Here is a 51731-nt window from a genome sequence, read left to right on the forward strand (position 1 = left end):
GAAGAGCAAATAGGGGCCAAGGGGCGCCGTTCCCCTCGCAGGGGAATGGCGCCCGGTCGCAAATCGGTTCAGCCGGGCGACAGGCTGGCGCGCATAGTTCTCGTTTCGCGAAAGTAACGGAGGGCGGCATGGATGTTCTGAAGCTTGCGGGCGGCGGGATCGCTGCGGTGGCGATGATGGGGCTGGCGATGCCGGCCCAGGCGCAGGAGCGCTGGCGCCCGTCGCGCGAGAAGCACAAGGACAAGTTCGATGTGGGCGACGCGATCGTCGGCGGCCTGGTGGTCGGCGGCGTGCTCGCGCTGATCTCGAGCGGGAAGAAGAAGTCGCACGGCGCCGAAGCGGCCGAGGAGCGGGTGCCGATCGATACCGGCCCGGTCGACGGCGGCCGCTATGGCGAGGCGCCGCAGCCCGCCGCCGGCCCGGTCGCCGAGATGCCGGCACCGAATTCCGCACAGTTCGACGGGCTCTATGACGAGGATGCCGCCGCCGATCGCTGCGCGGTGGAAGCGGAAAGCCTGGGCGAACGCTATGCTCGCCTGGCGCAGGTCTCCACGGTCACCAGCACCGTCTGGAACGGCAAGAGCTGGGTGATCAAGGGGCAGGTGGAGCTGGCCGACGGCTATCGCGACGCCACCCGGGAGAGCCATGGCTTCCGCTGCGCCCTGCGCCGCGGCAGCAGCCCGATCGTGACGATCGAGGGGCTGCAGTCGCTCTGAGGTCGTTCTTTGCGGAGGTGCAGGGATGGCATCGCGCGCGCTGTTGGGGATGTGGCCGATGCTGATGCCGGTGGCGGCGTCCGCACCGGCGCTCGATGCCGCGGTTCGTGCCGGGGGCGAGAAATTCCTCGCCGGGGAGCGCGGGGCATGACCGCGCCCAGGCTCCTGTCCGGCGGCAATCCACAGATTCCCAAGGGCGAAGGCGATGCGCCGGTGCAGGCCTATATCGCCGCGATGCCCGAGTGGAAGCAGCGGATCGGGCGCGCGATCGACGACCTGGTGATGGGGTCCGTGCCCGGCGTGCGCAAGGCAGTGAAGTGGAACACGCCCTTCTACGGCCCTCCCGATCGGGAGGGCTGGTTCCTCGCTTTCCATTGCTTCGACAGATATGTGAAGCTCACTTTCTTCCGCGGCACTTCGCTCGATCCGGTGCCGCCCGGTCCATCGAAACAGCAGGGGGTGCGCTATCTCGACATCCGCGAGGAGGACGGGATCGACGCGCCGCGGCTGGCCGCCTGGATCCGGCAGGCCAGTGCCCTGCCTGGCGAGAAGCTCTAGGTTGAGAACTCAAACAAGTATCTGATTTTCCGTCGTCATCCCCGCTTCCGCGGGGATGACGGGGTTGGCTGAATGAGTCCTCAGCCCAGGGCGGCGCGCCACCTGGCGATGTGAGGTGCTGTCGGCATTCCTTTCCCGGAGGGGAGGGGGAGGATCGGCCGGATGTGGGCCCAACCTAGTCGTTCAGGAAACGCCCGAGGGTGACCACCCCCTGCCGCTCCAGCCCGAGCGCCTCGTAGAAGCCGAGCGCCTCCGCATTGCCCTCGCGCACCATCAGCTGGATCTTCGGGCAACCCCGCGCGCGCAGCCACGCCTCCGCCTCGGCCATCAGCGCGCGGCCTAGCCCGGTGCCGCGGGCGGCGGGCGCGACCGCCAGATAATAGACCCAGCCGCGATGGCCGTCATCGCCCAGCATCACGCTGCCCGCGATCTCGCCGCCTTCCCCTTGCGCCACCAATATCGTCGCGCCTTCCGCTGCGAGCGCGCGGGCGAAATCCTGTTCGGGATCGTTCCAGGGCCGGGTGAGGCCGCAATCCCGCCACAGCGCGACCACCGGCCCCGCATCCCCGGCATGCGCCCGCCGGATCATGCCGGCCGCCGCGCGATGTGCCACAGCGTCACTGCGCCGATCAGCATCCACACCATGTTCAGGGTCGCCGAGGGGATTGCGCCGTTCCAGCCGCTGTTGATCACGAAACAGCCCGCGCCGACCACGTTCATCCACTGATAGGCGCGCGACCGGCCGGTCAACCTGCCGGAGGATAGCAGCAGATAGGCGACCAGGATCAATGCTGCCCCGGTCCAGCCGACAAGCTCGATCAGCAGCCTCTCGACGCTCATCGCGCGATGCAGGTGACGCCGGCCCACAAATTGGTCACCTTGCCGTCGGGCGCAGGCGAACTGAGCAGGCCGGAAAGTTCGCCCATCATGAACTCGTTGCCGATCGACGTCTCGCCGACATCCACCGTTCCCGCCGCCTCGAGCTCCTTGCGGCTGGTGCCGATGCCGATGCCCTTGGCCGTGGCGAACCCGGCGGACTCGCGCCCGTCCAGGTCCCAGCCGGCGAACTTGCCATCCTGGAAATAGAGCGAGAGCCCATCGCGGAAGGCCGCATAGCCAAGCGGGCCGGCGCCGCAATCCTGGCTGCTCGCTTCCTCGATCGGGTTGCCGAGCGCGGTGGCGAGCAGCCGCACCGCATCGGCCCTGGCCATGCCGAAGCGCACGGGGCGGGAAGCGCCGCCGGGAAGCGCCAGAGTCAGTTCGCCGGGTGCCAGCCTGATCCCGACGCCCGGTGCCTCCGCGTGCGCGTTCGCCGCAGGGGCTTCGGCATTGCTCGCGGGCGGCACGACGATCTCCGCCATATTGGCCGTCGCGTCCTTCTCCACCGGCTGTTTCGGCTCGGGCGAGCAGGCGGCGAGCAGGCCCAGCACGATGGGCGCCCATGGCAATGGCTTGATCGTCATCTTCGCTTCCCCACCCGGTTCGCGGCCATTTTCTCACTATCCCGGCGCGCCCGCAATGACCTCAGGCGAGCGCGGCGACCGGCTCCCGGCGGAAGCAGCCGTGCTGATGATCGTTCACCAGCCCCACTGCCTGCATCCAGGCATGGACGATGGTCGGGCCGACGAACTTGAAGCCCCGGCGCTTCAATTCCTTCGAGACCGCCTCGGAAAGCGGCGTGGTGGCGACGAAGCCATGGCCGGGGCTCAGGATCGGCTTGCCGCCGGCGAAGGCCCAGCAGAACTCGGCGAAATCCTCGCCGCGCGCCTGCATCTCGCACCAGATCTGCGCGCCCCTGATCGTCGCCTCGATCTTGGCGCGCGCGCGCACGATGCCGGGGTTCGCCATCAGCCGCTCGACGTCCTCGGGCCCGAAGGCGGCGACCTTCGCCGGATCGAAGCCGGCAAATGCCGCGCGAAAGGCTTCGCGCTTGCGCAGGATGACGATCCAGGCGAGCCCGGCCTGGAAGCCCTCGAGCATCAGCGCCTCCCACAATTCCCGCGAATCGCGGATCGGCACGCCCCATTCGGCATCGTGATAGGCGCGGTTGAGCGGATCGCTCACCGCCCAGGCGCAACGCGGCAGATCGTCGGTCATCGGCTTCCCCTGATCGTCTCGCCGATACGCACTTCGCCCAGCCCGAGCCAGCCCGCCATGCGGGCAAGTTCGATCGCCAGCCGTTCCTCGGTGTCGCGCGGTGCGCCCGGCTCCAGCGTCACTCGGTGCGCGAGCAGCCGGCCGGCCTGGCGATCGGCCTTGAGGTCGACGCGCGCGACGAGCGCTTCGTCCATCAGGAAGGGCAGCACGAAATAGCCATGGGTCCGTTTGTCGGCAGGCACGTAGATTTCGATCCGGTAGCGGAAATCGAACAACCGCTCGGTACGGCCGCGTTCCCAGATCAGCGGGTCGAAGGGTGCCAGCAGCGCGTCGCCGCGCACGCGGCGCGGCATGCGCGCGTCGCGGTGCAGCCAGGCCTTCTGGGCCCAGCCCTGCACCCGGACCGGGATCAGCGTGCCTTCCTCCTCCAGCTCGGGGATGGCGCGACTGGCCTCCTCCGGCTTGAGCCGGAAATAGTCGCGCAGATCCGCCGCCGTCGCCACGCCGAGCGCGCGGGCGCTACGCTCGATCAGCACGCGCTGGGCAGTCGCCGCATCGGGCGTCGGCAGGTCGTAGATCGCGCGCGGGATCACCCGTTCGCTCAGATCATAGACCCGCTCGAAGCTGCCCCGCCGCGTGACGGTGGTGATCTGGCCCGACCAGAACAGCCATTCGAGCGCCAGCTTGGTCTCGCTCCATTCCCACCAGCCGCTCCTCGAGCTGCCATTCTCGAACTCGGAAGCGGCGAGCGGCCCTTCGCCGGCGATGCGGTCGCGCACCGCCCGGGCCTCGGCATTGCGTTCGTGCGCGAACAGGCGGAGCTGCCGCCAGCCGATCTCGCCGCGTTCGGCCCGGGCCATCCGCCACCGGAAATGCGGGTGGAGATCCATCGGCAGCAGCGAAGCCTCGTGCGCCCAATATTCGAAGAGCCTGCGGCCGCGCTTCGGGCCCCAGGCATCGCGCTCGAGCAGGGCGCGGTCATAGTCGCCCAGTCGCGAAAAGGCAGGCAGATAGTGCATCCGCGTCAATACGTTGACGCTGTCGATCTGGTGGAGGCCCAGCCGATCCACGGTGCGGCGGAGATGCGCGGCGCCGACGCGGGCGGGCCGGCGCAGGCCGAAGCCCTGCGCCGCGAGGAAGATGCGGCGCACCTGCTTCGGCGAAAGCGTTTCCCCGGCGCTCATTGCGCGGCGAGCGCCGCGAGATCGGCCGGCAGCAGCTGCTTGAACAGGGCGAGCACGCGCCTGCCCTCGGCGGGCGGCAAGGTGATCGCGTGGCGCACCGCCGCGGCGATCAGCGTCATCATCAGCTGGGCATAGCGCCCGACCGCCGCGGGGCTCGCTCCCTCCGCGACCGGCCGCACCGCCTCCGCGAGCAGATTGGCGAGGAAGGCGCCATCCTCTTCATCGAGCTTCTGCAGGGCGCGGTCGGCCTGGGTCGCCTGCCAGATGTCGCGCATCACCGGTTCGTCCACGAACATCCGATAATAGCTGTCGACGATATTGCCCAGCGCAGGGCGCAGGTCCGCGATGGTCTCCACCGTGGCCAGATCGCGCGCCACGCACGCGCGGCCGATCGCGTTGCAGCGCTCGGCCAGCGTGCCGATGATCGCCGTCTTGTCCGGGAAATATTGATAGAGCGAGCCGAAGGGGATGCCCGTGCGCTCGACGATGTCGCTCATGCGAAAGGCGTCGCTGCCCTTCTCCGCCATCACCGCCGCGGCGCATTGCAGGATGCGCTCGAACCGCTCGCGGCTGCGCTTCTGCACGGGCACCATCGGCGCCCGCGCCCCGGGCAATGCCGCCTCTTGTCCTCCCGCTGCCGGCCTTCGCCCCATTCCGCTTCCCATCGCATGCGCTTGACGATTCGAATACGAGGGATTATCGGGTTTTGCAAATACGATATATTCTCGCATTCAATCGAAGGGCCTGGATGATGCGCACCTTTCTCGTTCCCGGACTGCTCTGGTTCTCGGCAATCGGCTGCGGGCTGATGGCCGGGCTCTATTATGCCTTCTCCACGTTCATCATGACGGCGCTCGGCCGGATTGCCCCGGCCTCGGGCATGGCGGCGATGCATGCGATCAATGTCGACATATTGCGCTCGTCCTTCCTGCCGCTGTTCCTCGCTACCACCATCGCGGCCGGGCTGCTCGCGGTGGTCGGCGCGCTGCGCTGGGGCGAGCCGGGCGCGCTGGCGATGGTCGCCGGCGGCACGATCTATCTGCTCGGCATGTTCGGCGTGACGATGTTCTGCAACGTGCCGCTCAACGACGCGCTGGTCGCGGCCGGCGACGGCACCGGCCCGGTCGAGATCTGGGCGCGCTATCTCAAGGAATGGACGATGTGGAACCATGTCCGCACCCTGAGCTCCATCGCCGCGTTTGCGCTGTACATCGCGGCGCTGGTGCAGCGCTAGGTCGCCATCCCCGCCGTCACTCCCACTCGATCGTCCCCGGCGGCTTCGAGGTATAGTCGTACGCGACGCGGTTCACGCCCCGCACTTCGTTGACGATGCGCGTCGCCACCCGGGGGAGAAACCCGCCCGGGAACTCGAACGCCTCGGCGGTCATGCCGTCGATCGATGTCACCGCACGCAGCGCCAGCACCGAATCATAGGTGCGGCCGTCGCCCATCACGCCGACCGTGCGCACCGGCGTCAGCACCGCAAAGGCCTGCCAGATCGCGTCGTAGAGCCCGGCGTTGCGGATCTCCTCCAGATAGATGGCGTCCGCCTTGCGCAGAATGTCGCAGCGCTCCCGCGTCACTTCGCCCGGGATGCGGATCGCCAGGCCCGGCCCCGGAAAGGGATGGCGGCCGACGAACTGCTCGGGCAGCCCCAGTTCCCGGCCCAGCGCGCGGACTTCGTCCTTGAACAGCTCGCGCAGCGGCTCGACGAGCTTCATGTTCATCCGCTCGGGCAGGCCGCCGACATTGTGGTGGCTCTTGATCGTCACCGAAGGCCCGCCGGTGAAGCTCACGCTCTCGATCACGTCGGGATAGAGCGTGCCCTGCGCCAGGAAATCGGCGCCGCCGATCTTCCGCGCCTCTTCCTCGAACACGTCGATGAAGGTCTTGCCGATGAACTTGCGCTTCGCCTCCGGATCCGTGACTCCGGCCAGGCCGGCGAGGAACAGCGTCTCGGCGTTCACATGGACGAGCGGGATGTTGTAGTGGTTGCGGAACAGGCCAACGACCTGTTCGGCCTCGCCCGAGCGCATCAGCCCGTGATCGACGAACACGCAGGTGAGCTGCTCGCCGATCGCCTCGTGGATCAGCACCGCGGCCACCGCGCTGTCCACGCCGCCCGAAAGCCCGCAGATCACCTTGCCGCTGCCCACCTGCGCGCGGATCTCGGCGATCTTGGCCTGGCGGAACTCGGCCATGGTCCAGTCGCCCTGCAGCCCGCAGACGTGGCGGACGAAGTTGGCGAGCAGCTTGGCGCCGTCGGGCGTATGGACCACCTCCGGGTGGAACTGCATCGCATAATAGCGCCGCGTATCGTCGGCGATCACTGCAAAGGGGGCGCCGGCGCTGTGCGCGACCGGGCGGAAGCCGGGGGCCAGGTTGGTCACCTTGTCGCCATGGCTCATCCACACCTGGTGGTTCTCGCCCTCGTGCCACATGCCGTCGAACAGCACGCAGCCATCGTCGATCTCGATGAAGGCGCGGCCGAACTCGCCGCTGTCGCCAAGCTGCACCGTGCCGCCGAGCTGGTGCATCATCACCTGCTGGCCATAGCAGATGCCGAGCACCGGCAGGCCGCTGTCGAAGATCTCCTGGGGCACCCGGGGGCTGCCCTCGTCCAGCACCGATGCGGGGGAGCCGGAGAGGATGATCCCCTTGGGCTGCATCCGGGCAAAGGCCTTGGCGGCGGTGGTGAAGGGCGCGATCTCGCTATAGACGCCCGCCTCGCGCACGCGGCGCGCGATCAGCTGGGTAACCTGGCTGCCGAAATCGACGATGAGGATGGAATCTGCATGCTGGTCCATGCCCAGCGCGCTTAGCCAGAACCGGCGCCGGGGGAAAGGCCGGTGCGCGATTATGCTTAAGTTTATTCGCCGGGTCGGGGACGCGGGCGCGCCCGGGAGATCGGCTTCGTCATCCGCGCCTGCCCGGGGATGACGCCGGAGAATGGAAGCCCCGACCCGGTGCGCGCGCCGCCCGATCGAAAGCCGACTGTTTTCCGCCGCGAAGCGCGCTATCGCATGGCCGAACCACGAGCAGGCGAGGGCGCGACGTGACGGTCACCATGTACGGCATCAAGAATTGCGACACGATCAAGAAGGCGCGTGCCTGGATGGACGCGCACGGCATCGCCTATGCCTTTCACGACTACAAGGCATCGGGGATCGATGCGGCCCGGCTCGCGCGCTGGAGCGGGATCGTCGGCTGGGAAGTGCTGCTCAATCGCGCCGGCACCACCTTCCGCAAGCTGCCTGACGCCGATCGCGAAGGCATCGATGCCGGCAAGGCGGCGGCGCTGATGCTGGCCCAGCCCTCGATGATCAAGCGCCCCGTGCTCGAATATCCGGGCGGCATCCTGGTCGGCTTCAAGCCGGAGAACTACGCCCGGACGCTGCTCTGAGCGGGAGCCCGCGCGACGCTCGCGCCATGCGGGCTCATGCCTCCCAGCTGAACACTTCCTCGAGCGGCTTGCCGAACACCTGGGCGATGCGGAACGCGGCTTCGAGCGACGGCGAATATTTGCCTTGCTCGATCGCGGCGATCGTCTGGCGCGTGAGGCCGATCTTCTCGCCCAGCTCGGCCTGGGTCATCTCGCCGGCGAGGAAGCGCAAGGTGCGCACCTGGTTGACGACCCTAGCCATGCCAGCCCCTCCGATAGCTCAGCAGGACCAGGAAGTGGTTCACCGCTTCGGCGATCACGATCGCGAGTAGCGCGGTATTGACGATCTTGGGCGGCGGCTCGGTGAACGGCATCACCACGCCGACCAGGATCGCGCCCGCCATCAGCACATAATAGGCTGCGGACGCGCCGCGCCGGGCGATCGCCTTGTCGCGTTCGTCCGGGCGGCGGCCCGCGGCGCCCGGGGCTTGGGCGGCGAGGACGATATGGCCGATGATCACCACCGCCGCCTGGGTCCCCGCGATGATGCCGAAGCTCCACAGGATGTCGAACAGCGTGGGCGGGGTTTCGCGCAGCGCCATCATCGGAAAATAGATGCCATAGGCCACGGCCATGCAGACCAGGGTCAGCCACGCGGTCTTTTCGCGATAGGCCATGTCAGTTCCCCCGCCGATAGCCGGCGATCTGCGCGGCATAATGGACGATCTCCGCGATCACGATCGCGCCCATGATGGCATAGGCCATGTCGATCCTGTCGAAGCCCAGATGCACGCTCCCGGCGACGCAGAACACCAGCCCGATCAGCACGGGATAGGCGAGGGCATAGGCGCGTCGGGCGATGTCGCGGTCGCGCTCGTCGCTGCCGGCGCCGGCATCGGCGGGGGCGAGCGCGGCGGTGACGATCGCGGCCCCCGTCGCGAGGATCGTCTGGACGATCACCGCGGCAATGAAGCCGGTGAAATAGACGGCGCCGTGCAGCTTCCCGCCGGTCGTCAGCATGAAGCCGAAAAAGCCGCCCCACACCAGGATCGTGGTGACCACGGAGATCCAGGCGATCTTCTCCTTGAATGGCATAATTCACCTCAAGTTCGAAATTTGTGCCTTAATGTTAAATATATCGAACATTGAGTCAAGCGATTATAACCCACTCTCCTTCATCCCGCCCTTGCGGGGATGGCGGGGGCGGGAAATCGCGGGGGGTGAAGGAGGCCGGGCCGTCTGCCGGACGCCGTTGCGCTGGCGACCATCGGCGCAACGCGCTAGACCCGCGGCCATGTCGCACGTCACCATGGATACGGCCACGAGCCGCGCAAACCCGACTCCCGCCCCGATGAAGCGGCTCACCGTCCCGGCGATTCGCGATCGCAAGGGCAAGGATCCGATCGTGATGCTCACCGCCTACACGACGCGGATGGCGCAATTGCTCGATCCGCATTGCGACGTGCTGCTGGTGGGGGACAGCCTGGCCCAGGTGATCTACGGCCTGCCTTCCACCCTGCCGGTGACGCTGGAGATGATGATCGCGCATGGCGCCGCGGTGGTGCGCGGCAGCTGGCATTCGCTGGTCGTGGTCGACATGCCCTTCGGCAGCTACGAGCAGGGCCCGGAACAGGCTTTCGCCTCCGCCGCGCGCGTGCTGGCGGAGACGGGCGCCGCCGGCGTGAAGATGGAGGGCGGCGAGACGCTGGCGCCCACCGTCGAATTCCTCACCCGGCGCGGTATCCCGGTCGTCGGGCATGTCGGCCTCACGCCCCAGGCGGTCAACGCGCTCGGCGGCTATGGCGCGCGGGGCCGGAGCAACGCGGAGCATGCCCAGATCCTCGACGATGCGCGGGCGATCGCCGCCGCCGGCGCGTTCGGCATGGTGGTGGAGGGCGTGGTCGAGACGCTGGCGCGGGAGATCACCGCGGCGGTGTCCTGCCCGGTGATCGGGATCGGCGCTTCGGCCGAGTGCGACGGCCAGGTGCTGGTGATCGACGACATGCTGGGCATGTTCGAGCGGACCGCCCGCTTCGTGAAGAAATATGACGATCTCGCCGGCCGTATTTCCGCCGCGGTTGAAACCTATGCCGCCGATGTTCGGTCGCGGGCCTTCCCGGGGCCCGATCAGGTCTATGCGCCGCGGGATTGACGGGCTACCGAGCGCTCTGTTGATTCCCGCGCGGCACGATCAGGTTCGCGCCCGCAAGAGACGCATGGAGTAGATTTTGGCGCTTCCCCCCTCCGGCACGACAGACGAAGCCTTCCTGCGCGAAGTCGACGAGGAATATCGCCGTTCGCAGATGCTGGGCATCTGGCAGAAATACGGGCGCCTGATCATCGGCGCCGTGGTGGCCGGGTTCCTCGCGCTCGGCGGCTTTCTGTTCTGGCAGCACCAGAGCGATTCCGCCGCGGGCCAGAAGGGCGAGCAATATGATGCCGCCCTGCGCAACATCGAGCAGAACCAGCTCGACAAGGCGAATCCCGAACTCGCCAAGCTCGCTGCCGGCGGCAACAACGGCTATGCCGCGATGTCGTCGATCATCGAGGGCAACCTGCTGCTGCAGAAGAAGGACGCGAAGGGCGCCGCCGCCAAATTCGCCGCGGTTGCGGGCAATGGCGGCTTCGCCAAGCCGTTCCGCGATTACGCGCTGCTTCGCCAGACTTCGGTGGAGTATGACACGCTGAAGCCCGAAGTGGTGGTTTCGCGCCTCCAGGGCCTCGCCAAGCCGGATTCGGCCTGGTTCGGAAGCGCCGGCGAGATGGTGGCGGCCGCGCAGATCAAGCTCGGCAAGCGCGCCGAGGCGGGCAAGCTCCTCCAGCAGATCGCCCAGGGCGGCGACAATGTGCCGGATACGACGCGGCAACGCGCGGTTCAGCTGGCGAGCGTATTGGGGATCGATGTCCTCGATCAGTCGAAGGAAAAGCAGGCTAAATGAACAATAAGCTGAGGGTGGCTGGGGCCCTTGCGGCACTCGCGCTGGTTAGCGGCTGCGGCGTGATCAAGGGGCAGGGCAAGAAGACGCCCGTGCTCGGCGAGCGCGTTCCCATCCTGATGTCCGAAAACGACATCACCAGCGACAGGTCGCTGGCGAGTGTCGACGTGCTCGTGCCGGAAGCGGCGGTGAACCAGGACTGGACCCAGCCGGGCGGCAATGCCGCCAAGTCGATGGGCCATCTCGCCTTGTCCGCCACGCCGTCGCAGGTCTGGAGCCAGCAGATCGCCAAGACCTCCAAGAAGGAGCGCCTTGCCGCTTCGCCGGTGGTCGCGGGCGGCAAGCTGTTCGTGATGGATACCGACGGCCAGGTCCATGCGCTGGCCGCCGACACCGGCGCCGAGCTGTGGCGCGCCGCCACGGTGAAGGCCGACGGCAACAAGACCGCGCGCTTCGGCGGCGGCGTCAGCGTCTCCGGCGACCATGTCTTCGCGACCAACGGCCTCGGCGATGTCGTTGCGCTCAAGGTGGCGGACGGCACCGAGCTGTGGCGCAAGCGCCCCGGCGGCCCGCTGCGCGGGGCCCCGACGCTCGCCAACGGCAATGCCTATGTCCTCACGCAGGACAACCAGCTCTTCGTGATGAGCCAGGAGAATGGCGACGTCAGCTGGACCGCTTCGGCCAGCCTCGAATCGCAGGGCGTGTTCGGCGTAGCGGCGCCGGCCTCGGCGCAGGGCACCGTGATCGCCGGCTTCTCGTCGGGCGAGCTCAACGCCTATCGCTACGAGAATGGCCGCTCGCTGTGGAGCGACGTGCTCTCCCGCAGCAGCATGAGCACTTCGGTCTCCTCGCTGTCGGACATCGACGCCGAGCCGGTGATCGACCAGGGCCGCGTCTATGCCGTGGGCCAGGGCGGCCGCATGGTCGCGATGGACATCGCCACCGGCAACCGCATGTGGGAACAGAATATCGCCGGCATCTCCACTCCCTGGGTGGCGGGCGAATGGCTGTTCGTGGTGACCGACGATGCGCGCCTGCTGTGCCTTTCGCGCACCAGCGGCAAGGTGCGCTGGATCTCCCAGCTCAAGCGCTACAAGAACGACAAGAAGCCCAAGAATCCCTGGGGCTGGGTCGGTCCCGTCCTGGCCGGCGGCAAGCTGATCCTGGGCAGCACCCGCGGCGAGCTGGCCTTCGTCTCGCCGGCCGACGGCAGCGTGAGCTCGACGATCGAGCTGAAGGCTCCGATCTCGCTCCAGCCGGTGGTGGTGAACAACATGCTCTACATCCTGGACGACAAGGGGCGCCTGACCGCGTTCCGCTGATATCTGTCCCGGCCATGGCAGGCGGGCGGGGCCGAGAGGCCTCGCCCGTTTGCTTTTTGCACTATATGCCCTTCTGCTGGGCACACCCCGAGAAGAGTTACCCTTATGCCATTGCCCATCGTCGCCATCATCGGCCGGCCGAATGTCGGCAAGTCGACGCTGTTCAACCGGCTGGTCGGCAAGAAGCTCGCACTGGTCGACGATCAGCCGGGCGTGACGCGCGATCGCCGCGAAGGCGATGCGAGCCTGCTCGGGCTCGAGTTCCGCATCATCGACACCGCGGGCTATGAGGACGAGGACGCGGCAACCCTGCCCGGCCGGATGCGCCAGCAGACCGAGGCGGCGGTGCAGGAAGCCGATGTCGCGCTCTTCCTGGTCGATGCCCGCGCCGGGGTGACGCCGCTCGACGAGGAGATCGCCCGCTGGCTGCGCTCGACCGACCGGCCGATCGTGCTCGTCGCCAACAAGGCGGAGGGCCGCGCGGGCGAAACCGGCGTGATCGAGGCAATGGCGCTCGGCTTCGGCGATCCGGTGCAGCTCTCGGCCGAGCATGGCGAGGGGATGGGCGACCTGTTCGAGGCGCTGCTGCCGCATGTCGAGCGCGAGGAAGAGGACGTCGAGGAAGAGGATCCCGACAATCCCAATGCCCCGCTCAAGCTGGCGATCGTCGGCCGGCCGAACGCCGGCAAGTCGACCCTGGTGAACCGTTTCCTGGGCGAGGACCGGATGATCACCGGCCCCGAGGCCGGGATCACCCGCGATTCGATCGCGATCGATTGGGAATGGGAGGATTTCGACGGCAATCTGCGCCCGGTCCGCCTGATCGACACGGCGGGGCTGCGCAAGAAGGCGCGCGTGGAGGAGAAGCTGGAGAAGCTCTCGGTCGCCGACACGTTGCGCTCGATCGACTTCGCCGAAGTGGTGGTGCTGCTGCTCGACGCGACGCGCGGGCTCGAGGTGCAGGACCTCAAGATCGCCGATCGCGTCCTGCAGGAGGGCCGCGCGCTGATCATCGCGCTCAACAAATGGGACGTGGCCGAGAACGCCTCCAGCCTGTTCAACGGCGTGAAGGGCGCGCTCGACGAGGGGCTGGCGCAAGTGAAGGGCGTGCCGCTGCTCACGGTCTCCGCGGCGACGGGGAAGGGGCTCGACACGCTGATCGACGTTGCCTTCAAGACGCGCGAGGCCTGGTCGCGCCGCGTCTCCACCGGCCAGCTCAACCGCTGGTTCGAGCGTGCGGTCGAGGCGAATCCGCCGCCCGCGCCCGGCGGCAAGCGGATCAAGCCGCGCTACGTCACCCAGAACAAGACGCGCCCGCCCAGCTTCGTGCTGTTCGGCACCCGCGTCGACCTGCTGCCGATGAGCTATCAGCGCTATCTGATCAACGGCTTGCGCCGCGAATTCGATTTCGGCGCGGTGCCGGTGCGGTTGACGCTGCGGGCGCCGAAGAATCCGTTCGATCGCGATAAGGAATGAGAATCCAATCGCTTCCGTAACGATCCTGATCCCAAATCAACCCTGTGTTTACAAACGGGCGATACCCTTCGGAACGCTCTGGAGGGTGCGGAGTAGGGGAAAGAAGCGATGACCGGCAACGAGCAGCTGGTGAACTGGGACAGTTTTGCGCAGGCGCGGGCCGAGCTCGGTGCCAATTTCGTGCGCATTCTCGGCTATTTCCGCGAAGACGGCGTCAAGTCCGTTGCGCGGATCGAGGAAGCCATGCGCGCGAACAACGCCGCGTCGATGGTGATTCCCGCGCATACGCTGAAGGGCGAATCGCGCCAGTTCGGCGCCGATCCGCTGGCGGACCTGGCGGAGACGATCGAAATGAGCGCGCGCCTGTGCATCGAGCGACAGGACACGCCGACGGACGTGCTCGAACATGTCGTGCAGCTGCGCCCGCTCTTCGAAGCGACGCTGGCGCTGCTCGAGCGCGAATCGAACCCGCTGGTGGAGCGCCGCCCGGTGTTCGGCCGGCGCTCGCTCGCGGGCTGACGGGCCCTAGCTCGCCTCGGCCGCCTCGCTGTTGAGCTGGATATAGTTCTCAAGCCCCATGCGCGCGATCATGTCGAACTGCTTCTCCAGCGTATCGACATGCTCTTCCTCGCTTTCGAGGATATGGGCGAACAGATCGCGCGAGACATAGTCGCGCACGCTCTCGCAATGCTGGATCGCGTCGCGCAGCAGCGGGATCGCCTCCATCTCCACCGCCAGGTCGGCCTTGAGGATCTCCTCCACCGTCTCGCCGATGCGCAGGCGGCCGAGCAGCTGGAAATTGGGCAGGCCGTCGAGGAACAGGATGCGCTCCGCCAGCTTGTCGGCATGCTTCATCTCGTCGATCGATTCGTGGCGCTCGAGCTCGGCCAGCTTGGTGACGCCCCAATTGTCGAGCAGCCGGTAATGCAGCCAATATTGGTTGATCGCGGTGAGCTCGTTCTTGAGCGCCTCGTTGAGATAGTCGAGGACCTTGGGATCGCCCTTCATTGCCGCCACCTGTTTCTCGTGATTGGATTTCGGGCAGCAGAATAGGCGCGGAAGCCCGTGTTGGACAGCAAAAAGTGGCGGATTTCTGCGGTTTTCAGCTGTTGCGAACGTTATGCAGCAGCACGTTCCTGGGCAATGATCTCGCGTGCGAATGGCACGCATTGTCCGCACTTGGCCTGGCATCCGAGCGCCCGATAGGCCTGGCAGGCACTGGTCGCGCCCTCGCGCGCGGCCTCGCGCACGTCACGTTCCCGAAGAGCATTGCAAACGCAAACGACCATCAGACCCTCACGACTCTCTGGGGACGAGTTAGGGCTATTGACACTGATTCGCAAGACTATTGCGAGGCACTCGCATTACTATCCGGCGCCCCTCTGCGGATCGGCTGGAGATGCCAGCGCGCCAGGCTGCGCCACAACCACTCGAACGGGCCGAATCGGAAATGGTCGAGCCAGGCCCTGGACCAGAGCAGGATCAGTGCCCAGATGACGAAGACAATCGGGTAGAGCTGCCAGCGCGCAAGCTGCCCGTACCAGCCCAGGCCATAGCCGTAGAAGAGCGTGGTGCAGATCAGGCTGGTGGCGAGATAGTTGGTGAAGGCCATGCGCCCCGCCGCGGCGAGGCGGGCGGTCAGCGCGCCGTCCGGGCGGGCGAGAAGCAGGATCAGGCAGATCCATCCGGCGATCATCGGCGGGCGGACCAGCGCGGTGAGCGGCAGCATCGCCGCGACTACGCGCATGTCGAAGCCGGAACGCCATTGCCACCATGCCAGCACGGCATAGGCGGGCAGGCCGATGCCCCAGCAGGCGATCAGCCAGCGGCGATAGCGCGCCCGGGGCCATTCGCCCCGCAGCATTCCGCTGCGCAGCGCCGCCATGCCGAACAGCATGTAGCCGAGCGTCTCCGGCCCGAAGAAGACGAACAGCGCGAACAGCGCGCCGCCGTCCTCGCGGAGCCGATCGGCGAGGATGGCGCCATAGCTGCCGCGATGAAGCGCCAGGTCCTTGGCGATGTCGGCCGGTGAGGGGACGCCGAATGCCTGGGCATAGCCGTGCAGCGCGGGGGCATTCGGGGTCTGCGCCTGGAGCTGGACGATACCCAGCGGAATGGTCGCGAACAGGATCGCGCCGGCCAATGCGAGCATCGCGCCGAGCACCAGCAATCGCGGCACGGGCAGGCGGCGCATCGCATAGGCGATCATGCCCATCATCGCATAATGGGCGAGGATGTCGCCGTGCCAGACCAGGAACAGATGGGCGACGCCGAAGACGAGCAGCCAGGCCATGCGCCGATAGTGCACGCCGGCCGGGCCGCGCCCGCCGGCCTCGGCGCGCTCGACCACCAGCAAGGTCGAGGCCCCGAACAGGAACGAGAAGAGCCCGCGCATCCGCCCGTCGAACAGCACGAAGTTGATCGCCCAGGTCGCCAGGTCGGCGCCGTGCCAGCCGCCATAGGCGCGCGGGTTCACATAGGCGGCCTCGGGCATGGCGAAGGAAAGGATGTTGAGCAGCAGGATGCCCAGCACCGCCACGCCGCGGACCACATCGAGAGAAGCGAGCCGGGTGCCCGCGGCGGAAAGGGGCATTCAGCGCCGCGCGGCGACGAGTGCGATCGGGATGCCGACCAGCACGATGTGGCAGAAGAGCTGAGTCGCGACCGTCTGCGGGTCGAGATGCGGGAAGACGGCCGGCCAGCGCAGCGGCAGCACGACCAGGTTCATCACCGCCCAGGTGGCGATGCCATAGCCGATGCCCGCGGCCACGCGCCGCGCCTTGAGCGGGGGCAGCCGATCGGCGGCAAGGACGAAGACCGCCGCCATCACGGCCATGATCGCGAAATGGACCGCCAGCCCCAGCACCGCGCCGGCCGCCCCCCAGCCGGTCGCATCCGGGAAAGGCCCGCTGGCGACGCCGCGCAGCATCCTGTCGGGGGTGCGGCCGGCCTGGAGCGCGAGGATCGCCGCCGCGGCGATGTCGAGCGTGCCGGCGATCAGCGCCGCCACCAGGATCCGGCGTCCGGCATGGGCCATGTCGATTGTCCTCCCGCTCTCCTTGGCGGACGCTACAACCAGGAGCTGATCTCCTCCAGCGGCTTCTTCATGCTCCCGGCCGCCGGGATCATGGCTTCGGCCGCCGGATGGCCGGCGACGATCAGCATCAGTGCCTTCTCGCCCTCCGGCCGGCGGCAGACGCGGTTGAGGAAGCGCATCGGCCTGGGCGTGTGGACCAGCGTCGCGATGCCGGCGGCGTGCAGCGTGGCGAGCAGGATCCCGGTGGCGATGCCGACGCTCTCGGTGACGTAATAGTTGCGCGGCACGGCTTCGTCGTCGGCAAGGCGCCGGGCGAAGACCGCGATCAGCCAGGGCGCCGTCTCGAGAAAGGGCTTGTCGGCATGGGTGCCGAGCGGGCGCACCGCATCGAGCCACGCTCCCGGTGCGCGGCCGGCGTAGAAATGGCGCTCCTCCTCCTCGGCCGCGACGCGGATCGTCGCCTTGGCCTCCGCCCCCGCGATCGCGCAGAAGTGCCAGGGCTGGCGGTTGGCGCCGCTCGGTGCCGAGCCGGCGGCCCGCAGCGCCGCCTCGATCACTTCACGGGGAACGGGCCGATCGCTAAAGGCTCGGCAGCTGCGACGCGTGGCGATCTCCGCCAGGAAGGTCTGGGCCCGCTCGATCCGGGCATTGTCGCTCAGTTCCGGATAGGGCTGCCACGGCAGCGCTTCGTGCTCGGCCATGGATGCCCCCTCTGATTCGACGATGCCACCGGTGTCTCGGGCCAGGCAATCCGGTTTTCCCCGTAGCGCTCAGCGATTCTCCCTGCGGATCACCAGCTTCAGGCCCGACCAGACCGGATCGACCGCGCAGACCTTGATGTCGACCAGCCCCTTGGGCAGCGCGACTGCGCGGATCACGTCCTCGGTAATGTCGGTCTCCACCCGGGCGGCCTTCTTGGGCCAGGAGACCCAGATGAAGCCGTTCCGGTCGATCAGCGCGAGCAGCGCCTCCAGCTCCCGCTCGAGCCTCGCCCGCTCGGTGACGAAGACATGCGCCGCCTGCAGTCCGGCACAGGCGACTGCATATTCCTCGATCCCCAGCCCCGCGGGGTCGATCTCGGCGCGGACGCTGTCCGGCATGTCGCCGAACCAGCTGCGCATGCCGGGCTTGAGCCCCAGTTTCTTCGCCAGCGGCGTGCCGGAATAGCCAGCGGTCATCACGACTTCCCTCCTTGCCGGCCGGCACGCACCCGCTTCATGCCAGGGCCGCGTCTTCCCCCATCAGCTCCGGGAAGAACGCTTCGTGCGCCGCCTTGAGATCGGCCAGGCTCACGCAGAAATCGCCTTCTTCCAGCTCGAAGATGATCCGGTCCTTGATCGTGCGACCGATCGGATCGGCGACCAGCCCGGCCTTGTCCGCCGCGACGAGGAAGTCGGCAAGGCAGGTGTCGCAGATCGTGACGACATACAGGCCCTGGTCTTCGCCGAAGAAGGAGCCGGCGATGCCGAAGGGCTGGGGCTGGTCGATGATCGCGCCGATGCCCGAGGCCATCGCCATCTCGGCGATCGCGACCGCCAGTCCGCCGTCCGATACGTCGTGGCAGGCGGTGATCGCGCCGGTGCAGATGCCCGAGCGGATGAAGGCGCCGGTGCGGCGTTCCATCATCAGATCGACTTCGGGAGCCGGCCCTTCCTCGCGGCCGTGCAGCTCGCGCAGCCACAGCGACTGGCCGAGATGGCCCGAACGTTCGCCGACCGCCAGGATGATGTCGCCGGTGCCCTTGAAGGCGATGGTCGCGCTCTTCGAATAATCCTTGAGCAGGCCGATCGCGCCGATCGCCGGGGTCGGCAGGATCGCCGAGCCGCCGCCGGTGGCCTTGCTCTCGTTGTAGAGCGAGACGTTGCCCGAGACGATCGGGAAGTCGAGCGCTCGGCACGCCTCCGACATGCCTTCGAGGCAGCCGACGATCTGGCCCATGATCTCCGGGCGTTGCGGATTGGCGAAGTTGAGGCAGTTAGTCACCGCCAGCGGGGTGGCGCCGACGGCCGAAAGGTTGCGCCATGCCTCCGCGATCGCCTGCTTGCCGCCCTCCACCGGGTCGGCGAAGCAATAGCGCGGGGTGCAATCGGTGGTGATCGCCAGGCCCTTGCCGGAGCCGTGCACGCGGACCACCGCCGCGTCGCCGCCCGGGCGCTGCACGGTGTCGGCGCCGACCATATGGTCGTACTGCTCCCAGATCCAGCGGCGCGAGGCGAGGTCGGGCGTGCCGACCAGCTTGAGCAGGTCCGCGGCCGGATCGGTGCTCTCGGGCACGTCCGCCAGTTCGGCGGGCTTCGGCGTCGGCACGTGCGGCCGGTCGTAGAGCGGCGCTTCGTCCGCCAGCGGGGCGAGCGGGATGTCGGCGACCGTGTCGCCCTTCCATTTCAGCACCATGCGGCCGGTATCCGTCACATGGCCGATCACGGCGAAATCGAGCTCCCATTTGCGGAAGATCGCCTCGGCAAAGGCTTCGCGGCCGGGCTTGAGCACCATGAGCATGCGCTCCTGGCTCTCCGACAGCATCATCTCGTACGGCGTCATGCCGGTTTCGCGCTGGGGCACGTCGTCCATCACCAGCTCGATGCCGACGCCGCCCTTGCTGGCCATCTCGACCGAGGAGGAAGTGAGGCCGGCGGCGCCCATGTCCTGGATCGCGACGATCGCGTCCGACGACATCAGCTCGAGGCACGCTTCGATCAGCAGCTTCTCGGTGAAGGGATCGCCGACCTGGACGGTGGGGCGCTTCTCCTCGCTGTCCTCGCCGAAATCCGCGCTCGCCATCGTCGCGCCGTGGATGCCGTCGCGGCCGGTCTTCGAGCCGACATAGACGATCGGATTGCCGACGCCACTGGCGGCCGAATAGAAGATCTTGTCCGTGTCCGCGATGCCGACGGTCATCGCGTTGACCAGGATGTTGCCGTCATAGGCCTTGTGGAAATTGACTTCGCCGCCGACGGTGGGGACGCCGACGCAATTGCCATAGCCGCCGATGCCGTGGACCACGCCGGCGATGAGGTGCTTCATCTTGGGGTGGTCGGGCCGGCCGAAGCGCAGCGCGTTCATGTTGGCGATCGGGCGCGCGCCCATGGTGAACACGTCGCGCAGGATGCCGCCCACGCCGGTCGCCGCGCCCTGATAGGGCTCGATGTACGACGGGTGGTTGTGGCTCTCCATCTTGAAGATCGCGGCCTGGCCGTCGCCGATATCGACCACGCCGGCATTCTCGCCCGGGCCGCAGATCACCTGGGGGCCCTCGGTCGGCAGCTTCTTCAGGTGGATGCGGCTCGACTTGTAGCTGCAATGCTCGGACCACATCACCGAGAAGATGCCGAGTTCGGTAAGGTTGGGCTCGCGGCCCATCGCCTTCAGGACGCGCGCATATTCTTCGGGGGTAAAGCCGTGCTCGGCGACGATCTCGGACGTGATCTGGGTCATGGGCGCAGCCCATAGCGAGGGCATGTGCCCGCGTCACCCCCGAGCGGGGGCGGCGCGAAAATCTTGCCTCCCCCCGGCCGGTATGTGCGGACGGCGCGGAAGGGCCGGGGCGTTCGCATCGCGGCCGAGCCAAGCGGATGGAATCCTGCATCAAGGGACCGAATCGCCGGGATCGCCGGGCTATGCGGGGGTTGGAGATTAACCATTGGAGGCGTAGCAAGGCGGACGGAGTGGAGCCTTGGGTGTAGCGTGATGAATCACTGGATAGATCGCGTGGCGGCGCCGCCGGCCGGGCGCGTGCCGATGGGTTGGGCGAACGCGCTGCATGTCGTGCCCGATGGTGCCCCCGCGGTGCTCGCGCCGATGCCCGCCGCCTGGGAATGCGACCTGTCCGACGATTCGCTGCGCTGGACGCCGGGCGTGTTCGCGATATTCGGCCTGCCGCCCGGTCGGCCGGTGCGCCGCGACGAAGTGGTTGCCATGTACAGCCCGGAATCGCGGGCCGAACTGGCCAGGCTGCGATCGGAGGCGATCGCCAATTGCGGCAGCTTCACCTTCGAGGCCGAGATCCGCCGGCCGGACGGCGAGATGCGCTGGATGCGCGTGACTGCCGATGTCGAGGTGCGCGATGGCCGCCCGGCCTATCTCTACGGCCTGAAGCAGGACATCACGCATCTGCGGCGGGGCTAGCGCCTCCCTCGAGGCAATCAATTCCCGTCGATCCCCGCGGGAAAACTCCCCCACCTGACGGGCGCGGGATGGCGGAAAGGACGAGAGGCGCCGCGAAGGATGCCCCGCCCTAGGCCGCGGAGGCGACCGGCAGCGTGGAGGTCACCACGCGATCCTTGCCGGCATGTTTCGCGGCATAGAGCAAGTCGTCCGCGAGCCGCAGCGCGTCGGCGTGATCGCCCGCGATCGGCGCGACGCCGGCCGAGAAGCTGATCCTGCCGATCGGCAGGTCGGTGGTCTGGTCGCGCAGCAGCCGCTCGCGCAGCCGGGCGCGGCAGCCGTCGAGCAGGTCGGCGGCCTCCTCCGCATCGGCGCCCTCGAACAGGCAGACGAACTCCTCGCCGCCATAGCGCGCGACCGTCACCCGGCGGCCCAGGTCCTCGCGCAGGAAGCGCGCGACGAAGCGGAGCACGCGGTCGCCGGTATGGTGGCCGTGCCGGTCGTTGATCGCCTTGAAATTGTCGATGTCGCACAGCGCGAGGGCAAAGGGGGCGGCATCCGGCCGGGCCAGCGTCTCCTCCATCCGCGCGAAGAAGCCGCGGCGATTGGGCAGGCCGGTGAGGTGATCCTCCTCCGCCTCGCGCACTGCGCGCTCGAGATCGGCGCGCAGGCGCCGCGTGTCCTCGCGGGTGCGCTCGAGCCGGCCGCCGATCCTGCGCGTCGTCTCGGCGACGTCGAGCGTGACTTCGAGCAGCCGGCGATAGGCCTCGCCCGGCTCGCTGCCCATCTGGTCGGCCGCTTCGCCGAGCGCGGTGGAATAGGCGCTGGTCGAGGCGGTGGCGTCGCCCACCGCGGCAAGGCAATCGGCGACCTTGCTCTCGAGCTCGCGGGTGAGCTTGTCGAGCTTGTCGGGCGTCTCGCCCGCAGCGCAGCGCTCGACGATCCGTTCGACATCGCGGTCGGTCAGGCTGCCCTTGGCGTTGAGCAGTTCCTGGGCCGCGCGCACCAGCGGGGCCTCCAGGCCGTCGAGGAAACGGCCGGCAAAGTCGAAGTTGGTCGTGCTGGGCTCCAGCCCGTGCTGGAACAGGAAGGCGCCGATCTGTTCGTAGCGCAGGCGGTGGAGCGCGGTCCGGTCGGGCGCGGCCCATGGATCCTCGCCTTCGCCGCGGCGGAACCAGGATACCAGCCGGTCGAGCGGCGAGTGGAGGGAAACGGGCGCGCTCATGCCCGGGCCCCGCCGGTCCATGCGGCGATCCGCGCGGCGTCCTTGCCCGCGCGATGCCCGTCGATGCTTGCCCTTGATCGCATGTCCCGCCCCCGTTCTCGACGGAATCGTTACGGGAGCGATCGTAATATTCGCGTTAATCCGGCCCGGAATTCGCCAAATCGGGTAGCGTGGCCGCCCTGGGTCGGGGACTCGCATTCCGTCAACCGTCATCCCCGCGCAGGCGGGATGACGGGGTTCGCTGAATGAGTCCCCCACCCTAGGTTGGGGACTCATATTCCTTCAATCGCCATCCCCGCGAAGGCGGGGATGGCGAAGGAAAATCAGATACTTGTTTGGTTCTCAACCTACAGGATCTCGCGCACCCGCTCCGGCGGGCGGCCGAGGCGAACGCCCTTTTCGGTCACCACCAGCGGCCGCTCGATCAGGATCGGATCGGCCGCCATCGCGTCGAGGATCGCATCGTCGTCCGCTCCCTTTAGCGGCTTGGCGGCGTCCTCGGCGATGCGCAGGCCTTCGCGCGCGGTCATGCCGGCGCGGGCATAGAGGTCCTTCAGCGTCTCGCGGCTCGGCGGGGTCTTGAGATATTCCACCACCTCGACCGCGAGGCCCGGCGTTCCGTTCAGGATCGCCAGCGCCTCGCGCGACTTGGAGCAGCGGGGATTGTGGTAGATGGTGGCCTTCATGCCTCGTCCTGCCGGGCCAGCCACTCCTCCAGCCACTTGATCGTATAGTCGCCCTTCTGGAATTCGGGGTCGTCGAGCAGCGCCTGGTGCAGGGGGATGGTGGTCTTCATCCCGTCGATCACGAACTCCTCGAGCGCGCGGCGCAGGCGGCGGAGCGCGCCCTGGCGAGTGGTGCCGTAGACGATCAGCTTGGCGATCATCGAATCGTAATAGGGCGGCACCTTGTAGCCGGCATAGAGGCCCGAATCGACGCGGACGTTCATGCCGCCCGGCGCGTGATAGCCCTTCACCAGGCCCGGCGAGGGCGCGAAGGTGCGCGGGTCCTCGGCGTTGATGCGGCATTCGATGGCATGGCCGCGGAACACCACGTCTTCCTGGCGCAGCGTCAGGCCGTGCCCTTCGGCCACGCGGATCTGCTCGCGGACGAGATCGAGGCCGGTGATCGCCTCGGTCACCGGATGCTCCACCTGCAGGCGGGTGTTCATCTCGATGAAGTAGAACTCGCCGTCTTCCCACAGGAATTCGATCGTGCCGGCCCCGCGATAGCCCATGTCGGCCATCGCCTTGGCGCAGATCCCGCCGATGCGCTCGCGCTCCTCGACCGAGAGGACGGGCGAGGGGGCTTCCTCGAGCACCTTCTGGTGGCGGCGCTGGAGCGAGCAGTCGCGCTCGCCCAGATGGATGGCGTTGCCGTTGCCGTCGCCGAACACCTGCACTTCGATGTGGCGCGGGTTGCCGAGATATTTCTCCAGATAGACGGTGGCGTCGCCAAAGGCGGCCTTCGCCTCGCTGCCGGCCTGCTGCATCAGCGTCTCGAGCTGGTCCTCGCTGGTGCAGACCTTCATGCCGCGGCCGCCGCCGCCCGAGGCGGCCTTGATGATCACCGGATAGCCTGCCTTGGCGGCGATCGCCTTGGCTTCGGCCAGGTCGCCGATCGGGCCGTCCGAGCCGGGGACCAGCGGCAGGCCGAGCGCGCCGGCGGTGCGCTTCGCCTCGATCTTGTCGCCCATCGTGCGGATGTGCTCGGGCTTGGGCCCGACGAAGATGATGCCGTGCGCCTCGACGATCTCGGCGAACTTGGCGTTCTCCGAGAGGAAGCCATAGCCCGGATGGATCGCGTCCGCGCCCGAGATCTCCGCCGCGGCGATGATCCGGTCGATCTTGAGATAGCTCTCGGCCGCGGCCGGCGGGCCGATGCAGATCGCTTCGTCGGCCAGGCGCACGTGCATCGCGTCCGAATCGGCGGTGGAGTGCACCGCGACGGTCTTGATCCCCATCTCGTGGCAGGCGCGGTGGATGCGCAGCGCGATCTCGCCGCGATTGGCGATCAGGAGCTTCTTGATTTCCGGCATGGGGCCGCCGTTACTCGACCACGACGAGCGGCTGGTCGAACTCGACCGGCTGGCCATTGTCGACCAGGATCGCCTTGACCGTGCCGGCCGAAGTGGCGTGGATCGGGTTCATCACCTTCATCGCCTCGATGATCAGCAGCGTGTCGCCGGCCTTCACCGTCTGGCCGACCGAGACGAAGTTCGCCGCCTCGGGATTCGGCGCCAGATAGACGGTGCCGACCATCGGCGACTTGACTGCGTTCAGCGCGGCGACGGGCGCGGCCTCGACGGCAGCGGCAACCGGCGCGGCGGCGGCCGGAGCGGCGACCGGGGCAGCCATCGGCGCCTGCAGGAGCGCGGGCGCGGCCTGCACGGTGCGCGCGACGCGGACCTTGCGATCGCCGTCCTCGACTTCGATCTCGGTGAGATTGGTGTCGTCCAGCACGGCGGCGAGCTGCCGCACCAGGTCGATGTCGACCTGCATTGCGCCCGTCTTGTCGTTCTTTTCTGCCATTTGATCTCGTCTTCCGATGAAACGGCGCCCTTTGTCAGAGGAGCGCGGCGGCTTCAAGCGCAAGCATGTAGGACAGTGCCCCGAAACCGGCGATGGTTCCCCGGGCGGCCATGCCGACATAGCTGTGGTGGCGATACTCCTCCCGGGCGACCGGGTTGGAGATATGTACTTCGAATACCGGCGTCCGGATCGAGCGGATCGCGTCGTAGAGCGCGAGGCTGGTGTGCGTGAACGCGCCCGCGTTGAGCAGGACGGCCTTCGCGCCGCGGGCCTGGGCCTCGTGGAGCCAGTCGATCAGGTGGCCCTCGTGATTCGACTGGCGCAGATCGATCTCCAGCCCCAGTTCCTTCGCCCGGTCCTCCAGGCGGCCCGCAATGTCGTCGAGCGTGTCCGAACCGTAGATCTCCGGCTCGCGCAGTCCCAGCAGGTTGAGGTTGGGACCGTTGAGGACGTAGATCGTATCGGCCAAGGCCAAGCCTTTCGGTTGCGGGCGCGGGAGCGGCTTCCCTATATGAGCGCGCGCTCCCGATCAAATTTCCAAGGACAGTTCATGCATATCGACGGCACCGTCTCCATCACCGTCAACGGCGAGCACCGGCGGGTGATGGCCGGCCTCACCATCGCCCAGCTGGCCGAGGAGCTGGGGCTGGTGCCCGCCAAGCTGGCGGTGGAGCGCAACCTGGAAGTGGTGCCGCGCTCGACGCTGGACCAGGTGGTGGTCGAGGATGGCGACGAGCTGGAGATCGTGCATTTCGTCGGTGGTGGCGACCATGGCAGGCCGGTCGATGACGATAGCTGGACCGTCGCGGGCAAGACCTTCCGTTCACGGCTGATCGTCGGCACCGGCAAGTACAGGGATTTCGAGCAGAACGCGGCTGCGGTGGCGGCAAGCGGCGCCGAGATCGTCACGGTGGCGGTGCGCCGCGTGAACGTCAGCGATCCCAAGGCGCCGATGCTCACCGACTATATCGACCCGAAGAAGATCACCTATCTGCCCAACACCGCCGGCTGCTTCGATGCCGAATCGGCGATCCGCACGCTGCGCCTGGCGCGCGAGGCGGGCGGCTGGGAGCTGGTGAAGCTCGAAGTGCTGGGCGAGGCGCGGACGCTCTATCCGGACATGGTGGAGACGCTGCGGGCCACGGAAATCCTCGCGAACGAGGGCTTCAAGCCGATGGTCTATTGCGTGGACGATCCCATCGCGGCGAAGCGGCTGGAGGATGCCGGCGCCGTGGCGATCATGCCGCTGGGCGCGCCGATCGGTTCCGGCCTGGGCATCCAGAACCAGGTGACGATCCGGCTGATCGTCGAAGGTGCCAAGGTGCCGGTGCTGGTCGATGCCGGCGTCGGCTCGGCGAGCGACGCGGCGGTGGGCATGGAGCTGGGCTGCGACGGCATCCTGATGAACACCGCGATCGCCGAGGCGAAGGACCCGATCCTGATGGCGGCGGCGATGAAGGCGGCAGTGGAAGCCGGGCGGCTCTCCTATCGCGCCGGGCGCATGGCCAAGCGCCGCTATGCCGATCCGTCGAGCCCGCTGGCGGGGTTGATCTGATGCGGGGGGTGCTGGTTCTGGTGGCGCTGGCGCTCACCGGTTGCGATGGGCCGAAGGTCGTGTTCGAAAATACGACCACAGTACCGGAATATGCCAACGGCACGGCGGGCCCCGATGCGGCTCGCTAAGCGCTTCGCGATCTGCTTGGCGGTAGGGGCGCTTTCCGCCTGCCACCCCAGGCCCGCCGCCGTGCCGAAGGAATCGCGCGCCATTTCCGCCGAGCCGGTGACGCTCACCGCGGCGGACGGGGTGAAGGTCTTTGGCGTCCATACCAGCGTCGAGAAGCCCAAGGCGCTGATCCTGCTCTTCCACCAGGCGGGTTCGGGCAAGGACGAATATGCGACCATTGCCCCCAGGCTGGCGACCTGGGGCTATAGCTCGCTGCGTATCGACCAGCGCGCCGGCGGCGACCTGTTCGGCGGCAATGCGACGGTGAAGGCGCTGGGTCGCTCGACGAGCTACTATCAGGCGAAGCCGGACCTGGTGGCGGCGCTGGCATGGGCGAAGGACAAGAAGCTGCCGGTGATCCTGTGGGGCAGCAGCTATTCGGCGTCGCTCGTCTTCCTGCTCGCCGCGGACTATCCCGATCGGGTGAAGGCGGTGATGGCATTCTCGCCCGGCGAATATTTCGACGACAAGACGATGGTGCGCACCGCCGCGGCCAACGTGAAGGCGCCGGTGTTCGCAACGTCGGCGCAGGATGGGCATGAGGTCGACGAGGCCCGGAACATCCTCGCCGCGGTGCCGGGGCAGAAGGAGCAGTTCGTGCCCAAGCAGGGCGGAGTGCACGGCGCCTCCACCTTGCTGCGCGCGAAGAATCCCGAGGGCGCCGAGCCGGCCTGGACCGCGGTGATCGCCTTCCTGCAGAAGGTGGCGCCCTGACCTTCGCCCCCCTCCCTTCCGGGGAGGGGAGGATCCAGGTCGGATCGACATTGGGCGCGCGATGCGAGCCGGACAGCGCTTCTTGCTCCCCGGCGAAGGCCGGGGCCCAGTTGCACCATCGTTCGAGGAGTTCGCGTATCTCGATAGCAGCCCGATACTGGGCCCCGGCCTTCGCCGGAGAGCCGCCGGGGACCGCAGTCTCGTAAATGTCGATTGGCCCTAGTGCGGCCGCCGCACCAGCCACACCGAGCGGCCCCCCGTCGTCGCGTCCTCGGGCGCATGGGCGACTTCGAACAGGCCGGCCCTCGCGAATATCGCGCGATATTCCGCCGGGCCGGCGCTGGCATGATAGAGCTGCTCGCCGAACTGGCAGCCCATCGCGACGCCGCGTTCGGGCCCGGTATTGAACAGCAATGCCCCGCCGGGCGACAGCGAGGGCGCCAGTCGCTCGAGCAGGGCGAGCTGGTCGTCGGCGGGCAAGTGGAAGAGGCTGTCCCAGGCGAGGATGCCGCCGAACATCCCGTCCGGCACCACGCCGCGCATGTCCGCCGCGATCCAGCGCTCGCGCGGGAAGCGGGTGCGGCAGAGCGCGATCATCTTCGCCGAGATATCGACGCCGGTGATCGGATGGTGCGCATCGTGCAGATAGCGCGCGATCGGCTCGCCCGCGCCGCAGCCCAGGTCGAGGACCGGCGCGCCCTTCGGAACCCCCAGCAGGAAGCGATCCAGCCAGGCGCGCTCCGTGAAGCGCTTGCGCCGTTCATGATCGAAGGCATGGGCATGGCGCTCATAATGTTCGGCAACCCGCTCTGGCATGACGGAACCCATATCCGGCGCGGACCGTTGTTTCAGTCGAATGGATCACAGGCGCGGCCAAGCGCCGATCCGCGGCCAGGAGATTGGAATCATGGGTGAACTTACTGACAAGATCAAGGGCAACGTCAACGAGCTGGTCGGCAAGGCCAAGCAGGCGCTGGCGGGCGATGCCGACGATCCCAACCGCACCCGCGCGGACGACAAGCTCGACGCCGAGGGCAAGGTCCAGGAGCTGAAGGGCAAGGGCCAGCAGCTGATCGGCAAGGTGAAGGGCGCGCTCGGCGACGACATCTGATCCCGTCGGGGATGCTCAGGCGAGGCCGTTCCGGGCAACCGGGGCGGCCTCTTCGCGCGTGCGGGATTCGGGGATAGGATGCGGCATGGTTTCGAAGACCAGCCTCACCGAGAGCGTCCGCCGGCATCGCATCGAGGATGTGCGCGAAGGGCTGGCGGCCAGGCCCGACCTGCTCGGCCATCGCGACGAACGCGGGCGGAACTGGCTGCACCTCGCCTGTGCGACGCCCGGCACGCGCATCGCCATGGCCGAGCTGCTGCTCGGGCTCGGCCTGGGTCTCGACGATGCCGCGTTCACCGAAGGCGAATGGCGTGCCACGCCCTTGTGGTTCGCGGTGGCGCACGGCGCGAATCGCCCGCTCGCCGAGCATCTGCTGGAGGCGGGTTCCGACCCGAATCATTGCCTGTTCGCCGCCGCCTGGAACGAGGATCGCGCAACGATCCGCCTGCTGCTCGCTTATGGCGCGGACATCGAGGAAGGAGCCGGTCGTGGCGAGACGCCGCTGCTGGGGGCGGTGGGCTGGAGCCGGTTCGGGCCGGCGGAGGAACTGCTGATCGGCGGCGCCAATCCCGATGCGCGGGACGGGAAGGGCCGCACCTCGCTGCACCTGATGCTGAAGAAGGGCAGCGCGGCGGAGCATTTCGCCATGTTCGTCCGCGCCGGTGCCCGCGGGGACATTCCCGACGACGAGGGGCGCACCGCGGCCGCGATATTGGGGAGGAAGCGCGATCCGGCCTGGTGGGAGATCGCGGAAGCGCTGGCGACCGGCTGATTGGCTTTCGCGCATGGAAGGGGGATCCTGGGTCAGTGATTCGCCCTGCCTCTCTCGTCATCCCCGCCTGCGCGGGGATGACGAGGTTTGCTGAACGAGTCTTGACCCTGGATCCTAGATCTCGACACCAGGCTCCGACGCTCAGTCCGGAACGTAGAACGACCAGAGATCGCTCTGCAGCTTGTGCGCGGCGAAGCGCACCGGGCGCGTCTTCGGCCCGATCTCGCAGATCATGTGCGAGAGTATGTCGATCGGCACCAGCGGATCGGGCAGGCGCACGGTCTCGCCGTTGATCCAGCGCCATTCCTCCTGCCAGACCCGACGGCTCTGGATGGTCAGATTGTCACCCTTCTGCCCGACGTGCAGGTGCCGCCAGCCCATAGTTCGCCTCTTCGCTTGCCTTGCCCGCATTATAGCGGGGGCGGGCCGGCCAAGGCCGTGCGCCGGCGGGATTATTTGCGCCTGAGGCCCGAGACGGTGAGCCCCGGGGTGATGAACTCGATATCGGTCTTGAGGTGGAGCAGGCGCAGGCCGGACCGGGCGAGGGCGCGGTCCAGCGCGGGCGCGAACTGCGCGGTCGTCTCCACCGTCTCGGCCCAGCCGCCATAGGCGCGGGCGAGCGCGGCGAAATCCGGATTCCGCAGCGTCGTGCCCGACAGGCGCGCGGGATATTCGCGCTCCTGGTGCATGCGGATCGTGCCATAGGCCGCATTGTCGACCAGGAGGACGATCAGGTCGGCGCCGTGCTGGACGGCGGTGGCGAGTTCCTGGCCGTTCATCAGGAAGTCGCCATCGCCCGCGAGCGCGACCACCGCGCGCTCCGGGAAGCGCAGCGCGGCGGCGACCGCGGCGGGCACGCCATAGCCCATCGCGCCGGCGGTGGGAGCAAGCTGCGAAGGCTGCGGGCCATAGGGCCAGTAGCGGTGCCACCAGCTTGAGAAATTGCCGGCGCCGTTGCAGATGATCGTGTCCGCCGGCATTGCCGCGCGCATCGCCGCGACGCATTGGCCCAGGTCGAGGGCGACGCCGTCGCGCGGCGCGGGGGTGGACCATTCGCGCCATTCCGCGTGCGCGGCCTCGGCGTCGAAACGGGGCAGCTCGATCTCCTCGTCGGCCGCCAGCGTCGCCGCGAATTCGAAGGGGCGGGCGCAGATCGGCAGGTCCGCCAGATAGACGCGGTTGAGCTCATTGGGATCGGGATGGACATGGACGAGCGTCTGGCCCGGATGGTCGGGCGTGATCAGGGCATAGCCATCGGTCGTCGCCTCGCCGAGGCGGGCGCCGACGACGAGCAGCAGGTCGGCCTCCCGGATCCGCTGGACCAGTTTCGGGTTCGGGCCATAGCCGAGATTGCCGGCCCAGGCAGGGGAGCTGTTCGGGATCGCGTCCTGCCGGCGGAAGGCGCCTGCCACGGGCAGGCCGATCCGTTCGGCGAACCTGGCGAACTCCTCGCCCGTTTCGCCGTCCCAGCCGGCGCCGCCGACGATCGCGACCGGGCGCTTCGCCTTGCGCAGTTCGTCGTAGAGCATGTCGACCTCGACGAAATCGGGCGATTGGAGCGGCGGCGCCAGGGCGGGGCGGTCCAGCGCCTCGACCGCGTCGCACAGCATGTCCTCCGGCAGCGCAATCACCACCGGGCCCGGCCGGCCGGAGGTGGCCACTGCCCAGGCGCGGGCGACATATTCCGGGATGCGGCGCGCGTCCTCGATCCGCGTCGCCCATTTGGCGAGCGGGGCGAACATCGCGGGCAGGTCGATCTCCTGAAAGCCTTCGCGGTCGCGCATGCCGCGGTCGACATCGCCGACGAACAGGATCATCGGCTGCGAATCCTGCATGGCGACGTGCACGCCGATCGAGGCGTTGGTCGCGCCCGGCCCGCGCGTGACGAAGGCGATGCCGGGCCGGCCGGTCATCGCGCCATCGGCACAGGCCATGAAGCCGACGCCGCCTTCCTGGCGACAGGTGACCACGTCGATCGCGGGCACGTCGTGCAGCGCGTCCAATACGGCGAGGAAGCTCTCGCCCGGCACATGGAAGATGCGGTCGCAGCCCTGTGCGACCAGGTTGTCGACGAGGATCCGGCCCCCGGTTCGTTTCGCGGTCATGGCCTATCTCTAGACCGGCCGGGGCGGGAAGCGTAACCCCCATGGCCATGCTGATCATTGGCAATCATGTGTCGCCCTATGCCCGCAAGGTATTCGTCGCCCTCGATCACAAGGGCGTCGACTATGAGCTGGACCCGATCGTGCCCTTCTACGGCACCGATGCGTTCACCCGGGTCAGCCCGCTGCGCCGCATCCCGGTGCTGATCGACGGCGAGCTGGTGCTCAACGATTCGACGGTGATCGCGGAATATGTCGACGAGCGCTGGCCCGCGCCGCCGCTGATGCCGCGGGGCGCCGCCGATCGCGCCCGCGCGCGCTGGATGGAGGAATATGCCGACAGCCGGCTGGGCGACCTGATCATCTGGCGGCTCTTCTACCAGAAGACGATCGTCCCCTATGTGTGGAAGCGCGAGCCCGATCATGCCCTGATCGCGCAGGTGACGACCCGCGACCTGCCCGAAGCGCTCGACTGGATCGAGGCGCGGGCACCGGCGGACGGGTTCTTGTTCGACCATGTCTGCACCGCGGATTTCACCTATGCGTGCTTCTTCCGCAACGCCTCGCTCGCCGGGTTCGAGATCGACGCGGCGCGCTGGCCGCGCACGGCGGGCTGGCTCGAGCGGGTGCGGGCGGTGCCGGCCTTTGCGGGGACGATGAAGTTCGAAGCCGCGATCGTCGGGGTGCGCTCGCCGGACCGGCCGGGCGCGTTGCGCGCGGCAGGGGCGAAGGTAGCCGAGCAAAGCTATGGCGGGCGCGAACCGCACCGTTCGATCATGCTGGGGGATGGGCCCTAGGTTGCGAACCCAAACAAGTATCTGATTTTCTGTCGTCATCCCCGTGAAGGCGGGGATGACGATTGAAGGAATATGAGCCCCCGACCCAGGCGCCTATTTCCGGAGCCACAGGAAGAGGAGCGCGATTCCGACGGCCAGCTGCGCGGCCGCGATCAGCATGAGATGCGTGGAGAAGGGCTGCTTCCGGGTCTTGTGGCGGAACAGCCGCCGCGCGGCGAACGCGCCGGGCGTGCCGCCGAGCAGCGCGAGCCGGAGCAGATGGGCCTCCGGAATGCGGCGCGCACCGGCGGCGGCGCGGCGCTTGTCCTGCCGGAAGCGCAGCACCGTCCACAGGTTCACGCCGATGATCCATGCGAGAAGGGCTGCGAGCATGTGGCGCTATCGCAGCGGAACCGTAAACGGAAAAGGGCCGCGCAGTTGCCCGCGCGGCCCCTTCCTGCTCGGATCGGAAGATCAGAAGCGGACGCCGAGGCCCGCGAGCACCTGGTGGCGCTCCACGTCCTGGCTGTAGTTCGAGTAGCGATACTCGACCTTGCCGTAGAGACGCTGGCCGAAGGCATGCTCGACGCCGGCGCCCAGGCGGAAGCCGTCGAGATTGTCGGAGACGCGGACGTTGCCGGTCTCGCCGGTGATGCGGCCGTTGGTGTAGCCGCCCTTGGCATAGACCAGGGTGGTCGGGGTGACGGCGACACCGGCGCGGACGCCCGCATACAGGTCACGGCCGGCCTTCACGGTGACGCCGGCGTCCGTGGCCTTGGTGGTCGAGCCGGTCACTTCGGCGTCGACGCCGAACACGGCCTTGCCGCGCTGCAGGTCATAGCCGATGGCGCCGCCATAGACGAAACCCGACTTGCCGTCGCCATCGCCGTTCACGCGGTCCCAGCCGCCGATCACTTCGGCGCGCGGACCCTGGAAGGTGCCGTCCTGCGCGAGGGCGGGGGTTGCGGTGGCCGCCACGAGGGCGAGCGCGGTCGTTGCGAGAATTCGCATTTCTTTTCCTACCTTTGGACTTTGATACTCAGGTTCGGATGGCCATCCGGGCCTCTACGTAGGCCTCCGATTCCGCAGTGCAATATGGCAATTTAATTACAATCCTGCCGTGTTGCCTTTGTGCCACACCGCCGGTTCCGATCACGTTCCGTTCATGTTGGGCCCGAAGCACGATGCGCGCTTGCGGTGCCGGACCGCTCCATTCTAGCATGCGGCCATGGGGGATATGCTTTTACCGTTCGCCGGGGTGGTCATCGTCTTTGGCCTCACCTTCCTGCTGATGCGGGCGATGTGGCGCCAGATGCGCCGCGTCAACGCGCATACCGCCGCGGAAAGCCGGCGCCGGGCGGAGGAGCAGCGGCGCGACCGCGCGCCGACCGAGCAATGGGATGCGGCGCAGGGCCGCTACGTCTCCACCGAGGGCGACCCCAATGAGGAACTGCTCCGCCAGGGCTCCCGCGCGCGCTCGAACCCCTGGCCCTATGATCCCTGATGCCCATGGTGCGGTGCAGCGAAGTTGAAAGCCGGTTCAGGTTCGCTTGACCGGACCTTCCGCGCCGGACTATCGCCCCCGGCGAAGTCAGGAGAGAATCGCGGATGAAGAAGCTCTACCCCAACGCCGAAGCAGCGCTGGAAGGGCTGCTGTTCGACGGCATGACGATCTGCGCGGGCGGTTTCGGCCTGTGCGGCATTCCCGAGCGGCTGATCGATGCGATCCGCGATGCCGGGACCCGGGACCTCACCATCGCCTCGAACAATGCCGGCATCGACGGCGAGGGGCTGGGCAAGCTGCTGCGGACGCGCCAGGTGAAGAAGATGATCTCGTCCTATGTCGGCGAGAACAAGGAGTTCGAGCGGCAATATCTGTCGGGCGAGCTCGAAGTGGAATTCTGCCCCCAGGGCACGCTGGCCGAGCGCTGCCGCGCGGGCGGGGCGGGCATTCCGGGCTTCTACACCAGGACCGGCGTCGGCACGCAGGTGGCCGAGGGCAAGGAAGTGAAGGTCTTCGACGGCGAGGAATATATCCTCGAGCGCGGCATCCGCAGCGACCTGTCGATCATCAAGGGCTGGAAGGCCGACGAGGCTGGCAACCTGATCTTCCGCAAGACCGCGCGCAACTTCAACCAGCCGATGGCGACGGCGGGGCGCATCTGCGTCGCCGAGGTGGAGGAAGTGGTGCCGGTGGGCAGCCTCGATCCCGACCAGATCCATCTGCCGGGCATCTATGTGAAGCGCATGATCGTCGGCGCGCCCTATGACAAGAAGATCGAGTTCCGGACCACCCGTCCCCGCGCAGAGGCCCAGGGGGCCGCGTGAGCCGCGTCTGCGCGATCGCGGGCCTCGCGCTTGCCGCGAGCGGCCTTTCGGGCTGCGTCGCCGCGGCGGCGGTGCCGCTCGGCGCCGCGGTGGGCGTGATCAAGACGTCGCAGGACCACAAGCGCAAGAAGGGCAAGGCGGAGCGGCCGGCGCCGCAGCCGGGCCAGGTCTTCGAGACCGAGGACGGCAAGAAGATCCAGGTCACCAACCTGACCGCGCTGCCGCCGCCGGGCGGCGTGTCGGCGCTGCCGGCGGTGCCGGCTCCCGTGCCGGGAAGCGTGCCGCCCGAGATGCAGTTCCTCTACGGCTCGGGCGAGGCTTCGGCGCTCAGCCTCCAAGCCTATGCGGCGCTGTGGAGCTATGTCCATGGCGAGCTGCGCTTCCGCCGCGACAAGAGCCAGGTCACCTCGGTCGTGATGACGCGCGATTCGACGCTGACTTCGCCGCGGTTCGAGACGTGCGGCAAGCGCCCGCTCGCCGTGGTGTTCGACGTGGACGAGACGGTGCTGCTCAACCTGGGCTTCGAGAGCGATGCCGCCCGGCGCGGGCCCGGCTATGACCAGGCCCGCTGGGCGCGCTGGGAGGAAACCGGGGCGGACAAGGTGGAGGCGGTGCCCGGCGCCGCCGAGACGATCGCGGCGATCCGCGGCGACGGCGTCACCGTGATCTACAACACCAATCGCTCGGCGAGCACCGCCGCCTTCACGATCCGGGCGCTCGAGCGTGCCGGGCTGGGGCCGGTGACGCTCGGCGACACGCTGATCCTGCGCGACGACGCCGCGCCCGGCGGCAAGGACGAGCGGCGCTGGAAGATCGCCGAGCGCTATTGCATCGTCGCGATGGGCGGCGACCAGCTCGGCGACTTCAGCGACTTGTTCAACGCCAAGGACCTGTCGGTTTCCGCCCGGCGCAACACCACTGCCAACACGCTGATCGCGCCGCTCTGGGGGCATGGCTGGTTCATCCTGCCCAACCCCGTCTACGGCACCGGCCTGAAGGGCGGGATGGACGAGGTGTTCCCCAAGGACAAGCAATGGGCCGATCCGGCCGAGGCGGCGAAACCATGAGCTGGTTGCGCCGATCCGAGCCGGAGCATCCCGGCGCCCTTCCGCTCGAGGGGCATGCGGGCCTGACGGATGATTATTTCGAGCTGGCCCGATTTTGGGTGAGCGCCGAGCAAGGCCGTTCGTTCAGCATCGTCGGCACCATGACGCATTGGCCGCCGGAACTGCTTGGCTCGCTGCTCGTCGAGTGTGTCCAGACCGCCGCAGCCGGCTATTCCGCACACACGGGCCTGCCGGAGGCCGAGGTACTGCAAGGAATCTGGCGGGGATTTGACGAGGAGCGCGCCCGGTTGGTGGCCGACGGCGCAGAGGAGAACTGAGAAATGCCCTGGACACGCGATGAAATGGCGGCACGCGCCGCGAAGGAGCTGCGGGACGGCTTCTACGTCAACCTGGGCATCGGCATTCCCACGCTGGTGGCGAACCATATTCCCGACGGCGTGGAAGTCACGCTCCAGTCGGAGAACGGCATGCTCGGCATCGGGCCGTTCCCCTATGACGACGAAGTCGATCCCGATCTGATCAATGCCGGCAAGCAGACGATCAGCGAACTGCCCCAGTCGGCCTATTTCGGATCGGAGCAGAGCTTCGCGATGATCCGCGGCGGCCATATCGACCTTACCGTGCTCGGCGCCATGGAGATCAGCGAGACCGGCGACATCGCCAACTGGATGATCCCCGGCAAGATGATCAAGGGCATGGGCGGCGCGATGGACCTGGTCGCGGGCGTGAAGAAGATCATCGTGGTGATGGAGCACAATTCCAAGAACGGCGATCCCAAGTTCGTGCCGAGCTGCGAACTGCCGCTCACCGGCAGGAACGTGGTCGACATGATCATCACCGACCTCGCGGTGTTCCAGCGCGCGGATCATGATTCGCCCTTCCGCCTGGTCGAGCTGGCGCCCGGCGTCACCGAAGCGGAAGTCGCGGAGAAGACGACGGCAAAGTACGAAGTGGCGCTGGTCGCCGCTTGAGGGGCGGCATGGCCACATGACTGCGAATTAATCTTCGCCCGGCTGGCGGGGGCGGAAACAAAGGCGTAGCATTCTTCGATGCTAGCATGGTTCCGCCGCCGTTATCTCGACCTGCTCGGCTCGATCTATATCTATAACGAGCATCGCGGGTACACGAGCATCGACCGGGTGCTCGAGGCAGTTAAGGCGCGGGCACCCGACGATCATGCGCTGATCGCCGCCATCGAGAAGCACCGGGCCGACGAGCGCAAGCATTATGTGATGTTCAAGCGCTGGTTCGAGCTGCAGGGCAAGATGCCGCTGCAGGTCGACCGGACCTGCGGGCATATCGACCGGTTCGTCGAGATCATGTTCCGTCGCACGATCGACGAGCTCGATACCCAGGCGGTGATCGATGACGACGCGCAGTTCGAGAAGCTGTGCCGGGTGATCTCCCTCACCGAACGGCGCGGCTACAAGCAGGTCGATGTCCTGCTCCGGCATCCGCTGGTGCGGCACGACAAGGTGCTGATGAAGATCTTCCGGGTCATCGAGAAGGACGAGCCGAGCCACTGGGCGCCCTATGATGGCTGGCTCAAGGCGAACGGCAAGCGCGATCCCCGATGGTGGGAGCGTGCGATCGACGGGTTCATCCATTCCGAGCTGCTGTTCCTCAAGCTGCCGGTGCTGTTCCTCAATCCGGGCGTGAGGCGCCGCACCGAATGGGCGGATGCGCGCGAACCTGCGGAGGCCCGCGCTTCCGCCATCCCCAGCCTGGCCTGATCCTGCCGCTTTCGACGCGCATGCGTGCGGCATGGTCGCCGGCATGTCCGGATTCGTCGCAACATTGCGGCACGGCCCGCCCATCCGATGCATGGGAGTTCGCCGCAGCATCAAGGTCGCACTGCTGCAACCTGCCGGAGAGGGTGTGCCGGGATATCGGCGCACGGGCGTAACGGGGTTTGTGCATGCGTAGGATGGTCTGCGGCCTGACCGGGCTGATCTGTTTCTTTGCCGCCATGGATCTGTCGACCGGCCTCGAGCATGGCGATGCCGCGGCCGAGGCGCAGCGGGGGCGCGGCCTCGGCCGTGCCGCCCATGGCCGCGAGGCGGGCGCCGCGCATTTCTCCACGCACTGGACCGCGCCGTCGTGCCGCTATCTCGTGTCGGACTGGCAGCGGAGCTGACGCTCGTCTATCGAGCGCCCATGCACATTCTCCTGACGGGCTCGTCCGGCTGGCTCGGCCGTTTTCTCGCACCCCTGCTTCGTGCGGAAGGGCATGCCGTCACCGGGCTCGACATAGCGCCGGGCGCGGACACCGATGTGATCGGATCGGTCGCCGACCGCGCACTGGTCGACCGGGTCTTTGCCGAACGCGGGATCGACGCAGTGATCCATGGCGGCGCGCTGCATAAGCCCGACATCGCGCGCTATCCGGCCCAGGCGTTCGTCGACGTCAACGTCGCCGGTACGCTGAACCTGCTCGAGGCCGCGGCCAGGGCCGGGCACGACCGGTTCGTCTTCACCTCCACCACGTCGCTGATGATCAGCCAGGCGATCCGCGACGAGGCCGGGGAGGCGGCGACATGGCTCGACGAGGATTCGGGGCCGATCGAGCCGCGCAACATCTATGGGGTCACCAAGCTCGCCGCCGAGCAGCTCTGCCGGCTGGCCTGGCTGAACGACGGGCTCAATTGCGTCGTGCTGCGCACCAGCCGCTTCTTCCCGGAGGAGGACGACACCCATCGCGGGCTTTCCGGCGAGAACATGAAGGCCAACGAGCTGCTGCATCGCCGGCTGACCGCGGAAGACGCCGCGAGGGCCCATCTGTGCGCGCTCGAAAAGGCACCGGAGATCGGCTTCGATGTCTTCATCGTCTCGGCGCCCACGCCCTTTGCGCGTGCGGACTGCGCCGCGCTCAAGGCCGATGCGCGCGCGGTGATCGCGCGCCACTTCCCCGACGCCACGGAGCTATATCGTGCCCGGGGCTGGGAACTCCCCGCGAGCATCGGCCGCATATATGACGCCGCGCGCGCCGAACGCCGCCTCGGCTTCCGGTGCGAGACCGGGTTCGCGGAAGTCCTGGATGCGCTGCGGACGGGGCGGCCGCTGCCCTTTGCCCATGATCCGGCCTATGTCTCGCCCAAGGAGCCGACGGGCGCTGCGTGACCCGCAAGGGGCGGATGGGCTTCGTCGCGGCGGTGTAACGAAACTAGGCTCTGGATCGCGCCCGGGAATCCGGGGGGAATCCGATGCGCAATGTGGTGAAGCTGTTCGAGGCCCTGGTGGCGATCGCGATCGTGCTGGCGGCCGGGCTCTTCGTCGGTTCCGAATGGATCATCGAACGCAGCCACGCCGCGCCGGACGACAGGATCGCCATTCCCCGCGATCCGGCGGCGGTCGCGGAGGGGGGCAGGCTCGCCACGCTGGCGGGCTGCCGCGGCTGCCACGGCCGGAATGGCGAGGGGCGCGTCTGGGCCAGCGACCGGCTGAACGGCACGATCGCGCCGCCGGCCCTCGCCCGCAAGCTCGCGGGGTATTCGGACGCCGAGCTCGTCCGGCTGATCCGCTACGGCGTGAAGCGCGACGGCGGCTCGCTCTTCCTCATGCCGACACAGGCGCTGCGCAGCTGGGCCGACGAGGATCTCGGCCGGATCATTGCCTGGCTGCGCACGCTGAAGCCGGACGCGAGGGATTCGCGGGCGGAGACCAGCTACGGCCCGTTGCCGCGCCTGGGCATGCTGACCGGCGGCTTCGAGGAAAGCCGTCGCACCGTCCGGCTTGCGCCGGCGCATCGCCCGCCTGAGACCGGCCGCTATGTCTATGACACCACCTGCGCCGCATGCCACCGGCTGGGCGACGACCATGCGCTGGGCGACGGTCCGGTCGCCCCCGCGCTGGCGGCCAAGGCCGCCGGCTATGATCCCGCGGCTTTCCGCAGGCTGTGGCGCGCCGGAGCGGGGCGGCATGGCCACGATGTCGGGCGCATGTCGGTCGTCGCCCGGGAGGCGACCCATGCGCTCGGCGACATGGAGATCGCGGCGCTCCATGCCTATCTGAGGGGCGAGGCGGCGCGGCTGGGCCGCTGACCGGAGAATAGTTCAACTATGCGATGGAAAATTGCACAAACGCTTGCCTGTGCGCAAGAATCGACTAAAGCGCCCGCATGACCGCTCAACCGCGTACCCTTTACGAGAAGATCTGGGCCGACCATGTGGTCGAGCGCCGGGACGACGGAACCTGCCTGATCTATATCGACCGCCACCTCGTCCATGAGGTGACCAGCCCCCAGGCCTTTGCCGGCCTGCGCGCGGCGGGGCGGCCGGTGCGCCGCCCGGACCTGACGCTCGCGGTCCCCGATCACAACCTGCCGACCACGCCGCGCGCGGATGCCGCGGGGCAGATGCTGCCGATCGCCGATCCGGCAAGCGCGGGCCAGCTCGCCGCGTTGCGCGGGAACGTGGCGGAGTTCGGCGTGCCCTATATCGACGCGCTCGATGCGCGGCAGGGCATCGTGCATGTGATCGGGCCCGAACAGGGCTTCACCCTGCCCGGCGCCACGCTGGTGTGCGGCGACAGCCACACTTCCGCGCACGGCGCGCTGGGCGCTCTGGCCTTCGGCATCGGCACCAGCGAGGTCGAGCATGTCCTCGCCACGCAGACCTTGCTGCTGAAACGGTCCAGGACGCTCGAGATCCGGGTCGACGGCAGCCTGGGCTTCGGCGTGAGCCCCAAGGACGTGGTGCTGGCGATCATCGGCAGGATCGGCGCGGCCGGCGGCACCGGCCATGTCATCGAGTTCACCGGCGACGTGATCCGCGGCATGTCGATCGAGGGGCGGCTGACCGTCTCGAACATGTCGATCGAGGGCGGCGCCCGCTCGGGCCTGATCGCGCCCGACGAGACGACCTATGCCTATCTCAAGGGGCGCCCGATGGCACCGGCCGGCGAGGCGTGGGACAAGGCCGTAGCCTGGTGGAGGACGCTGCCCAGCGATGCCGGCGCCGCGTACGACAAGAGCGTGGTCCTGCAGGCCAGCGACATCGCGCCGTCGCTCACCTGGGGCACCAGCCCGGAGGACGTGGTGCCGATCACCGGCGCCGTGCCCGATCCGGAGAGCTTCGCGGACCCCGCCAAGCGAGCCGCGGCGCAGAAGTCGCTGGATTATATGGGGCTGGTCCCGGGCACGCGGATGGAGGACGTTCCCATCGAGCATGTCTTCATCGGCTCGTGCACCAACAGCCGGATCGAGGACCTGCGCGCCGCTGCGGCGGTAGTGAAGGGGCATCACGTCGCCGACCGTATCCGCCAGGCGCTGATCGTGCCGGGTTCCGGCCTGGTCAAGCGCCAGGCCGAGGCGGAGGGGCTGGACCGCATCTTCCGCGAGGCCGGGTTCGAATGGCGCGAACCGGGCTGCTCGATGTGTCTCGCGATGAACCCCGACAAGGTTCCCAGCGGTGAACGTTGTGCTTCCACCTCGAACCGTAATTTCGTAGGGAGGCAGGGTCCGGGGGCGCGGACGCACCTGCTTTCGCCCGCAATGGCGGCGGCAGCGGCGATCCGGGGACGCCTCACCGATGTCAGGGAGCTGATGTCGGAGGATGCGTAAGGGGATGTTCTATGAAGCGGGCGCTAGTCGCGTTGATTGCGGGTACGGTGCTGAGCGGCCTGGCCGCGGCCTATGCGGCCACGGGCAAGGCGGTCGAGGCCCGGGCGGAGATCACGGCCACCCGCTGATCCGGGAGGTTGTGTAGCGTGGAAGCCGTTCGCAAGGTCGAAGGGCGCGCCTATCCATGGGGCGCGAGCAATATCGACACCGACATCATCATCCCGGCGCACTGGCTGAAGACCACCACGCGCGAGGGGCTGGGCAAGGGCGCCTTCGAGAGCGTGCGCGCCCAGCCGGGCAATGTCTTCGACGATCCGCGCTATGCGGGCGCGCCCGTGCTCGTCGCCGGCGACAATTTCGGCTGCGGATCGAGCCGCGAGCATGCCGCCTGGGCGCTCGCCGATCTCGGCATCAAGGCCGTGATCGCGCCGAGCTTCTCGGACATCTTCTCGGGTAACGCCTTCAAGAACGGCATCGTGCCGGTGGTGCTGCCGCAGGAAGCGGTGGACCGGCTGGTCGAGGTCGCCAGGACCGACGAGGTCACCGTCGACCTGGAGACGATGACCGTCACCACTCCCTATCAGGATCGCTTCGCCTTCGATCTCGACCCGTTTCGCCGCCAATGCCTGATGGAAGGGCTGGACGAGATCGGCATGACGCTGGCACAAGATACCGCGATTTCGAAATTCGAAGCCGGGATGGCAAAGGATCGCCCCTGGCTCGCGGTGGAGACGGCGAATGAAGGCATTGCTTTCGAAGCAACCGGGCGGACCTGATACTCTAATCCTGGAGGATCTGCCCGATCCGGTGGCGGGCAGGGGGCAGGTCGTGGTCGCGGTGAAGGCCTGCGCGATCAACTATCCCGACTTCCTGATCATCGAGGACAAGTACCAGTTCAAGCCGCCGCGCCCCTTCGCGCCGGGCGGCGAGATCGCCGGCGTGATCGAAAGCGTGGGCGAGGGCGTGGCCGATTGGGCGGTGGGCGACCGGGTGATCGCAGTGACGGGCCATGGCGGGCTTTCGAGCAAGCTGGCGATCGAGGCGGTGCGGCTGTTCCGCCTGCCCGAGGGCCGCAGCTTCGAGGAAGGCGCCGCGCTGCTGCTCACCTATGCGACGACGATCCACGCGCTGCTCGATCGCGGGCATCTGCGGGAAGGGCATACTCTGCTGGTGCTGGGTGCGGCGGGCGGCGTCGGCCTGGCGGCGGTGGAACTCGGCAAGGCGTTCGGCGCGCGCGTGGTGGCGGCGGTCTCCTCGGAGGAGAAGGCCGCGGCGGCCCGGTCGGCGGGCGCGGACGCGGCGCTCGTCTATGGCCGGGCGCCGTTCGACAAGGACCAGTCCAGGGCGCTGGCCGAGCAGTTCAAGGCGGCGCTGGGTCCGCAGGGTGCGGACGTGATCTACGATCCGGTGGGCGGCGACTATGCCGAGCCGGCACTGCGGGCGATCGGCTGGCAGGGGCGCTATCTGGTGGTCGGCTTCCCGGCGGGTATCCCCAGGCTGCCGCTCAACCTCACCCTGCTCAAGAGCTGCGACGTGTGCGGTGTGTTCTGGGGCGCCTTCGCGGCGCGCGATCCCGAGGCCAATGCGGCGCATGTCGGGCAGTTGTTCCGGCTGTGGGGCGAGGGCAGGATCGCGCCCAGGGTCACCGAGACCTTCGCGCTGGCCGATGGCGGCAAGGCGATCGCCAAGATGGCCGCGCGCCAGGTGATCGGGAAGGTCGTGGTGACGATCTGAGGGCTAGTCGCCGGCGGGGGCAGCGGGAACGCTCTTCCCGCCGGCACCGTCGGTGCAATTGGTCGCGCTCGACTTGCCGTCGACCCCATGCACTTCACATACCAGCGCTCGTGCCGGCGACGTGATCCCGGCGGATGAGCGGCAATAGGGCGTCGCCCGGACGGCCCCGGTGCCGAGATTCCGGTCGCACAGCATCCGTCCGAGCAAGGCGCTGGGCGCGCCCGGATCGCAGAGGCGGCTCGTCTTCTGTGTCGCCAGGTCGTTGTAGTGCGAGTTGACGGCCTGGCTTGCCGAGGGGCGCAGCGTTTCGAGATAGCCGCCGAGATCGGTGATGAAATGCCGAGGCAGGGTGGGATTCGTCCCGTCGCCGCCATTGGCCGCGAGGCTTGCCCGTGCCTGCGTGCCCATGCGCTGGAACAGGGCGAGCTGGGCCTTGGCCTGATCCACCTCGATGACCTGCTGTGCGGTGAGGTCGTTCCGGGTGGCGGCATAGTCGAGAATTGCCTGGAAATAGCCGCTGCCGACGCGGCTGACATATTCCATCAGGACAATGTCGCCGCGATCGACCGTGACGTCGGCCGTCAGATTGGCGGCAGTCTGGCCGCCCGCCTGCCATGCCGAAACCAGCATGGCGAGGGTGAGAAAGCCGTCGTCGTCGAAGAAGTTGAACGCCTGGCCGCCGGGTGAGGCGGTGCCCGCGACCATCAATGCCGGGAGCGTACGCTTGGCGGTCGGCTGCTCGTAGCTGCCGAGCAGGATGCGGGAATAGTGCACGCTGCATGTCTCGCCGGGGGCCTTCTGCGGCAGGGGTGGCGCAGCGCCCAGCAACGAGAGCGCGAGCGGCGCGGCGATTCCGATCTTCATGATGCCTCCCCCCTTGGTCCTGGGTGCAGGATGCACCATCCGGCGATGGGCGCAACCGTCGGTTGCGGTTGCGCTGCGTTCTCCCTATCTCCGCACCAAACGCCATATAGGGGATTGCAATGACCACGTTCGACGATCGCGAAAAGGCATTCGAGGCGAAGTTCGCGCGCGACGAGGACATGGCCTTCCGCGTCACCGCGCGCCGCAACCGGCTGGTCGGCCAATGGGCCGCCGCGCAGATGAAGCTGACCCCGGAAGAGACCGACGCCTATGCCAAGGCGGTCGTCCAGGCCGATTTCGAGGAAGCGGGCGACGAGGACGTGATCCGCAAGCTGCTCGGCGACCTGCTCGCCGCCGGCATCGAGACCGACGACGCCACCGTGCGCCGCGCGCTCGAGGAGCAGGCGGTCGAGGCGCGCCGCCAGCTGATGGGCGAAGCCTGATGCCGATGGCTGCCGCCGAGATCGAGGACCTGATCAAGGCCGGCATCCCCGATGCCCGGGTCGAGATCACCGATCTCGCCGGTGACGGCGATCATTATGCGGCGCGCGTGGTCGCGCCGATGTTCAAGGGCATGCCGCGGGTGCGCCAGCACCAGGCGGTCTATGCCGCGCTCGGCGGGCGCATGGGCGGCGTGCTCCACGCGCTCCAGCTCACCACCGAAGCGCCGCTCGAGGAGTAAGCGAAGTGACCGACGATACCCAGGCGCGCATCCAGGCGCTGGTCGACAGCAACAACGTGCTGCTGTTCATGAAGGGCAGCCCGCTCTTCCCGCAATGCGGCTTCTCCAGCCGCGCGGTGGCGATCCTGAACCATCTCGGCGCGGAGTTCGAAAGCGTCGACGTGCTCCAGGACCAGGGCATCCGCCAGGGGATCAAGGAATTCTCCGACTGGCCGACCATCCCGCAACTCTATGTGAAGGGCGAGTTCGTGGGCGGCTCGGACATCATGATGGAGATGTTCGAGAGCGGCGAGCTGGGCGAGCTGCTGGCCGAGAAGGGTGCGGCCGCCTGAGCGCGGCCGGCGACCGATCCTTCCCGGCACTTATCTCCTTCAGGCAAATATCCCTGTTGCGTCATCCCCGCGCAGGCGGGGACCTAGGGTTTCTCTGCCGCATCGTCCGTGACTCTGGATCCCCGCCTGTGCGGGGATGACGGCCATCGAGCCCTTGCCTGAAGGGAAGGGGATGATCGTCATCCTTCTTCATTGCCCCAGCCCGCTGCCGGCGCCGACGCTCCGAGATGGCGAGCGTGTCGGCTTCTTGTGGCGATCTCGCCGCGGCGATCGTGCCATAATCAGGCGGCGGACGGCATCCGATCGATTCGTTCTGGGAAGACCCGGGTCGGGTGGGTCGACGCGAGACCGGGGAAAGTAGCGGTCGACCCACCCTGAAATGAAGCGTTGAACGCTTGGGGTGCCTTATATCCTGCAGCCCCCGTGCCAGTTCGCCCCGACCGCGGATTTCTGCGCCTCATGCTGGTTATCGGCTCTTAACCCTCTCGCGCAGCTGTAAGCCGTTCCGACAGTTTCCGGCCCTGAGGGCGAAGGGCATATCAAAGATCCGACAGAATTCGTTCAGCCGGCGTTCACCCGCTTGACTACAGACGTAATCGTAACGATTACAACAGTAGTCGAGCGAAAGAGGGACCCGATGACGGAACGGATCAGCGACGCCGAGCACGCCGTGATGGAAGTGCTGTGGGAAGAGTCGCCGCTCACTGCCCAGGAAGTGGCCGAGCGCGTGCCGGCCGAGCGCGGCTGGAGCGCCAATACGGTCAAGACCCTGCTCGGCCGCCTGCTCGCCAAGAACATCATCGCGCATCAGGAGGAGGGGCGTCGCTACCTCTATCGCCCGCTGGTGGTGCGCGGCGATTATGTCGCCGGGGAGTCGCGCAAGCTGATGGACCGCCTCTTCGGCGGCCGACTCACGCCGCTGGTCGCGCATCTCGCCGAGCGCGACGAACTCACCGACCAGGACATCGCCGAGATCGAGGCCCTGCTGAAGGAGCTCAAGCAATGACCGGCTGGCTCATCGAGACCTTCGTCGCCACCACGCTGCTGATGCTGCTGGTGCTCGCCGTCCGCGCGCCCGTCCGCCGCGCGTTCGGGCCGCAAATGGCCTATGCGCTGTGGGCGATCCCCGTGATCCGGATGCTGCTGCCGCCGTTGCCGGGCGACTGGCAGCTCACCAGCCTGATCGCTCCCTTCGTCCGCGAGGCGGATGTACCCGGGATCGTCACCGGCGTGATCAGGCCGGAGGCGCTGCCCACCGGGATCGACAGGAGCGCGGTGACGATCGTCGAGATCAGTGCCGGCAGCCATCCCGCCACTGCGGCGCTGGTCGCGCCCACCTATGGCGCGAGCGGGCCCAGCCTGCTGATCCTCGGCATCGGCTTGTGGGCGATCGGCGCGCTGGCCTTTCTCGGCTGGCACCTGATCGCCCATCGCCGCCACTGCGCGCGCCTGCTCAGGGCCGCCCGCGTCGATCGCACCGTGGCGCAGGGCAAGGTGCGCGTGATCGAGACGGATGCGGTGCACGGCCCGCTCGCCTTCGGCGTGCTGCGCAAATACGTCGCCTTTCCGTGCGACTTCACCGAGCGCTATGACGAGCAGGAGCGCGATCTCGCGCTGGCCCATGAGCTTGGCCATCATGTCCGCGGGGACCTGATCGCGAACTGGGTCGCCCTGTTCGTCCTCGCCATCCACTGGTTCAATCCGGTCGCCTGGAGGGCGTTCCGCGCCTTCCGCGCCGACCAGGAAATGGCCTGCGACGCCCTGGTGCTCGCCGGCCGCGCCCAGGCACTGCGCCATGCCTATGGCCGTGCGATCGTCAAGTCCGCGCATGGGGGTGCGGTCTCGGCGGCATGTCACTTGCACACGATCAACGAAGTCAAAGGGAGGCTACGCATGCTTTCGAAGACCCACAAGAATACCCCCGCCCGTCTCGCCACCGGCCTGATCGGCACCGGCGCGCTCGGCCTCGCCGCCCTCGGCCTCACGGCCTCTGGCACGCAGGCCGCCGAGCAGATCAAGGCGAAGGTGGAGACCGTCACCGGCGTGAAGCTGGACCAGGACGTACCCGCGCCGCCGGCGCCGCCGGTTGCGGCCGAGCCGGCCGCTCCGCGGGCGCCCGCCGCCGCGCCGGAAGCGCCCGCGGCTCCGGCCCGGGTCGAGCGCTACGTCTATCGCTCCACCGAGGGGGGCAAGGAAAAGGACGACAAGCGCGTCACCAAGATCGTGATGGTGCGTGCCGACGGTTCTTCGTTCGAGACGAAGATGCCCGATATCGACGCGATCCGCGCCAGCGTGCCCGAGGTCCGGAACGGCAAGTGCGCGGACACCGCGGACGGCAAGCCCGTCGTCGAGAAGTTCGAGCGCGACGGCAAGAAGGTGATGATCGTCTGCTCCAACCGGATCGAGAAGATCACGATCAATGCCGAACGCGCGGCGGTCGACGCCAAGCGGATGGGCATGCGCAGCGCGATGATGGGCCTGCGCATGGCCCGGCGCTCGATCGAGAGCCAGTCCGATCTCAGCGCCGAGCAGCGCGCCAAGGCGCTGAAGGGCATCGATGAGGCGATCGCCGAAGTCGAGAAGAGCGCCGCCGACGACAAGTGACATGGAGGGGAAGGGCGTTCGTCAAAAAGCCCCTTTCACGAACGCCTTTCGACGGGGCCGGCCGATCTCCTTCGCGGCCGGTCCCGTTTCCGTTTTTCAGGCCGGCCTTGCGCTGCGGCGCGGCAAAGGCCATTTCGGGGACATGGACATCATCGCGGATGCCCCGACCGGCCTGGCCATGGCGCTCGATCCGCTGGTCACGCGGGTGCTGGCGCCCAATCCCTCGCCCTTCACCTATACCGGCACCCAGACCTATCTGGTCGGCACCTCCGAGCTTGCGGTGATCGATCCCGGACCGGACGATCCGCGCCACCTCGCGGCGCTGGTCGCGGCGATCGGCGGGCGCCGGGTGACGGCGATCCTCTGCACCCACACGCATCGCGACCACAGCCCCGCCGCCGCGCCGCTCCGGGCCGCGACCGGCGCGCCGATCATCGGCTGCGCCCCGCTCACGCTCGAGGATGCCGGCCCGCGTGCCGATGCCGCGTTCGATACCGGCTATGCCCCCGATCGCGTGCTCGCCGACGGGGACAGGGTCTCGGGCCCGGACTGGACGCTGGTGGCGGTCGCCACGCCTGGCCATACCTCCAACCACCTCTGCTTCGCGCTGCCCGAGAGCGGTGCGTTGTTCTGCGGCGACCATGTCATGGGCTGGTCGACCACCGTGGTCGCGCCGCCCGACGGCGATATGGCCGCCTATATGGCCAGCCTAGACAAGCTGATGGCGCGCGAGGACGACCGCATCTATTTCCCCGCGCATGGCGAGCCGATCGAGAAGCCGCACCGCTTCGTGCGCGGGCTGATCGGGCACCGCAAGCAGCGCGAGGGGCAGATATTGCGCCTGCTCAAGGCCGATGTCGGCGCGGTTCCCGCCATGGTCGAGCGCATGTATGCTGGGCTCGATCCCCGGCTGAACGGGGCGGCCGGACGATCGGTGCTCGCGCATCTGATCGACCTGCGCGACCGCGGGCTCGTCATCGAGGAGGACGGCGTTTGGAAGACGACAGCGTGAAGCAGGGCGGCGGGGGCTGCCTCAAGCTGTTCGGTGTCACCCTCGTGATCGTGCTGGCGGTGGTCCTGACGATGGGGGCCGGCTTCTGGTTCCTGGGCGATACGATCAAGCGGCAGTTCCAGGGCCCGACGCCGGAGACGGTGGCGCAGGCCAGCCTGCAGGGGCTGCGCGAGCAGAACCGGCTGTCCGCCTTCGCGGCCAAGTTCGTCGCAGTGGTCACGTCGAAGCAGAGCCAGCTCGGCCTCACCGCGCAGAAGACGATGATCATGCCGGGCAGCGTCCGCTATGAGGTAGACCTGTCGAAGCTGCGCCAGGAGGATGTGACCTGGGACGCGCAGAACAAGCTGCTGACCGTCCGGTTGCCGGCCGTCGAAGCAATGGGCCCGGACGTCGATCTCGACCAGGTCCGCCAGTACGACAATGGCGGCATCCTGCTCTCGGTCACCGATGTCGGCGGCAAGCTTGACGATGCCAATCGCAAGGCCGGCCAGCAGGAGCTGCTCCGCCAGGCCCAGTCGGGGCCCTATATGCGCATGGCGCGCGATGCGACGCGGCGCGCGGTGGAGCGCAGCTTCACCATGCCGCTCCGGGCGACGGGCATCGCCGCCGATGTCCAGGTGATCTTCCCCGACGAGGCGAACCGCCCGACCGAGCGCTGGGACGAATCGCGCCGGCCCGAAGAGGTGATCGCCAACAAATGGTGAGCGGCCGCGCCGTTGAGCGGCCGGCCCGAATGCGCTACCTTCACGGCATTGCATATTTCAGTTGGGGGACTGAACATGGCGACTCTCGCCGAACCGATGCCGCGCGTCCAGCGCGACCGCTTCTTCCTGATCCTGTCGCTCGCCATGATCGCGGTGATCGTCGGCGGCTTCTCGCTCAACCTGGCGCTTGGCCGGTCGAGCTTCGGCCTGCCGCTGATCTATCATGTCCATGCCTTTGTCTTCATGGGCTGGATCCTGATCTACCTGGCGCAGAACCTGCTGATCGCCACCGGGAACGCGGCGATCCACCGCAGGCTCGGCTGGATCGCGCTGGCCTGGGTGCCGGCAATGGTGGCGATGGGGCTGGCGATCACGCTCTATGCGGTGCGCGATCATGGCGGGCCGCCCTTCTTTGCGTTGCCCGAGTTCCTGTTCGGCAATCCCGCCGGCCTGTTCTGCTTCGCCGGGCTGGCCCTTGCGGGATTCTCGATGCGCGGCCGCTCCGACTGGCATCGCCGGCTGATGCTCTGCTCGATGGCGACGATCACCGGGCCGGGCTTCGGGCGGATCCTGCCCGTGCCGTTCATGATCCCCTGGTCGTGGCTGGTCGCGGCACTTCTCGCCCCGGCGATCTTCCCGCTGATCGGCATGGCCGTCGACCGGCGGCGCACTGGCCGGGTGCATCCGGCCTGGCTCTGGGGGCTCGGCGCGATGATCGCCACCTTCGCGTTGGGCGAGGCGATCGCGTTCACCCCGTTCGGCGAATCGGTGGCGCGTGCCGTGGTGGCGGGCTCGCCCGGTGCCGATCGCGCCTTTGCTGCGCACTTTCCCTGATCGACCTTGAACCCGCGCGCCCGCCGGGCCATGTGCGGCGCGGGCAAGGGAGTGTTAGGCATGGACGCGCGCAATGGTATCGGCGGGAGCCTGTCGGGGCTCGACCTTCGTGCGGAGATCGACCGGCTGCGCAAGGAGCGCAATGCCGTCATCCTCGCCCATTATTATCAGAAGCCCGAGCTGCAGGACCTGGCCGATTTCGTCGGCGACAGCCTCGACCTCAGCCGCAGGGCGGCGGAGACCGATGCGGAAGTGATCGCCTTTTGCGGCGTGCGCTTCATGGCCGAGACCGCCAAGATCCTCTCGCCGGACAAGATCGTGGTGCTGCCCGACATGAATGCCGGGTGCAGCCTGGAGGACAGCTGCCCGCCCGAGCAGTTCGCCGCCTTCCGCGCCGCGCATCCGGACCATATCGCGCTGACCTATATCAACTGCTCGACCGAGGTTAAGGCGCTCAGCGACATCATCGTCACCTCGAGCTCGGCCGAGAAGATCCTCGCGCAGATCCCGGAGAGCCAGAAGATCATCTTCGGCCCGGACCGCAATCTGGGCGGCTATCTCAAGCGCAAGGTGGGGCGCGACCTGCTGCTCTGGCCGGGAGTGTGCATCGTGCACGAGGCGTTCAGCGAGACCGAACTGCTCAAGCTCAAGGCGCAGCACCCCGGCGCGCCCGTGGCGGCGCATCCCGAATGCCCGCCGCACGTGCTCGATCACGCCGACTATGTCGGCTCGACCCGCGGCATCCTGGAATTCTCGCAGACCGTTCCGGGCGATACGCTGATCGTCGCCACCGAGCCGCACATCATCCACCAGATGGAGAAGGCGATGCCGGGCAAGACCTTCATCGGCGCGCCCGGTGCCGACGGCAACTGCAATTGCAACATCTGCCCCTATATGGCGCTCAACACGATGGAGAAGCTCTACCTCGCGCTGCGCGACCTCACGCCGCGCATCGAGATCGAGGAGGGCCTGCGCCTCCAGGCCAAGAAGAGCCTCGACCGGATGCTCGAAATGGCGGCGGGCACGGTGGGGCAGGGCGATCTGGGCGCGATCGGCGGCGATCCGGCCGGGAAGCGCTGAACCTGCGCCTCTCCCAAAAGGGGAGGGGCCGGCTCACCGCCACGCCGGCTGGATGCCCATCTCCGCCGAATAATAGTTCACATATTGCGCGAGCCGCGGCTGCGTGGCCGTGTTCGGGCTGGCGCCGTGCGGCAGGTCGTGCCGCCAGATGATCAGGTCGCCGGCACGCGCGGGGACGCGCACGGCCCGGTCGCCGAGATCCACCGTTCGCGGATCGGCGTCGCCCAGCGCGGCCAGCCATTCGACCAGGCGATGGTGGAAGCCGGGAACCAGCTCGAACGCGCCCTGGTCCGCAGCGGTGTCGGAGAGATAGAGGATGCCCTGCGTCGCGAAGGCGATCGGCGGGACGAGGCTCACGTCCCAGTGCAGCCGCGGTGCGGCGAAGCTGCAAGGCGTGCGCAGCGGCGCGTTGAAGCTCATCCGGTCGATGCGCGACCACAGGTCGCTCGTGCCCCAGAGCTGGGCAAAGGCCTTGTGCACCCGCGGTGCGCGTCGCGCCGCCTCCAATGCGGGATGCTGGAAAAGCTGGACCATCAGCCCGTTGGTGCGCGGCCCATGCCAGCTTGTCGGATCGGCCGGATCGGCCCCGGTCGCTTCCCAGAGCAGGGCCGCCGCCGCTTCGACTTCCCGGGGCGTGATCGCGCCGCGCAGGATCACATAGCCTTGCGCATCCCAATGGGCGAGGTCCGCCGCATCGAGCACCGCCGGCATCGCGTCGATCCGCGAGAGCTGGGCGGAGACTTGCGGCGGAGGCGGGGCGCCGGCGATCGCGGCATGATAGCGGGCGATGGTCACTGGGTCGGGCCGGCCCGCGGTGGTGACGATCCAGCGCCGGAAGGCCTCGAAATCGGGCTGTTCGCGGCCCAGAAATTGTAGCGTCTGCTCCAGGCCCAGGCCCAATGCGTCGAGCAACAGCTTGTCGGCCATCCACTCCTCGGGCGGCGACGACCGATGCGCGACGCGGCGTTCCCAATAGGCGCGCAGCCGGCGGACCTCGGGCAGCGCGGCGGGTTCGATATCGGCCATGGAGGCAGCCTGCTATGCGCGCCGCATCCCGGTCAACTCGGGTTCGAACCGATCCCGCGCGGTTCCGCACCCCCTTGCCGTCCGCGCGGACTGTGCCACAAGCGCGCCATGTCACACGTCTTCGCACTTCCGGGATTC

General features: G+C 68.0%; 69 protein-coding genes (2 of these 69 cut by a window edge). 40 read left to right on the forward strand and 29 right to left on the reverse strand.

Going from position 1 to position 51731, the window contains the following annotated elements:
- The 4 genes from BGP17_RS21790 to BGP17_RS21805 all read left to right on the forward strand — a co-directional run.
- Window positions 1-13, forward strand: the 3' end of a protein-coding gene (locus tag BGP17_RS21790; protein WP_286713591.1) for a prolyl oligopeptidase family serine peptidase. 2126 nt of this gene lie to the left of the window's left edge; only the last 13 of its 2139 coding nucleotides appear in the window; the start codon falls outside the window, past its left edge; its stop codon occupies window positions 11-13.
- 115 nt (window positions 14-128) lie between these two features.
- Window positions 129-716 carry a hypothetical protein gene (locus BGP17_RS21795; protein ID WP_167297973.1) on the forward strand — a complete coding sequence of 196 codons (588 nt, stop codon included), beginning with the start codon at window positions 129-131 and terminating at the stop codon, window positions 714-716.
- A gap of 25 nt (window positions 717-741) precedes the next feature.
- The gene (locus BGP17_RS21800) at window positions 742-867 is read left to right on the forward strand and encodes a hypothetical protein (RefSeq protein WP_286713592.1); all 126 of its coding nucleotides are present in this window, start codon (window positions 742-744) and stop codon (window positions 865-867) included.
- On the forward strand, window positions 864-1274 hold the full coding sequence (locus BGP17_RS21805; protein ID WP_286713593.1) for a DUF1801 domain-containing protein: 411 nt from the start codon (window positions 864-866) through the stop codon (window positions 1272-1274). Before BGP17_RS21800 ends, BGP17_RS21805 begins: the two co-directional genes overlap by 4 nt.
- 175 nt (window positions 1275-1449) lie before the next feature.
- On the opposite strand, the gene BGP17_RS21810 is transcribed toward BGP17_RS21805, so the two are convergent.
- The 6 genes from BGP17_RS21810 to BGP17_RS21835 all read right to left on the reverse strand — a co-directional run bounded on the left by BGP17_RS21810 (window position 1450) and on the right by BGP17_RS21835 (window position 5169).
- Window positions 1450-1863 (reverse strand): GNAT family acetyltransferase, encoded by a 414-nt coding sequence (locus tag BGP17_RS21810; protein WP_353681890.1) that lies wholly within the window; start codon window positions 1861-1863, stop codon window positions 1450-1452.
- Entirely contained in the window at window positions 1860-2114 is a 255-nt protein-coding gene (locus tag BGP17_RS21815) for a CBU_0592 family membrane protein (protein ID WP_286713594.1), read from the reverse strand. Before BGP17_RS21815 ends, BGP17_RS21810 begins: the two co-directional genes overlap by 4 nt.
- Complete coding sequence (locus BGP17_RS21820; RefSeq protein WP_286713595.1) at window positions 2111-2737, reverse strand: hypothetical protein; 627 nt, start codon at window positions 2735-2737, stop codon at window positions 2111-2113. The genes BGP17_RS21815 and BGP17_RS21820 overlap by 4 nt, the downstream gene beginning before the upstream one ends.
- Window positions 2738-2798: 61 nt before the next feature.
- Window positions 2799-3371 carry a DNA-3-methyladenine glycosylase I gene (locus tag BGP17_RS21825; RefSeq protein ID WP_167297978.1) on the reverse strand — a complete coding sequence of 191 codons (573 nt, stop codon included), beginning with the start codon at window positions 3369-3371 and terminating at the stop codon, window positions 2799-2801.
- Entirely contained in the window at window positions 3368-4555 is a 1188-nt protein-coding gene (locus BGP17_RS21830) for a winged helix-turn-helix domain-containing protein (protein ID WP_167297979.1), read from the reverse strand. Before BGP17_RS21830 ends, BGP17_RS21825 begins: the two co-directional genes overlap by 4 nt.
- On the reverse strand, window positions 4552-5169 hold the full coding sequence (locus tag BGP17_RS21835; protein WP_286713597.1) for a TetR/AcrR family transcriptional regulator: 618 nt from the start codon (window positions 5167-5169) through the stop codon (window positions 4552-4554). The genes BGP17_RS21830 and BGP17_RS21835 overlap by 4 nt, the downstream gene beginning before the upstream one ends.
- 137 nt (window positions 5170-5306) lie before the next feature.
- Here BGP17_RS21835 and BGP17_RS21840 point away from each other — a divergent pair, with 137 nt between their 5' ends.
- Window positions 5307-5789, forward strand: a complete 483-nt coding sequence (locus BGP17_RS21840) for an anthrone oxygenase family protein (protein WP_286713599.1) — start codon at window positions 5307-5309, stop codon at window positions 5787-5789.
- Between the two features lie 16 nt (window positions 5790-5805).
- Here the strand turns inward: BGP17_RS21840 and guaA are convergent, their stop codons facing one another.
- Window positions 5806-7362, reverse strand: coding sequence for a glutamine-hydrolyzing GMP synthase (gene guaA / locus BGP17_RS21845; protein WP_167297982.1), 1557 nt, complete (start codon window positions 7360-7362; stop codon window positions 5806-5808).
- Window positions 7363-7610: 248 nt separating this feature from the next.
- On the opposite strand from guaA, the gene BGP17_RS21850 reads away from it, so the two are divergent.
- Window positions 7611-7958 (forward strand): ArsC family reductase, encoded by a 348-nt coding sequence (locus BGP17_RS21850; RefSeq protein ID WP_286713601.1) that lies wholly within the window; start codon window positions 7611-7613, stop codon window positions 7956-7958.
- Between the two features lie 34 nt (window positions 7959-7992).
- Here BGP17_RS21850 and BGP17_RS21855 read toward each other — a convergent pair whose 3' ends face one another.
- The 3 genes from BGP17_RS21855 to BGP17_RS21865 are packed head-to-tail and all read right to left on the reverse strand — an operon-like array spanning window position 7993 to window position 9032.
- A complete protein-coding gene (locus BGP17_RS21855; RefSeq protein ID WP_086128683.1) occupies window positions 7993-8199 on the reverse strand; it encodes a helix-turn-helix transcriptional regulator in 207 nt (68 codons plus the stop codon).
- Window positions 8192-8614 (reverse strand): hypothetical protein, encoded by a 423-nt coding sequence (locus BGP17_RS21860; RefSeq protein WP_167297984.1) that lies wholly within the window; start codon window positions 8612-8614, stop codon window positions 8192-8194. Before BGP17_RS21860 ends, BGP17_RS21855 begins: the two co-directional genes overlap by 8 nt.
- A gap of 1 nt (window position 8615) precedes the next feature.
- The gene (locus BGP17_RS21865) at window positions 8616-9032 is read right to left on the reverse strand and encodes a hypothetical protein (RefSeq protein ID WP_167297985.1); all 417 of its coding nucleotides are present in this window, start codon (window positions 9030-9032) and stop codon (window positions 8616-8618) included.
- Window positions 9033-9231: 199 nt separating this feature from the next.
- Here BGP17_RS21865 and panB point away from each other — a divergent pair, with 199 nt between their 5' ends.
- From panB to BGP17_RS21890, 5 genes are all read left to right on the forward strand, one after another.
- Window positions 9232-10089 (forward strand): 3-methyl-2-oxobutanoate hydroxymethyltransferase, encoded by an 858-nt coding sequence (panB, locus tag BGP17_RS21870; RefSeq protein WP_167297986.1) that lies wholly within the window; start codon window positions 9232-9234, stop codon window positions 10087-10089.
- A gap of 76 nt (window positions 10090-10165) precedes the next feature.
- The gene (locus BGP17_RS21875) at window positions 10166-10876 is read left to right on the forward strand and encodes a tetratricopeptide repeat protein (protein WP_167297987.1); all 711 of its coding nucleotides are present in this window, start codon (window positions 10166-10168) and stop codon (window positions 10874-10876) included.
- The gene (locus BGP17_RS21880) at window positions 10873-12195 is read left to right on the forward strand and encodes a PQQ-like beta-propeller repeat protein (protein ID WP_286713603.1); all 1323 of its coding nucleotides are present in this window, start codon (window positions 10873-10875) and stop codon (window positions 12193-12195) included. The genes BGP17_RS21875 and BGP17_RS21880 overlap by 4 nt, the downstream gene beginning before the upstream one ends.
- Before the next feature lie 105 nt (window positions 12196-12300).
- Entirely contained in the window at window positions 12301-13671 is a 1371-nt protein-coding gene (gene der / locus BGP17_RS21885; RefSeq protein ID WP_286713604.1) for a ribosome biogenesis GTPase Der, read from the forward strand.
- 108 nt (window positions 13672-13779) lie between these two features.
- Entirely contained in the window at window positions 13780-14190 is a 411-nt protein-coding gene (locus tag BGP17_RS21890; RefSeq protein ID WP_086128690.1) for an Hpt domain-containing protein, read from the forward strand.
- A 6-nt stretch (window positions 14191-14196) separates the two neighbouring features.
- On the opposite strand, the gene bfr is transcribed toward BGP17_RS21890, so the two are convergent.
- The 7 genes from bfr to purL all read right to left on the reverse strand — a co-directional run bounded on the left by bfr (window position 14197) and on the right by purL (window position 20143).
- Complete coding sequence (gene bfr, locus BGP17_RS21895) at window positions 14197-14679, reverse strand: bacterioferritin (protein WP_086128691.1); 483 nt, start codon at window positions 14677-14679, stop codon at window positions 14197-14199.
- A 110-nt stretch (window positions 14680-14789) separates the two neighbouring features.
- Window positions 14790-14960, reverse strand: a complete 171-nt coding sequence (locus BGP17_RS21900) for a (2Fe-2S)-binding protein (RefSeq protein ID WP_086128692.1) — start codon at window positions 14958-14960, stop codon at window positions 14790-14792.
- A gap of 56 nt (window positions 14961-15016) precedes the next feature.
- Entirely contained in the window at window positions 15017-16264 is a 1248-nt protein-coding gene (locus BGP17_RS21905; RefSeq protein WP_286713605.1) for a DUF418 domain-containing protein, read from the reverse strand.
- Complete coding sequence (locus tag BGP17_RS21910) at window positions 16265-16708, reverse strand: hypothetical protein (RefSeq protein ID WP_286713606.1); 444 nt, start codon at window positions 16706-16708, stop codon at window positions 16265-16267. It abuts the gene before it with no gap.
- A gap of 32 nt (window positions 16709-16740) precedes the next feature.
- Window positions 16741-17409 carry a nitroreductase family protein gene (locus BGP17_RS21915; RefSeq protein ID WP_286713607.1) on the reverse strand — a complete coding sequence of 223 codons (669 nt, stop codon included), beginning with the start codon at window positions 17407-17409 and terminating at the stop codon, window positions 16741-16743.
- Between the two features lie 69 nt (window positions 17410-17478).
- Complete coding sequence (locus tag BGP17_RS21920; RefSeq protein WP_167297993.1) at window positions 17479-17886, reverse strand: hypothetical protein; 408 nt, start codon at window positions 17884-17886, stop codon at window positions 17479-17481.
- Window positions 17887-17923: 37 nt separating this feature from the next.
- Window positions 17924-20143: a phosphoribosylformylglycinamidine synthase subunit PurL gene (purL, locus tag BGP17_RS21925; protein ID WP_167297994.1), complete on the reverse strand. Its 2220-nt coding sequence runs from the start codon at window positions 20141-20143 to the stop codon at window positions 17924-17926.
- Window positions 20144-20395: 252 nt separating this feature from the next.
- Here purL and BGP17_RS21930 point away from each other — a divergent pair, with 252 nt between their 5' ends.
- Window positions 20396-20833 (forward strand): PAS domain-containing protein, encoded by a 438-nt coding sequence (locus tag BGP17_RS21930; RefSeq protein WP_243857096.1) that lies wholly within the window; start codon window positions 20396-20398, stop codon window positions 20831-20833.
- A 109-nt stretch (window positions 20834-20942) separates the two neighbouring features.
- Here the strand turns inward: BGP17_RS21930 and BGP17_RS21935 are convergent, their stop codons facing one another.
- The 5 genes from BGP17_RS21935 to aroQ all read right to left on the reverse strand — a co-directional run bounded on the left by BGP17_RS21935 (window position 20943) and on the right by aroQ (window position 25037).
- Window positions 20943-22037 carry a GGDEF domain-containing protein gene (locus BGP17_RS21935; protein ID WP_286713608.1) on the reverse strand — a complete coding sequence of 365 codons (1095 nt, stop codon included), beginning with the start codon at window positions 22035-22037 and terminating at the stop codon, window positions 20943-20945.
- A 347-nt stretch (window positions 22038-22384) separates the two neighbouring features.
- Window positions 22385-22723 (reverse strand): arsenate reductase (glutaredoxin), encoded by a 339-nt coding sequence (gene arsC, locus BGP17_RS21940; RefSeq protein WP_286713609.1) that lies wholly within the window; start codon window positions 22721-22723, stop codon window positions 22385-22387.
- Window positions 22720-24075, reverse strand: a complete 1356-nt coding sequence (gene accC / locus BGP17_RS21945) for an acetyl-CoA carboxylase biotin carboxylase subunit (protein ID WP_167297997.1) — start codon at window positions 24073-24075, stop codon at window positions 22720-22722. The genes arsC and accC overlap by 4 nt, the downstream gene beginning before the upstream one ends.
- Before the next feature lie 10 nt (window positions 24076-24085).
- Window positions 24086-24568 (reverse strand): acetyl-CoA carboxylase biotin carboxyl carrier protein, encoded by a 483-nt coding sequence (gene accB / locus BGP17_RS21950; protein ID WP_167297998.1) that lies wholly within the window; start codon window positions 24566-24568, stop codon window positions 24086-24088.
- Between the two features lie 34 nt (window positions 24569-24602).
- On the reverse strand, window positions 24603-25037 hold the full coding sequence (gene aroQ, locus BGP17_RS21955) for a type II 3-dehydroquinate dehydratase (RefSeq protein WP_167297999.1): 435 nt from the start codon (window positions 25035-25037) through the stop codon (window positions 24603-24605).
- 81 nt (window positions 25038-25118) lie between these two features.
- On the opposite strand from aroQ, the gene thiS reads away from it, so the two are divergent.
- Genes thiS through BGP17_RS21970 form a run of 3 tightly spaced genes read left to right on the forward strand, consistent with a single transcriptional unit; the run spans window position 25119 to window position 27005 of the window.
- Window positions 25119-26123, forward strand: a complete 1005-nt coding sequence (gene thiS / locus BGP17_RS21960; RefSeq protein ID WP_286713610.1) for a sulfur carrier protein ThiS — start codon at window positions 25119-25121, stop codon at window positions 26121-26123.
- Window positions 26123-26251 carry a hypothetical protein gene (locus tag BGP17_RS21965; protein WP_286713611.1) on the forward strand — a complete coding sequence of 43 codons (129 nt, stop codon included), beginning with the start codon at window positions 26123-26125 and terminating at the stop codon, window positions 26249-26251. Before thiS ends, BGP17_RS21965 begins: the two co-directional genes overlap by 1 nt.
- Entirely contained in the window at window positions 26238-27005 is a 768-nt protein-coding gene (locus BGP17_RS21970) for an alpha/beta hydrolase (RefSeq protein ID WP_286713612.1), read from the forward strand. Before BGP17_RS21965 ends, BGP17_RS21970 begins: the two co-directional genes overlap by 14 nt.
- Window positions 27006-27224: 219 nt before the next feature.
- Here BGP17_RS21970 and BGP17_RS21975 read toward each other — a convergent pair whose 3' ends face one another.
- Entirely contained in the window at window positions 27225-27821 is a 597-nt protein-coding gene (locus BGP17_RS21975) for a class I SAM-dependent methyltransferase (protein WP_286713613.1), read from the reverse strand.
- A gap of 91 nt (window positions 27822-27912) precedes the next feature.
- On the opposite strand from BGP17_RS21975, the gene BGP17_RS21980 reads away from it, so the two are divergent.
- Window positions 27913-28116, forward strand: coding sequence for a CsbD family protein (locus BGP17_RS21980; RefSeq protein ID WP_086129346.1), 204 nt, complete (start codon window positions 27913-27915; stop codon window positions 28114-28116).
- An 85-nt stretch (window positions 28117-28201) separates the two neighbouring features.
- Window positions 28202-28888 carry an ankyrin repeat domain-containing protein gene (locus BGP17_RS21985; protein WP_286713614.1) on the forward strand — a complete coding sequence of 229 codons (687 nt, stop codon included), beginning with the start codon at window positions 28202-28204 and terminating at the stop codon, window positions 28886-28888.
- 141 nt (window positions 28889-29029) lie between these two features.
- Here the strand turns inward: BGP17_RS21985 and BGP17_RS21990 are convergent, their stop codons facing one another.
- Entirely contained in the window at window positions 29030-29269 is a 240-nt protein-coding gene (locus BGP17_RS21990) for a hypothetical protein (protein ID WP_167298004.1), read from the reverse strand.
- A 71-nt stretch (window positions 29270-29340) separates the two neighbouring features.
- Window positions 29341-30993: a thiamine pyrophosphate-binding protein gene (locus tag BGP17_RS21995; RefSeq protein WP_286713615.1), complete on the reverse strand. Its 1653-nt coding sequence runs from the start codon at window positions 30991-30993 to the stop codon at window positions 29341-29343.
- A gap of 41 nt (window positions 30994-31034) precedes the next feature.
- Here BGP17_RS21995 and BGP17_RS22000 point away from each other — a divergent pair, with 41 nt between their 5' ends.
- The gene (locus BGP17_RS22000; RefSeq protein ID WP_208413368.1) at window positions 31035-31787 is read left to right on the forward strand and encodes a glutathione S-transferase family protein; all 753 of its coding nucleotides are present in this window, start codon (window positions 31035-31037) and stop codon (window positions 31785-31787) included.
- 93 nt (window positions 31788-31880) lie between these two features.
- On the opposite strand, the gene BGP17_RS22005 is transcribed toward BGP17_RS22000, so the two are convergent.
- A complete protein-coding gene (locus BGP17_RS22005) occupies window positions 31881-32159 on the reverse strand; it encodes a DUF1294 domain-containing protein (protein ID WP_167298006.1) in 279 nt (92 codons plus the stop codon).
- Between the two features lie 81 nt (window positions 32160-32240).
- Window positions 32241-32777 (reverse strand): outer membrane protein, encoded by a 537-nt coding sequence (locus BGP17_RS22010; RefSeq protein WP_286713616.1) that lies wholly within the window; start codon window positions 32775-32777, stop codon window positions 32241-32243.
- Between the two features lie 217 nt (window positions 32778-32994).
- Between BGP17_RS22010 and BGP17_RS22015 the strand changes: the two genes are divergently transcribed.
- The 12 genes from BGP17_RS22015 to BGP17_RS22070 all read left to right on the forward strand — a co-directional run bounded on the left by BGP17_RS22015 (window position 32995) and on the right by BGP17_RS22070 (window position 42455).
- Window positions 32995-33270, forward strand: coding sequence for a hypothetical protein (locus BGP17_RS22015; RefSeq protein ID WP_286713617.1), 276 nt, complete (start codon window positions 32995-32997; stop codon window positions 33268-33270).
- 104 nt (window positions 33271-33374) lie between these two features.
- On the forward strand, window positions 33375-34094 hold the full coding sequence (locus BGP17_RS22020) for a CoA transferase subunit A (RefSeq protein WP_167298008.1): 720 nt from the start codon (window positions 33375-33377) through the stop codon (window positions 34092-34094).
- The gene (locus tag BGP17_RS22025; RefSeq protein ID WP_286713618.1) at window positions 34091-35161 is read left to right on the forward strand and encodes an HAD family acid phosphatase; all 1071 of its coding nucleotides are present in this window, start codon (window positions 34091-34093) and stop codon (window positions 35159-35161) included. The genes BGP17_RS22020 and BGP17_RS22025 overlap by 4 nt, the downstream gene beginning before the upstream one ends.
- Window positions 35158-35478 carry a hypothetical protein gene (locus BGP17_RS22030; protein WP_167298009.1) on the forward strand — a complete coding sequence of 107 codons (321 nt, stop codon included), beginning with the start codon at window positions 35158-35160 and terminating at the stop codon, window positions 35476-35478. Before BGP17_RS22025 ends, BGP17_RS22030 begins: the two co-directional genes overlap by 4 nt.
- A gap of 3 nt (window positions 35479-35481) precedes the next feature.
- On the forward strand, window positions 35482-36132 hold the full coding sequence (locus tag BGP17_RS22035) for a 3-oxoacid CoA-transferase subunit B (protein ID WP_167298010.1): 651 nt from the start codon (window positions 35482-35484) through the stop codon (window positions 36130-36132).
- Between the two features lie 78 nt (window positions 36133-36210).
- The gene (locus BGP17_RS22040) at window positions 36211-36894 is read left to right on the forward strand and encodes a ferritin-like domain-containing protein (protein WP_167298011.1); all 684 of its coding nucleotides are present in this window, start codon (window positions 36211-36213) and stop codon (window positions 36892-36894) included.
- Between the two features lie 185 nt (window positions 36895-37079).
- Window positions 37080-37298 (forward strand): hypothetical protein, encoded by a 219-nt coding sequence (locus BGP17_RS22045; RefSeq protein ID WP_286713620.1) that lies wholly within the window; start codon window positions 37080-37082, stop codon window positions 37296-37298.
- 20 nt (window positions 37299-37318) lie between these two features.
- Entirely contained in the window at window positions 37319-38281 is a 963-nt protein-coding gene (locus tag BGP17_RS22050; protein ID WP_286713621.1) for an NAD-dependent epimerase/dehydratase family protein, read from the forward strand.
- 83 nt (window positions 38282-38364) lie between these two features.
- A complete protein-coding gene (locus BGP17_RS22055; protein WP_286713622.1) occupies window positions 38365-39201 on the forward strand; it encodes a cytochrome c in 837 nt (278 codons plus the stop codon).
- 77 nt (window positions 39202-39278) lie between these two features.
- A complete protein-coding gene (leuC, locus tag BGP17_RS22060) occupies window positions 39279-40721 on the forward strand; it encodes a 3-isopropylmalate dehydratase large subunit (RefSeq protein ID WP_286713623.1) in 1443 nt (480 codons plus the stop codon).
- Between the two features lie 146 nt (window positions 40722-40867).
- Window positions 40868-41497 carry a 3-isopropylmalate dehydratase small subunit gene (gene leuD, locus BGP17_RS22065; protein ID WP_286713625.1) on the forward strand — a complete coding sequence of 210 codons (630 nt, stop codon included), beginning with the start codon at window positions 40868-40870 and terminating at the stop codon, window positions 41495-41497.
- A complete protein-coding gene (locus BGP17_RS22070; protein WP_286713626.1) occupies window positions 41460-42455 on the forward strand; it encodes an NADPH:quinone oxidoreductase family protein in 996 nt (331 codons plus the stop codon). The genes leuD and BGP17_RS22070 overlap by 38 nt, the downstream gene beginning before the upstream one ends.
- A gap of 3 nt (window positions 42456-42458) precedes the next feature.
- Here the strand turns inward: BGP17_RS22070 and BGP17_RS22075 are convergent, their stop codons facing one another.
- On the reverse strand, window positions 42459-43319 hold the full coding sequence (locus BGP17_RS22075) for a hypothetical protein (RefSeq protein WP_286713627.1): 861 nt from the start codon (window positions 43317-43319) through the stop codon (window positions 42459-42461).
- A gap of 119 nt (window positions 43320-43438) precedes the next feature.
- Here BGP17_RS22075 and BGP17_RS22080 point away from each other — a divergent pair, with 119 nt between their 5' ends.
- From BGP17_RS22080 to nadA, 9 genes are all read left to right on the forward strand, one after another.
- Window positions 43439-43762 carry a DUF1476 domain-containing protein gene (locus BGP17_RS22080; protein ID WP_137861509.1) on the forward strand — a complete coding sequence of 108 codons (324 nt, stop codon included), beginning with the start codon at window positions 43439-43441 and terminating at the stop codon, window positions 43760-43762.
- Window positions 43762-44001, forward strand: a complete 240-nt coding sequence (locus tag BGP17_RS22085) for a BolA family protein (protein ID WP_086128722.1) — start codon at window positions 43762-43764, stop codon at window positions 43999-44001. The genes BGP17_RS22080 and BGP17_RS22085 overlap by 1 nt, the downstream gene beginning before the upstream one ends.
- A 5-nt stretch (window positions 44002-44006) precedes the next feature.
- Entirely contained in the window at window positions 44007-44333 is a 327-nt protein-coding gene (gene grxD, locus BGP17_RS22090) for a Grx4 family monothiol glutaredoxin (RefSeq protein ID WP_167298018.1), read from the forward strand.
- A gap of 637 nt (window positions 44334-44970) precedes the next feature.
- Window positions 44971-45339 (forward strand): BlaI/MecI/CopY family transcriptional regulator, encoded by a 369-nt coding sequence (locus BGP17_RS22095; RefSeq protein ID WP_086128724.1) that lies wholly within the window; start codon window positions 44971-44973, stop codon window positions 45337-45339.
- On the forward strand, window positions 45336-46937 hold the full coding sequence (locus tag BGP17_RS22100; protein ID WP_286713628.1) for a M56 family metallopeptidase: 1602 nt from the start codon (window positions 45336-45338) through the stop codon (window positions 46935-46937). The genes BGP17_RS22095 and BGP17_RS22100 overlap by 4 nt, the downstream gene beginning before the upstream one ends.
- Window positions 46938-47079: 142 nt before the next feature.
- Window positions 47080-47949 carry an MBL fold metallo-hydrolase gene (locus tag BGP17_RS22105; RefSeq protein WP_286713629.1) on the forward strand — a complete coding sequence of 290 codons (870 nt, stop codon included), beginning with the start codon at window positions 47080-47082 and terminating at the stop codon, window positions 47947-47949.
- On the forward strand, window positions 47931-48653 hold the full coding sequence (locus tag BGP17_RS22110; protein ID WP_243857097.1) for a DUF4230 domain-containing protein: 723 nt from the start codon (window positions 47931-47933) through the stop codon (window positions 48651-48653). Before BGP17_RS22105 ends, BGP17_RS22110 begins: the two co-directional genes overlap by 19 nt.
- Before the next feature lie 75 nt (window positions 48654-48728).
- A complete protein-coding gene (locus BGP17_RS22115) occupies window positions 48729-49487 on the forward strand; it encodes a hypothetical protein (protein WP_286713630.1) in 759 nt (252 codons plus the stop codon).
- A 60-nt stretch (window positions 49488-49547) separates the two neighbouring features.
- On the forward strand, window positions 49548-50567 hold the full coding sequence (gene nadA / locus BGP17_RS22120) for a quinolinate synthase NadA (RefSeq protein ID WP_167298021.1): 1020 nt from the start codon (window positions 49548-49550) through the stop codon (window positions 50565-50567).
- A 33-nt stretch (window positions 50568-50600) separates the two neighbouring features.
- Here the strand turns inward: nadA and BGP17_RS22125 are convergent, their stop codons facing one another.
- Window positions 50601-51593 (reverse strand): phytanoyl-CoA dioxygenase family protein, encoded by a 993-nt coding sequence (locus tag BGP17_RS22125; protein WP_286713631.1) that lies wholly within the window; start codon window positions 51591-51593, stop codon window positions 50601-50603.
- A 108-nt stretch (window positions 51594-51701) separates the two neighbouring features.
- On the opposite strand from BGP17_RS22125, the gene nadC reads away from it, so the two are divergent.
- On the forward strand, window positions 51702-51731 hold the 5' portion of the coding sequence (nadC, locus tag BGP17_RS22130; RefSeq protein ID WP_286713632.1) for a carboxylating nicotinate-nucleotide diphosphorylase. It continues 822 nt past the right edge of the window; only the first 30 of its 852 coding nucleotides appear in the window; its start codon is at window positions 51702-51704; the stop codon falls past the right edge of the window.

It is taken from the genome of Sphingomonas sp. 67-41 (assembly GCF_001899725.1).
GTDB lineage: Bacteria > Pseudomonadota > Alphaproteobacteria > Sphingomonadales > Sphingomonadaceae > Sphingomonas > Sphingomonas leidyi.

Bases quoted from the DNA above. Each gene is read 5' to 3' on its own strand.
- BGP17_RS21795 (WP_167297973.1), top strand. From the start codon at position 129: ATGGATGTTCTGAAGCTTGCGGGCGGCGGGATCGCTGCGGTGGCGATG.
- BGP17_RS21800 (WP_286713592.1), top strand. From the start codon at position 742: ATGGCATCGCGCGCGCTGTTGGGGATGTGGCCGATGCTGATGCCGGTG.
- BGP17_RS21805 (WP_286713593.1), top strand. From the start codon at position 864: ATGACCGCGCCCAGGCTCCTGTCCGGCGGCAATCCACAGATTCCCAAG.
- BGP17_RS21810 (WP_353681890.1), bottom strand. From the start codon at position 1,863: ATGATCCGGCGGGCGCATGCCGGGGATGCGGGGCCGGTGGTCGCGCTG.
- BGP17_RS21815 (WP_286713594.1), bottom strand. From the start codon at position 2,114: ATGAGCGTCGAGAGGCTGCTGATCGAGCTTGTCGGCTGGACCGGGGCA.
- BGP17_RS21820 (WP_286713595.1), bottom strand. From the start codon at position 2,737: ATGACGATCAAGCCATTGCCATGGGCGCCCATCGTGCTGGGCCTGCTC.
- BGP17_RS21825 (WP_167297978.1), bottom strand. From the start codon at position 3,371: ATGACCGACGATCTGCCGCGTTGCGCCTGGGCGGTGAGCGATCCGCTC.
- BGP17_RS21830 (WP_167297979.1), bottom strand. From the start codon at position 4,555: ATGAGCGCCGGGGAAACGCTTTCGCCGAAGCAGGTGCGCCGCATCTTC.
- BGP17_RS21840 (WP_286713599.1), top strand. From the start codon at position 5,307: ATGCGCACCTTTCTCGTTCCCGGACTGCTCTGGTTCTCGGCAATCGGC.
- guaA (WP_167297982.1), bottom strand. From the start codon at position 7,362: ATGGACCAGCATGCAGATTCCATCCTCATCGTCGATTTCGGCAGCCAG.
- BGP17_RS21855 (WP_086128683.1), bottom strand. From the start codon at position 8,199: ATGGCTAGGGTCGTCAACCAGGTGCGCACCTTGCGCTTCCTCGCCGGC.
- BGP17_RS21860 (WP_167297984.1), bottom strand. From the start codon at position 8,614: ATGGCCTATCGCGAAAAGACCGCGTGGCTGACCCTGGTCTGCATGGCC.
- BGP17_RS21865 (WP_167297985.1), bottom strand. From the start codon at position 9,032: ATGCCATTCAAGGAGAAGATCGCCTGGATCTCCGTGGTCACCACGATC.
- panB (WP_167297986.1), top strand. From the start codon at position 9,232: ATGTCGCACGTCACCATGGATACGGCCACGAGCCGCGCAAACCCGACT.
- BGP17_RS21880 (WP_286713603.1), top strand. From the start codon at position 10,873: ATGAACAATAAGCTGAGGGTGGCTGGGGCCCTTGCGGCACTCGCGCTG.
- der (WP_286713604.1), top strand. From the start codon at position 12,301: ATGCCATTGCCCATCGTCGCCATCATCGGCCGGCCGAATGTCGGCAAG.
- BGP17_RS21890 (WP_086128690.1), top strand. From the start codon at position 13,780: ATGACCGGCAACGAGCAGCTGGTGAACTGGGACAGTTTTGCGCAGGCG.
- bfr (WP_086128691.1), bottom strand. From the start codon at position 14,679: ATGAAGGGCGATCCCAAGGTCCTCGACTATCTCAACGAGGCGCTCAAG.
- BGP17_RS21900 (WP_086128692.1), bottom strand. From the start codon at position 14,960: ATGGTCGTTTGCGTTTGCAATGCTCTTCGGGAACGTGACGTGCGCGAG.
- BGP17_RS21905 (WP_286713605.1), bottom strand. From the start codon at position 16,264: ATGCCCCTTTCCGCCGCGGGCACCCGGCTCGCTTCTCTCGATGTGGTC.
- BGP17_RS21910 (WP_286713606.1), bottom strand. From the start codon at position 16,708: ATGGCCCATGCCGGACGCCGGATCCTGGTGGCGGCGCTGATCGCCGGC.
- BGP17_RS21915 (WP_286713607.1), bottom strand. From the start codon at position 17,409: ATGGCCGAGCACGAAGCGCTGCCGTGGCAGCCCTATCCGGAACTGAGC.
- BGP17_RS21920 (WP_167297993.1), bottom strand. From the start codon at position 17,886: ATGACCGCTGGCTATTCCGGCACGCCGCTGGCGAAGAAACTGGGGCTC.
- purL (WP_167297994.1), bottom strand. From the start codon at position 20,143: ATGACCCAGATCACGTCCGAGATCGTCGCCGAGCACGGCTTTACCCCC.
- BGP17_RS21930 (WP_243857096.1), top strand. From the start codon at position 20,396: ATGAATCACTGGATAGATCGCGTGGCGGCGCCGCCGGCCGGGCGCGTG.
- BGP17_RS21935 (WP_286713608.1), bottom strand. From the start codon at position 22,037: ATGAGCGCGCCCGTTTCCCTCCACTCGCCGCTCGACCGGCTGGTATCC.
- arsC (WP_286713609.1), bottom strand. From the start codon at position 22,723: ATGAAGGCCACCATCTACCACAATCCCCGCTGCTCCAAGTCGCGCGAG.
- accC (WP_167297997.1), bottom strand. From the start codon at position 24,075: ATGCCGGAAATCAAGAAGCTCCTGATCGCCAATCGCGGCGAGATCGCG.
- accB (WP_167297998.1), bottom strand. From the start codon at position 24,568: ATGGCAGAAAAGAACGACAAGACGGGCGCAATGCAGGTCGACATCGAC.
- thiS (WP_286713610.1), top strand. From the start codon at position 25,119: ATGCATATCGACGGCACCGTCTCCATCACCGTCAACGGCGAGCACCGG.
- BGP17_RS21965 (WP_286713611.1), top strand. From the start codon at position 26,123: ATGCGGGGGGTGCTGGTTCTGGTGGCGCTGGCGCTCACCGGTTGCGAT.
- BGP17_RS21970 (WP_286713612.1), top strand. From the start codon at position 26,238: ATGCGGCTCGCTAAGCGCTTCGCGATCTGCTTGGCGGTAGGGGCGCTT.
- BGP17_RS21975 (WP_286713613.1), bottom strand. From the start codon at position 27,821: ATGCCAGAGCGGGTTGCCGAACATTATGAGCGCCATGCCCATGCCTTC.
- BGP17_RS21980 (WP_086129346.1), top strand. From the start codon at position 27,913: ATGGGTGAACTTACTGACAAGATCAAGGGCAACGTCAACGAGCTGGTC.
- BGP17_RS21985 (WP_286713614.1), top strand. From the start codon at position 28,202: ATGGTTTCGAAGACCAGCCTCACCGAGAGCGTCCGCCGGCATCGCATC.
- BGP17_RS21990 (WP_167298004.1), bottom strand. From the start codon at position 29,269: ATGGGCTGGCGGCACCTGCACGTCGGGCAGAAGGGTGACAATCTGACC.
- BGP17_RS21995 (WP_286713615.1), bottom strand. From the start codon at position 30,993: ATGACCGCGAAACGAACCGGGGGCCGGATCCTCGTCGACAACCTGGTC.
- BGP17_RS22000 (WP_208413368.1), top strand. From the start codon at position 31,035: ATGGCCATGCTGATCATTGGCAATCATGTGTCGCCCTATGCCCGCAAG.
- BGP17_RS22005 (WP_167298006.1), bottom strand. From the start codon at position 32,159: ATGCTCGCAGCCCTTCTCGCATGGATCATCGGCGTGAACCTGTGGACG.
- BGP17_RS22010 (WP_286713616.1), bottom strand. From the start codon at position 32,777: ATGCGAATTCTCGCAACGACCGCGCTCGCCCTCGTGGCGGCCACCGCA.
- BGP17_RS22015 (WP_286713617.1), top strand. From the start codon at position 32,995: ATGGGGGATATGCTTTTACCGTTCGCCGGGGTGGTCATCGTCTTTGGC.
- BGP17_RS22020 (WP_167298008.1), top strand. From the start codon at position 33,375: ATGAAGAAGCTCTACCCCAACGCCGAAGCAGCGCTGGAAGGGCTGCTG.
- BGP17_RS22030 (WP_167298009.1), top strand. From the start codon at position 35,158: ATGAGCTGGTTGCGCCGATCCGAGCCGGAGCATCCCGGCGCCCTTCCG.
- BGP17_RS22035 (WP_167298010.1), top strand. From the start codon at position 35,482: ATGCCCTGGACACGCGATGAAATGGCGGCACGCGCCGCGAAGGAGCTG.
- BGP17_RS22040 (WP_167298011.1), top strand. From the start codon at position 36,211: ATGCTAGCATGGTTCCGCCGCCGTTATCTCGACCTGCTCGGCTCGATC.
- BGP17_RS22045 (WP_286713620.1), top strand. From the start codon at position 37,080: ATGCGTAGGATGGTCTGCGGCCTGACCGGGCTGATCTGTTTCTTTGCC.
- BGP17_RS22050 (WP_286713621.1), top strand. From the start codon at position 37,319: ATGCACATTCTCCTGACGGGCTCGTCCGGCTGGCTCGGCCGTTTTCTC.
- BGP17_RS22055 (WP_286713622.1), top strand. From the start codon at position 38,365: ATGCGCAATGTGGTGAAGCTGTTCGAGGCCCTGGTGGCGATCGCGATC.
- leuC (WP_286713623.1), top strand. From the start codon at position 39,279: ATGACCGCTCAACCGCGTACCCTTTACGAGAAGATCTGGGCCGACCAT.
- BGP17_RS22070 (WP_286713626.1), top strand. From the start codon at position 41,460: ATGAAGGCATTGCTTTCGAAGCAACCGGGCGGACCTGATACTCTAATC.
- BGP17_RS22075 (WP_286713627.1), bottom strand. From the start codon at position 43,319: ATGAAGATCGGAATCGCCGCGCCGCTCGCGCTCTCGTTGCTGGGCGCT.
- BGP17_RS22080 (WP_137861509.1), top strand. From the start codon at position 43,439: ATGACCACGTTCGACGATCGCGAAAAGGCATTCGAGGCGAAGTTCGCG.
- BGP17_RS22085 (WP_086128722.1), top strand. From the start codon at position 43,762: ATGCCGATGGCTGCCGCCGAGATCGAGGACCTGATCAAGGCCGGCATC.
- BGP17_RS22095 (WP_086128724.1), top strand. From the start codon at position 44,971: ATGACGGAACGGATCAGCGACGCCGAGCACGCCGTGATGGAAGTGCTG.
- BGP17_RS22100 (WP_286713628.1), top strand. From the start codon at position 45,336: ATGACCGGCTGGCTCATCGAGACCTTCGTCGCCACCACGCTGCTGATG.
- BGP17_RS22105 (WP_286713629.1), top strand. From the start codon at position 47,080: ATGGACATCATCGCGGATGCCCCGACCGGCCTGGCCATGGCGCTCGAT.
- BGP17_RS22115 (WP_286713630.1), top strand. From the start codon at position 48,729: ATGGCGACTCTCGCCGAACCGATGCCGCGCGTCCAGCGCGACCGCTTC.
- nadA (WP_167298021.1), top strand. From the start codon at position 49,548: ATGGACGCGCGCAATGGTATCGGCGGGAGCCTGTCGGGGCTCGACCTT.
- BGP17_RS22125 (WP_286713631.1), bottom strand. From the start codon at position 51,593: ATGGCCGATATCGAACCCGCCGCGCTGCCCGAGGTCCGCCGGCTGCGC.